Genomic DNA, 57,671 nt, shown 5'->3' with positions numbered 1-57,671 from the left:
TCCCGTCTGGTGTACGTGGCGGACGGCGGCGGGGCGACCCGCCGCCGGATGAGCGGGGCCGCCCTGATGGAGCAGTTCACCGACGCGGACGGCGCGGCCGCCGCGCTCGACGCCTTCGTACGGGCCCGGCTCGTCACCATGGACAGCGACACGGTCGAGATCACCCATGAGGCCCTGCTGCACGCCTGGCCACGGCTGCGGGACTGGATCCACGCCGACCGCGCCGGGCTGCTCCTCCACCAGCAACTCGCGCACGCCGCCGCCGAATGGGAGCGCGAAGGCCGTGACCCGTCCGCGCTGTACCGCGGCACCCGGCTGAGCACCGTGCGCTCCTGGGCCGACGAACTGGACGGCCGGCGCCGGCTCGGCCCCGGCGAGGAGGCGTTCCTCCGGGCGAGCCTGGCCGAGCAGGAGGGGCATGAGAGGCAGGCCAGACGCCAGGTCCGGCTCCGGCAGTCGATGCTCGCCACGCTCGTCGTCCTGCTGGGACTCGCCCTGACCGCCGGAGGCCTCGCCTACCAGCAGCGTGAGAGCGCCCTCGACCAGGAACGCGTCGCGCGTTCCCAGGCACTCGCCGTGCGGTCCGCGTCGCTCGCCGGAGGCCGGCCGGAGGCGTCGATGCTGCTGGCCGGGGAGGCCTACCGGGCCCACACCACCGCCGAGGCGCGCGGCGCGCTGCTGAGCACCCAGTCCCAGCCCTTCTCGGGCCGGTTGGGCGGTCACCGGGGGCCGGTCAACGCGGTGGTCTTCGCACCGGACGACCGGTCCCTGGCGACGGCCAGTTCCGACGGGACGGTGACCCTGCGACAGGTGTCGGACCGCCGCACGACCGCCACGTTCGCCGTGTCCGGGCCCGTCCGCTCGATCGCCTTCAGCCCCGACGGCCGTACCCTCGCGGCGACGTCGGCGCGCGGGCCCGTGAGCCTCTGGGACATCGCCGGGCGCCGCAGGAAGGCCGTGCTCGCCGACAGCACGAAGGGCGCCCGGGCACTGTCCTTCGACCCCCGCGGGCACCGGCTCGCCGTCGCGACCGCGCGGGGGCCGATCCAGCTGTGGGACACCGCGCGCACCCCCCGCCTCACCGCCTCCCTCCGCGGGCACGAGGGAGCGGTCAACGCCCTCGCCCACGCCCGCGACGGCCGGACCCTGGTCTCCGCCGGAGCCGATCGGCTCGTGCGGCTGTGGGACACCGACCGGGCCCGGCCCCTCGCCGTGCTCAAGGGGCACGCCGACGAAGTGCTGGGCGTGGCGTTCTCCCCGGACGGCCGGGAGGTGGCCTCCGGAGGCGTCGACCGGACCGTACGGCTGTGGGACGTGCGCGGCGGCCGGCTCGACGCGACGCTGTCCGGGAACAACGACGACATCAACGCCGTCGCGTACACGCACGACGGCGCCACGGTCGTCGGCGCGGTCGGCGACGGGACGACCAGGCTGTGGGACGCCCGCGGCGGCCGGCAGACCGCCGTGCTCGCCGGCCACACCGACTACGTGATGGGGGCGGCCGTGACCTCCGACGGCACCCTGCTCGCCACGGCCGGTTTCGACCGGTCCGTGGTCCTGTGGAACCTCGACGGCCCGGTGCTGACGGCCCGTCCGTTCACACAGGTCTGGCAGGCCCGGTACAGCCCCGACGGGCGGCTGCTGGCCACCGCCGACGCCGACCGCACGGTACGCCTGTGGGAGGTGGGCCGGCGCCGGCTCCTGGCGACGCTCCGGGGACACACCGAGGCCGTCCTCTCGGTGTCCTTCGCGCCCGACGGGCGGACCCTGGCGTCGGCGGGCTCCGACGGCACGATCCGGCTGTGGGACGCGGCCGCACGGGAACCGCTGGCGACCCTGACCGGCCACACCGGGCAGGTCTTCTCCCTCGCCTTCGCCCCCGACGGCCGGAGTCTCGCCTCGGCCGGCGCCGACCGTACGGTGCGCCTGTGGGACGTGACGGAGCGCGCGCCGCTGGCGACGCTGACCGGCCACCGGGACTTCGTCAACGGCGTCGCCTTCGGCCCCGACGGCCGGGTCCTGGCCAGCGCCGCCGACGACCTGACCGTACGGCTCTGGGACGTCTCCTCGCACCGCCCGCTCGGCACGCTGGAGGGCCACACCGGCGCGGTGCGCAGCGTGACCTTCACCCCTGACGGGCGGTCGCTGGCCAGCAGCGGCAACGACGGCACCGTACGGCTGTGGAACGTCCGCGAACGCCGCTCGGAGGCCGTCCTGACCGGCCACATCGGCTCCACCCGGGGCATCGCTTTCGCACCCGACGGCCGCACGCTCGCCAGCAGCGGCAACGACCGTACGGTGCGCCTGTGGGACGTCCCCGGACGGCGCCCGTGGGCGACGCTGACGGGCCACACCGACGCGGTGTGGAGCGTGACCTTCGCCCCCGACGGGGGCACGGTGGCCAGCGCCGGCACGGACGGCACCGTACGGCTGTGGGACCTCGATCCCGGAGCCCGGCTGGCGCGGATCTGCCGGCTGGGCGCGAGCATCGACGCGGACGCGCGCGCGAAGCTCCTGCCCGATGTCCGCCTCACCGACGACAAGGCGGCCTGCGCCGGGCGGGGGTGACGGCGACTCACCTGCTCGAAGGGGGTTTCCCGGGTGTTTCCCGTTGCCCGTCGAAGGGAGGCGACACCCGGTTCCTCGACAAGCGCGAGGCACGGCCAGCAAGCTCCTGAGCGACCACTTCTCTCGACGACCACGGGAAACGGGGGTCCTGGCATGCTCCGCCGGACCGGTCTCATCCGCACACTGATCGCATTACTCGCCTTCCTCCTCTGGGCGCCGGTGACCGCCGCCGCCGCGCACACCCAGGCACCCGCGCAGCGCACGGCCGCCGACGAGTGCGGCGCCCTCGCCCCCGGAGCCTCCGCGGCGGCCGAACGCGCGATCGCCGCCGCCTGCGCCGAGGTCGCGGCCGGCACCTGGTACACGTGGGGCGGCGGGCACGGCGACCGGCCGGGCCCCACGTACGGCCAGGTCGACCCGACCGACCCGGACAGCGAACACGACCCCGAACGGCTCGGCTTCGACTGCTCGGGCCTGGTCCGCCACGCGTACGCCGAGGCGGCGGGCTCCGACATCCTCGACGGCGTCGCCAGCCAGCAGTACTACACGCACCGCGCCGCCGCCCGCTTCACCGCAGCCCAGGGCCTGGCCCCGCTGCTCCCGGGCGACCTGCTCGCCTGGGGCACCTCGCGGGACCTGCACCACATCGCCATCTACCTGGGCGCGGGCAGGATGGTCGAGGCCAAGGAGTCCGGCACCAGGCTCATGGTCAGCGACGTCCGCCCGGGCGGCGACTACTTCGGCGCCGTCCGCGTCGGCACCGGGCCGGTCACCGGTCACATCCACCAGACGTGGGGCACCGGCGTGTGGACCAAGGCGGAGCCCTCCCTCGGCGCCGCCCGCGTCTACGCCTTCCCCTACTCCACCACCATCCGCGTCCAGTGCCAGAAGCACGCCGAAGAGGTCACCTCCGACGGCTACACCAACGACGTGTGGTCGTACCTGCCGGACTACAGGGCGTGGATGACCAACATCTACATCAGGGGGGCGGCCTGGCTCGACGGGGTGCCCGAGTGCGGGACGACGGTGCCGGCGACGTCGTGACGGGCCGGCGCCCGGGGCCGTTCCGAAGCGGACGGTGCCCGGGGCGCGGACGACACGAGTACGACCGCCGCCTCGCGGGAGGCGGCGGTCTTCTCGTCCCGGGCCTCAGCGGAGCAGGAACGGGCTCGCGGTCCCGCTCCACGACACCGCGAGCGCCTCCCTCGCCCTCGTGCACGCCACGAACAGCAGGCACCGCTCCCGCAGCAGATCCGACTCGTGCTGCAGGGCGTCCACGGAGGCCGGCGTCACCTCCCGGCCGAACGGCAGCGCACCGGCGGTCACGCCGAGCACCGCGACGCACCGGAACTCCAGCCCCTTCATGGCGTGCATGGTGGCGAGCCGCACCCCGTCCACATCGGCGCCCGGGCTGTCCCTGACCCGGACCACCGGCACCCCGGCCGCGACGAGCTTGTCGTACGCCTTGTCGAGCAGGACGTTGAACCGGGCGCACACGCCGATCTCCGCGGGCCGGATGCCCTGCGCGACCCACTCCTTGACACGCGCGACGAGTGCCGTGACCTCCTCCTGCTCCGACCCGTGCCCCGCCGTGTGCGGTCTGCGTCCGTGCAGCAGCGAGCGGTAGCCGGCCAGCGTGTCGTGGCCGTCGCCGCCCAGGTCCTCCACCGTCACCGGGCTCAGCAGGCCGGTGGACCAGGTCAGGATCTCCTCCGTGCTGCGGTAGTTGAGCCGCAGCCGGTGGGTGCGCCCGGTCACCGCGATGCCCAGGGAACCGAGGGAGACCTTCGAGTCGTAGATGCGCTGGTGCGGATCGCCCGTGAGGAACAGGTCGTCGCTGCCGGGAGCCACCGCGCCCCGCAGCACCCGCCACTGAGCGGGATGCAGATCCTGCGCCTCGTCCACCACCACATGGTCGTGCGTGGGCGACGACGCCGCCAGCAACTCGGCCGCCCGCGCGCACACCTTCAGATACGTCGTCCCCTTCCGCTCACGCAGCATCGTCTCGAACAGCTCCACCGCGGGCCACAGTTGCTCCCGCCTGCTCGGGGACAGCGCGCTGCCCCGACCGCGCCGCGAAGCCGCGAGGTAGTCGTCCACCGTGCGCAGATCCTGCGCGAGGACGACGTGCCGGTACTCCTGGGCGAGGAACTGCTCGGTCCACGGCAGCCCGAGCTTCCTGACCACCCGCTGCCACACCTGCCGCTCCTCGCGGTCGCCGACGGGCGCGGGGGCCCTGCCGTCGAGACGGGCCACGACGCCGTGCGCGTAGGCGTTGACCGTGGTCACGTCCACCCGCCCCAGCAGCCCCTCGTCGCCGTCCAGGAGCAGCGACAGATTCTCGCGCAGCGCCGCCGCCAGGGCGTTGGTGTACGTCGTGAGCAGGACCCGGGTGTCCGTGGAGCGGCCGAGCAGATGCTTGACGCGGTGCAGGGCGGCGACCGTCTTCCCGGTCCCGGGGCCTCCGGTGACCTGCACCGGGCCGCCGTAGGACACCCGGTAGGCGACCCGCCGTTGCGAAGGGTGCAGGAAGACCCGCCAGGCCGCGAAGGGCTTCTCCAGGATGTCGGCCAGTTCCTCCGGGCCGGTGATCAGCGTGATCCGGCTGGCGGTGTTGGCGATCGCGGCCGCGAGGCTCTCGTCCGGATCGGGACCGGCGGCCACCGGCCGGCGTACGGCGACGACGTCCCGGTAGACCTCCTCGGGACCGAACCCCTCCGCGAGGTACTGCAGCACCTCGAACTGGTCCTCCGGCAGCAGGGTGCCGAACGCCTCCAGCTGGGGCTTGTCGATGACGGTCCGCACCGCGCGGAGCACCTGGTCGTCGAGGCCCAGCTCACGCAGCACGGTGTCCGAGTACCGCGCGAACAGCAACGAGGGCGCGGCGGCGGCGGCCTTCTCCAGCTGCGGCGTCAGCTGCTCGATGGCCACCACGTTGCGGACCTCGAGCGCCCGCGTCGCCGAGTTCGTGGTGTAGAGCCGTTTGGCGGCCCAGGTGTAGGCGTCGTCGTGCGGTACGACGTTGACGAGCAGGAACACGTCGCTGCCGTCGTCGGGAGCGAGTACGACACCGCGCCAGAAGCCGTTGATCCGGATGGTCCGCATCCGCGGATCACGGGCCTTCTCGACGGACTCCAGGTGCAGCCCCTTGTCCGCCTGCAGTTCGGGAACGGTGAGCTGCTGGAACTTCTGCATCGCCTTGCGCACACCGGCCCGCACGGGTTTCTCCAGGAGGTCGTAGCTCTCCCAGAAACTGTTGGCGAACGCCAGCTGCGGCACGACGTGCTCTCCCCACCCCGGACGGTCACTGCGGGCTGATCATACGCGCGGCGTGTCCACCAGCCGGGCGGCCACCTCCGCGACGTCCGTGAGCAGCCCCACCGGGTCCTGGTCGAGGTCCAGGGCGTGCTGGTGGAGGACGGTGCCCGCGTGCCGCACCCGGTGGGCGGCATGGCCGGCGTCGCCCTTCGCGTACACCAGGTGCCCCTCGCCCAGCCCGAGGGCGGTGCAGTAGGCGAGCATCTGGTACAGGTCGGCGTCCGGGTAGCCGCCCGGTCTCTCCACCTTGTACTTGGCGTCGGCCACCGCACACGGCGCGCGGCCGGACCCGTAGAGGACGAGGTCCGGCCTCATCCGGACCGTCCGCGCCTCGTCCAGGTGGAGCGGGTCCTGGAACCGCGCGACGTACCCGGAACCGCGCAGCGCCTCCCGCAGGGCGACGGTCACGAAGTCCTCGAAGAGCTTGTTCATGTCGAACAGGAACCCCTCGACGCGCAGCCCGCCGGGCCCGTGCTCCGGGGAGGCGTCCTCCAGCACGGCCCGCGCCAGGCGCAGGGCGTGGTGGTACCGGGCGTTGAGCCGGCTCGGCCGCCACTCGGGCAGGGGCCGGCCGCGCACGGGCACCGTGACGTCCGCCAGCCGCGCCCGCTGGTGCAGCAGCCTCCGGCGAACCTCGCGCGGCACGCCGGGCAGCCGCAGCAGCCGCTCGACGGCCGCCCGCAGGATCCGGTTCTCCGCGATGTCCGTCGTGAAGTCGTCGTGCACCACCTCCACCGGCAGCGTCGCCCCGAACCGGCGCCGTATCTGCTCGGCCTCCCGGATCCGCCCCCGCACGACCGGCGAGGTCTCCTCCGTCACCCGGTAGCCCTGCAACAGCCCCTGCCGCAGGGCCCGGTCCACCTGCCGCTCCACGGCGTGGGCGAGCGCCGGCAGCACCTCCCGGTGCTCGGCCACGTCGACCTCACCGCCCCGCCAGGCGCCGGCGGGATCGAGGCTGTAGCCGAGCAGGAAGAAGAGACGGACGATCGGTACCTTGGGGGTGATACGGACCGTGAGCGGGTCGCCGTGCCCCGGCACGGCGACCGTGACGGCCCCGACCTTGCTGCCGGCCCGTAGCGACCAGCGTCCGGGGGAGTACGGGTCCGGCGCGGCGTCCACGATCCGCAGGGCCGCGAGCGCCCGCCCCATCTCGTCGGGCAGTGGGACGCTCACCGCCGGCGCGTGCTCGACGAGCTCGACGACTCGCGTCACCCCAGCGACTCCCGCAGAGCCGCCGGCCCGTACCGCTTCTCGACGTCCACGCCCTCGCCGTAGTGGTGCTCCTCCAGCAGCGGCAGGATCTTCGTCCGCCAGGTCCGCTCCAGACCGCCCTCCCGGTACACGCCCTTCTTCATCAGGTACGAGGGCCCGATGCGGAAGTCGGGGTCGTCGATCCGCGCGTTGAGGGCGTCGAGCAGGTCCGCGGGCTCGGTGTCCCTGCCCTCCCGCTCCAGCCACCGGCGCAGCAGGCCGCTCGTCGGCTCGGTCCGCGGGGACAGCTCGACGAACGCGAAGCGCCGGCGCATCGCCGCGTCGACGAGGGCGATGGACCGGTCGGCGGTGTTCATCGTCCCGATCACGAACAGGTTCGGCGGCAGCGCGAAGTCGTCACCGGAGTACGTCAGCCGCACCGACCTGTTGCGGTACTCCAGCAGGAAGTACAGCTCGCCGAAGACCTTCGCGAGGTTGGCCCGGTTGATCTCGTCGACGATCAGGAAGTGCGGGATGTGCCGGTTGCCCTCGCGGGACGCCAGATCGGCGAGCTCGCGCAGCGGCCCGGCGGTGAGCCGGAACGCCACCTCGCGGGTCTCCGGGTCCTCCTGCGGCCGGAACCCCTCGAAGAAGTCCTCGTAGGAGTAGGAGGGGTGGAACTGCACGAGCTTGACCTGCTCCGGGCCGCCGCCCAGGAACTCGGCGAGCTTGAGGGCGAGGTAGGTCTTGCCGGTGCCGGGCGGACCGTAGAACACGAGCTGCCGCTCGTCCCAGAGCAGGTCGCGCACTTCTTCCAGCCACGCCGCGTCGTGCACGAGCAGGTCGGCGGCCAGCTCCTTTGTCGGCCGGGGCAGTTCCAGCTCGCGACGGGCCGTGAGGGCGGGGATCTCCACACTGGGGTCGCGGTCGGTGGCCTCGGCCTCGTCGATCAGGTCCTGGTCGCTCAGACCGAGGCCGTCGATGAGGTCCTTGGCCACGGTGAGGTCGACCACGTCGTGCTGGGCGGAGAGACGCTGCTGCAGCTCCTCCGGCAACTCGTCATAGGGATGCCCCTGGTCCGCCCAGTCCACGGGGCGGCGCAGGTTGGACCGGCCGTCCTCGGAGTCGACCTGCTCGGCGGGGCCCGAGACCTCACCGACGTACAGCCGCCCGCCGGAGATCGTGCACATCGTGTCGCCGGGCCGCATCCGGGAGAGGAACGCGTGCGTGTCCTCGACGAGCTGCATCTTCTGGTTGTACGTGGCGGTGGAGGCGTAGTCCTCGTCGACGGCCGTGCGCAGCCGGTCCTTGCTGACGCCCTGCTCGACGCCCTTGCGCAGGTGGCGGGCCGAGAGGGAGACCAGTCCTTCGGACCGCCACAGCCGCTGCACGAGGTCGAGACCGGAGACGTTCGACCCCCGCACCAGCCAGGCCCGGTTGCGCCCCCACCAGACCTGGTCGAGGTAGTCGGCGAGCGGATGTCCGTCGGCCGACTTCCACTCCGCCCACCCGTTGGCGCTGCGCCCGACCAGGATCTCGGCGGCGGCCGACGGCGAGTTGCACTCGACGTCCCGCGTCGTCTCCAGCCAGCCGGGCCAGTCGGCGGACTCGACCAGTACGCCCTCGTCGATCAGGCGTCGCCGCAACCGGTACGACGACGGCATGCGGTGCGGGAACGAGGGCACGACCTCCGCACGGCCGGGTGACCCGGCCAGGACGACGAACTTCTGACTGCCGTTGGTGCCCTTGTCCGCGAGCAGCCGCCCCCGGGCCTCGGGCCCGTCACCGGGCAGTCGCAGCCGGAACTCCGGATACCGCGTCGCGCCGGCGGGGACCTCGTACTCCTCGCTCACACCTGCTCCTCGTCCGTAGGACCCTGGACCGTCTCCAAGACCCTATGCGCCGGTCGGACCGCCCTGCCCTCGCGTCCGCGAAAGGCGGGCCGTCGGTCATGTGTCCGTGCGTCGGCCTGAGCCGGGTTCGGCTTCCACGACATCCGTGGAAGCGGCGGTAACCACCGGTTCGTGGCTTCGGACGCCATACTGTGTGGTCGGAAAACCGAGTCCACGGGGGGCGGACAGGCCGGTCACAGGCCCATGACGACCACACGGTCCCCGCACAGCTTGCGCAGGTCGTCCTCGTCGGAGGTGAACACGGTGACCGGCCCCGGCTGTCGCAGGGCGACGGCGGCCAGGGCCGCGTCGGTGGCGCACTTGTGGCCGTGGAGGCCGGCTTCCTTGAGCAGCTCGACGGCGTCCTTGGCGATGTCCTCGGTCACCGGCTCGACGTGGATCCGGGAGAGGACCCAGTGCCAGGCCGGGAGATAGGTCCGTACGTCGTACGCCTCGATCAACGTCATCGAAGTGGTCATGACGCGGATGCCGAGCCGGTGGGCGTCCTTGATCCGGACACCCGTCCGACGCTCGCCCCGCACCCAGCGGGACAGACCTTCGCAGTCCAGAAGGTATACCGGGTTCCCCGTCACGCTGCCACCCCCGGCTGTCCCTCCGACGCGGCCTCGACCGGCTCACCGGCGGCCACCCGCTGCGCGCGGGCCAGCTCGGCATGCCTGCGCTCGATCTCCCGGCGCTCCGTCTCCGCCTCCGCCAGCTCGGCCTCGGTGGCCTCGCCGTACTCCTCTTCCCACCAGGCGACCGCTTCACCGAGCCGGTCCTGCTCCCGCCGACGCTCTATGGCCTGCGTGACATAGCGGCTGAACCCTCCGGGGCCCACCTCCGCCCGGATGGCCTCGGCGAGCTCCTCGGGAAGCGTGACGGTGTACTTCTTGGTTGCCATACCATCGACCATACCGTTCTCATCGCTGAGGGGAGACCCGAGCGACGGCGGCCTCGCCCCATCGAGCGTGTCGGCGGACATGGCGGTGTTCAGCACGCGCACTCGGCCCAGACGGTCTTGCCGCCCGGTGGATACGGCTCCGTGCCCCAGCGGTCGGCCAGGGCGGTGACGATGAGCAGGCCCCGGCCCGACTCGGCGTCCAATGGCGTGACGAAGTCCGTGACGGGGGAGGGGAACCGGTCCCCGCGGGCGTCGGTGACCGCGATGCGCAGGGCGCCGGCGGCGGGGGTGTGGGTGAGGGTCAGACGGAAGTCGCGGCCCTGGACGTGGCCGTGCAGCGCCGCGTTGGCGGCCAGCTCCGCGACGATCCGCTCCGCGCGGTCGGTGACGCCGGGTGATACCTGCCAGGTCCGCAGCTGCTCGTAGGCGAGCAGACGGGCGAGGCGGGCACCGCGCCGGGTGGACGAGAACTGCTGCGTGAACGTCCGCGCGGCGGCGGGGAGCTGTGGGGTGGTTGTGCTCATGGGGCCACCGTGGCGGGCGCGCGGGGGCGTGTTCCAGAGGAGAGCCCCGTACGTCGAGTCACCGTACGGACACATGCTGTGCGGGGTGCGAGTGTCGGGCACCCGTTCTGATGCCTGTCAGCTCGGGAAGTCCGGGGCCCCCTGGCCAGGTCCGGCGGTGCGCCGAGGCCTCCGGCGTGGCTTCGGTTTCGTCCGGCTCCGCGCGGTGATCCGTTCCGGCAGCCCGGGATCCGACATGCACCGGATCCTGGAAGGCCGCCCGGCCACGGTGAGTGCGAACCGACAAGCTGGTCCTGGAGCGGGAGATGGCGCAACTGTCTTCGGCATGACTGATCGTCAGGCTGTTCACCGGCCTGGGCATGGATGGGGATCCGGGTGATGTCAGGGCGTGCCGGGGAGGCTAGCGAGGTGTCGCGAGTACGTCCTGGAGTACGGTCTCGAGCGTGACGCGGGCCAGTTCGTGTCTCAGGGTCTCCTCGATGCCCTCGTAGATGTTCTGCATCGCCGGCTGGATGCCGTGACCCACCACGCATCCCTGGTCCGGGGTGGTGCGGTGCATGGCGAACAGCGGGCCGGGTTCCACCGCCTCGTACACGTCGAGCAGGGTCATCGACTCCAGCTCGCGCGCCAGCGACCAGCCCGCGCCCGCGCCCCGCCGGGACTCCACGAGCCCGGCCCTGCGCAGCTCGCCGAGCAGCCGTCTGATCACCACGGGGTTGGTGTTCGCACTGGTCGCGATCTGCTCGGAGGTGGCGACCTCATGGCCCTGACGTTGGTAGAGACCGATCCAGGCCAGCGCGTGGGCGGCGATGGTCAGCCTGCTGTTGGCGCTCATGGACCCCTCCTCTCGGCCGCAACGGTTCATGTTACGACGACGCAGTCGTAACAGAAAAAGTTGCAACAAGGTGTCGTAACAACTAGCGTTACAACTGTCGGGGGAAGGGCCAATCAACGAGGAGAGAAGAATGAGCAAGCCACTCACGGGCAAGGTCGCCCTGGTCACCGGGGGATCGCGCGGACTGGGAGCCGCGACCGTACGGCTGCTGGCCGAGCAGGGCGCCGACGTCGCCTTCACCTACGTCAACTCCGAGGAGCGGGCGCAGGCCGTCGTCGACGAGGTGCACGGCAAGGGAGCCAAGGCCGTCGCCCTCCAGTCCGACCAGGCGGACACGAGCCGGGCGCCGGCACTGATCGACGACGTGGTCGCGCACTTCGGCGGCCTGGACATCCTCGTCAACAACGCGGCGATCTCCGTGGCCGGCACGGTGGACGACCCGGACGCCGACACCGCCGCACTGGACCGCATGCACGCCACCAACTACCTCGGCGTGATCGCCGTCATCCGGGCCGCCTCCCGAGTGCTGCGCACGGGCGGCCGCATCATCACGGTGAGTTCCGGACTGGGCTCCCGGGTCGGCGCCCCCGGCCTCGCCGACTACGCGGCGACCAAGTCCGGGATCGAGAGGTACACCATGGGCGTCGCACGCGACCTCGGGCCCCGGAACATCACGGCCAACGTCGTGGAGGCCGGACTGATGGAGGGCGGCATGGAACCGCCGGACCCCGAGACCCTCAAGACCCTGGTCGGCTCGCTGTCCCTGCAACGCATGGGGCACCCCGACGAGATCGCCGCGGCGATCGCCTTCCTCGCGAGCCCCGCCGCGTCGTACGTCACGGGCGCGGTGCTGGACGCCCACGGCGGCTACAACGCCTGAACCGAAACCCCTGCCACGCGCCCCGAAGGACATCGCGCCTTCGGGGCGCACGCACCGCCGACGACCCGCGCGTGCGTGGACGACTCCCCTCCCCACGCGCGCGGCAATTTTTGCCATAGCGGCAAGGCGCCTTCGTGAATCGGCACGGCGGCGCGGACGCTGGTTCCCGAGCGCCCCTGACCGCAGGGGGGTAGGTACGAGAGGGCAACCGATGACCAGCAGTGACACAGCCGCAGCCGCTGCGGGCCGGCCCGACGAGCAGGACTCCGAGTCGTCCGCCCGCTTGGCCGCCGTGCGCCAGGTCGCCAGTCGGTTCACCGGGACGTACGGCCTGACGCAGGTCGACCCCGAGTTCGGTCTGCTCTTCGCCGAGACCGTGGAGGTCTGGCACAGCTTCGACCACGAGACCGTGTCACTTCCCGGCAAGGAGTTCGCGGGTGCGATGCTGCGGATGCTCCGTGCGACCGCCGACCTCGTGAGAAACCACGCCGACCGCATCTGGTCCCTCCACGTCGACCACCACGGCTTCGCTCTGGCCGCCACCGCTTCGGGCGAACTGGAGAACGGCACCCCGGTGCGCATCTCACGTTGCCTCCAGGTGACGGTCCACGAGGGGCGCATCACTCGCATCTGCGAGTTCGGCGACCGACAGCAGCGCCTGCCGCTGGATGAAGCCCTGCGTGCCGCAGGCCGCTTCCGCAGCTGACACCCCATCACCCCGACATCGTCAGGAGTCATCATGGACGTCTTTCTCACAGGTGCCGGCGGCTATATCGGCGGAGCTGTGGCCCGTCGTCTGATCCGCGAGGGGCACACGGTGCGCGGCTTGACCCGTACGCCCGGCGTGGTCGACGCTCTCGCCGCCGCCGGCATCGAACCGGTCGTCGGGGACCTCGACGACGCGGCGCTGCTCAAGCGAGAGGCCGACCGCGCCGACGCGGTCGTCAACGCCGCTCACAGCGACCACCGCGGCGCTGTGGCCGCCTTCGTCGACGCCCTGCGGGGTTCGGGCAAGGTGTTGATCCACACCAGCGGGACCAGCGTCATCGGTGACGATGCCCAGGGCCGGTACGAATCCGAGGTGGTCTTCGACGACGCGAAGCCTTTCAGTCCGGGGGACCACGAGATCCGGCGGGCCCGGTACGCCATCGACCGCTCCGTCGTCGATGCCGGTGCGGCGGGAGTGCGTTCGGTGGTGCTGTGCAACTCACTGATCTACGGCAACGGCACGGGACCGCGCCCGCAGACCGTGCTGATCCCGCCGTTGGTCACCCAGGCCCGGGCCGGCAGGACCGTCCGCGTCGTCGGACGCGGCCTGAACCGCTGGTCGACGGTGCACCTCGATGACATGGCCGACCTGTATCACCTGGCGCTCACCGACCCCGCGGCCACGGGCTTCTACTTCGTGGAGGGCGGCGAGGACGCCTCGTTCGCCGAGATCGGTGAGGCGATCGCCCGTCGGCTGGGTCTGGGGCCGGTGGAGCCGTGGGATCTGGGTTCCGCTGCCGCCGTGTGGGGGGAGGGCTTCTCCCGGTACGCCCTCGGCGCCAACAGCCGCGTACGTGCCACCCGGGCCCACGACCTCGGCTGGCGCCCCTCGCGCCCGTCGATCACGAAGTGGATCGAGCAGGAAATGCCCTTGCCCTGAGGCGGTCGGTGCGTCGGTGGTGTGGTGGCGCGGTCAAGGGTGGGGCCGGGAGTTCGCCTCCAGGGCGAAAGATCCCTTCCGGTTGCGGACACGCGGCTCTCGCGTGAGCGTCCATGCGGGGCACATCCCCGTACGGTGCGACACCGTACGGGGATGACGGGTGGGTTGTACGAGTGTCCTCTTGGCTGCTCCCGGCGTTTTCCATCAGAGGGACCCGGTGTGCGCGAACCTGGAGGTGGGCCTCGGATGACGACCGACCATGTGGAGCCGGCGGTGCCGGGCGGGGAGTGCGAACGGGAACCGGATCCGTCGGACAGCCTGCGGACGTTCGGGGCCGTCGTGCAGGCGCTGCGGGAGCACGCGGGGCTGAGCAGGGTGCAGTTCGGGGAGCTGGTCCGGTACTCCAAGCACACGGTGGAGTCGGTGGAGTTGGGGCGGCGGATACCGGACGCGTCCTTCGTGGAGCGGGCGGAGGAGGCGCTGGGGAACACGGGGGCGCTGCGGCACTCGGCGCGGTTTCTGACGCGGGGGGATGCGGGGCTGGCGGCCTGGTTTCGGCAGTGGGCCAGGCTGGAGCGTACGGCGGTGAGTCTGTGCACGTATGAGTGTCGGCTGATTCCTGGACTGTTGCAGTCGGAGGGGTACGTACGGACTCTCTGCGAGAACGAGATTCCACCCTTGTCGGATGATGTTCTGGAGACCACCGTCCAGGTGCGCATGGAGCGTCAGCAACTGCTCCGCGAACATCCCAACACGACGTTCGACTTCGTCATCGAAGAGGCCGTTCTCATGCGCCGCTTGGGAGGGACGCAAGTCACGGCGGAGCAGCTCGATCTCATCCTTGAGCTCGGCCTTCTGCGCAACGTCACCGTTCAGGTCATGCCTGCGGACAGCGAGCAGCATGCATGCCTTTCGGGGCCTGTACGACTGCTGGAGATGCCGGACGGCCGCTGGCGGGCGTACTCCGAGGGCCAGGAGAACGGCCGCTTGATCGCTGGCCCGAAAGAGGTGAGCCGCATCCATATGCGCTATGCAAGACTGCGTTCGCAGGCACTTTCCCCGAAGGACTCCGTGGGCCTGCTGATGCGGATCGGAGGAGCGCTATGAACACGTCCGAACTCGGTTGGTTCAAGTCCAGCTACAGCAGCGCACAGGGCGACGACTGCGTGGAGGTCGCTGTCACGGAGCGGGTCGTCCACGTACGGGACTCCAAGGATGTGGCCCGACGGCCGTTTGCCGTAGAACGTGAGGGCTGGGTGCGCTTCGTGGGCTTCGCGGCGGCGCGGGACTGACGGAGGTCGGCTGTGGAGTGGGCGGTTGATGGCTCGCCCCACGATGTGGGCGGTCGACGCTCACTCAGCCTTCCTCGTCGCGTTCTTTTTCGTTCCCGCGCAGGCGGCGTGCTCGCTCGGCGATCTCGCTGGAGAGCCTGCCCTTGACCGAGCCGGCCCGGTTGAGGGTCTCGTTGCCGAGGCTTCTGGCGACATCGACGCCCTTCGCCCCTGTCTCAAGCGCCTTGTCCTTCACCTCCGCCGCCGCTTCCACCCATCGTCTCGCCTCCGACGACTGGCGACCGGACTCGATCCCGAGCCGTACGTGAAAGTCATGGACGCCGGTCACCACATGGTTGCTCGACTGGACCACAGCCGGGGACTTGGCCGGGTACAGCAACACCTTCGCGTTGGCAGTGTCGGCAGCCGAGTTCATCCGGGCCACCAGGCGTTCGGTGCTCCGTGAGATGAGATCCAGCCGGTTCTGTCGGGCAGCCCGAAGCCCGAGGCGGTGCTGGTCCAGCTGATCCGGATTCGCGTCCAGAACTCGGTCGAGTTCAAGCACGGCGATCGAGTCCTGCAGTTGGAAGCAGCGAGCCAGAACAGCGAGCCACTCCCGAACCTTGGGCTCCACTTCCTTGACCGTCGTGGCGAGATCGCCGATCTTGGGCTTTTTCTCCAGCTTCTCCGCGAGGGCGTCGAGTTGACGCAGTGCGTACGCCTGGGTTTCCGCGATCGTCGTCGGCGCGGTCTGTACCTTCGACCACGTGACCTCGGAGACTAGGCCCACCTGCTCTCGGATGGTCATGGTCTCCTCGATCACGAGGTCCATTCCGATCATGCGGGACAGCACAGCGTCCTTCTGAGCGCGGAGCACGTCGTCGACCTTCTCGTCGATCGTGGCGAGGTAGTCGGTGATCTCGTCCATGGTCTGCTGCATCGAGAGCTGCGCCATGACCCCCGCGACACCAGCCAGACGTGCAGGGCTGGTCAGGAACGAGCCGGCCCCCTTCTCGACCTGGAGCCAATTCTTGATCGAGCCGGGTTTTCCCACCATCGCATGGCTGACACCTGGCGTCTTGCTTTGCATCAGCCCGAACTTCTTGACACGCTCCGCGGACTCTTTGGTCAGCTTCACCCAGCGACCCGAGTCGGCGGCAATGTCCGAACCCGCCTGCGCGACCGCAGCCCCGGTACCGAAGACGGACTTGAGCCGTTGCACCCCGAGGTCCTTCGACGGCAATACCTCCGAGGCGAGGAACCGTTCGACATCCGTCGCATTCCCAATGACTGCGAGTCCATCACCGTCACTGATCAGCTGAATCTCGTTGCTCATCGCCTGCTCCTGAAGAGGCTTGTCGCAGTGGGGAGTAGTCGGGATGCACGCGGCGATCGCCGTGCAGGGACCGGGGTAAACCTCACTCGCTGCTTCCCCCTTGTACGCGTCCCGCCCTGCCCCTGACGGACAGGACCCCCTCACGTGTCGCTGCGCCCACCCATCGTGACAGAGGGGAAGCGGCGGCAGGCGAAACCGTACACGAAGGGCGATCAAATCGATAGGTGACAGTACGTTGACATCATCAACGTGTAGGGCCTAGCGTGGGTGGTCGAGGGAAGTTTAGAGGTGAACTAATGGTGCAGTGGTCTGCGGTCGACGCCGGATCGTCCGGTCTGCGTGCGGCGCTCGGTGAGGTGCTGGCGCGGCTGCGGCGCGCGGCCGTGGACGGTGTCGTCCCGGAGCACGTCTTCGCCGAGAGCGTGCGGGCGCTCGCCCTGGGGGACGCCGAGCGGGAACGGCTGCGTCAGGAGCTGGCCCGGCTGGGGCTGCCCGTGAGGGAATTGCAGATGCACACAGGGGGTGACCAGCGGGGCGGTGAAAAGGTTGCACGGGATCGTGCGGAAAATGTGTTCCCCCGCCTGTCGCTCGTACAGAACCTGCTGAACCGCTACGCGGACGCCGACGGGTACGTGACCCCGAGAGTCGTGGACGGAGTGATCCGGCTCGCCGGGCTCGGCGCGCACGAGGCCGCTCAGCTCCGTGCGAGGGCTCTGGTGCGGGACCCGGAGGGGGAGCCGGACGCCGGGAACGGGGAGGGGACCGACGAGCCGGACGCGTCCGACGGCGCGAAGGACGCCGAAGCCGAGGCGCCGGGTCCGGCGGAGGACGCGTCCGCGGGGGACGTGTCACGAGGGGACCTCGCGGAGTCGGTGGCCGCGGCGCACGCCGTCCTGGACACCGACCGACGGGTGCGGCGCCCCGGCAGCCGGTTGCTGAGCGCGCAGGCAGAGGTCGGCCTGGCCGTACTGCTGCGGGGCGGACCGGACCGTATCGCGCGGGAACCGGACGAGGACGAACTGAAGGCCCTCCCTCCCGAAGACCTCAGAATCCGTGCCCGGGACTGCCTCGTGGTGCACAACCAGCGGCTCGTGCACTCCCTGGCGCGGCCCTACCAGGACCAGGGGCTCGACTACGAGGACCTCCTCCAGCACGGTTTCCTCGGTCTGCTCAGGGCGGCGCGGAAGTTCGACCCGACCATGGGCAACAAGTTCTCCACCTACGCCACCTGGTGGATCCGGCAGTCCATCACCCGGGCCATCGCCGACGAGGGCGCGCTGATCCGCGTCCCGGTGCACATGCACGAACAGATGCGGAAGGTGGCCAGGGCCGAACGCGCGCTCGCGGCCGAGGGGCGGCGTGCGGGCGACGCCGATGTCGCGGTGCGGTGCGACATGACCCTGCAGAAGGTGCAGGAGATCCGGAAGCTCACCCGGCGCACCGACTCCCTGGACCGCGTCATCGGCGACGGCGCCACCCTGGCGGACTTCGTGGCGGAGACCCATGTCCTGCCGTCGGTGGAGCGGCAGGTGGTGGGAGCCCTGTTCGCGGAGGACGTCCTGGCCGTGGTGGACACGTTCACCGAACGGGAGGCGCGGATCCTCGTGCGGCGGCTCGGGCTCGACGGGGACGAACCCTCGACCCTGGACGACCTCGGACGTGAGTTCGGCGTCACCCGCGAACGCATCCGGCAGATCGAGGGCAAGGTCCGGCCCGTGCTGCGGGAGCGGGTGCGCGAGGCGGGACTGGTCGGCCTGGACGCCGCGTGCGAGAAGGCCGAGCGCGCGGCGGAACGCGCCGCCGAGGCCAAGCGGGCGGCACGGATCGCCCGCGCCACCCACGCGGCCCGCACCGCCCGGGCCCGGATCGCCCTGCGCAAGGCCAGGGCGGAGCGACTCGCCCGGGCCGCCGGGGAGTGGACGGAGGCGGCTGCGACTGCGGCTTCGGCGTCCACCCCGGTGGTGGGGGAGACGGAGCCGAACGGTGACACGCCGATCGTCGAGGCGGAGATCGCGGTGCCCGTGATCCCCCGGGAGGACGCCCGTGCAGGGGCGCTCACGGACACCGATGAGGCCGTGGACACCACGGCGCCGGACGTCGTCGCCGCCGACTGGGGGCGCGCCTGCCGGATGTCGGAGGAACCCGTCGACCACCTCTGGTGGCTCGCCGACTACGCACGTGCGGCGCTGGGGGACGACGGTCTGGCGGCGGTGCTGGGGCAGCCGGCTGCCGACGCGGTGGTGCGGGACGCCCGCAGCGGCGGATACCTCTCGCGTCCGGTGCTGACCGCGCTGGAAGTGCTGCGCCGGGTCTTCGACGCCCTGGTGGCCGCCGGGCGGCGGCCGGAGGACTTCTTCGACCGCCCCGCCGAAGCGCTCGTCGGGGCGACGCCCCGTGCCTATCTCGTACGCAGCCCTCTGGTGGACCGCGAGTCGCGGCTGGCCGTACGGGACTCCCTGCGGGAGTTCCTCGCCGTGGCGGCGAAATCGCCGGAGCCCGAGAGCGGGCAGGTGCCGGAGCCCGAGCGCGGGCAGGTGCCGGAGCCCGAGCGCGGGCAGGTGCCGGAGCCCGAGGTCACGCAGGTGTCCGGCTCCGAACCGGCATCGGTACCGGAGACGGGACGACCGGCGGAGACCGCCGGCCCGGCCGGTGCGCCGCAGACCACCGCCGACTGGGACAAGGCCCTGACGCTGACGCGGCCACCGCTGGGCGGAGGAGTGACCTGGCTCGCCGGGTACGCTCTGCTCGCCCTGGGACATCTGCAACTGTCCGTACTGCTCGGCTCCTCCGTCACGGACGCGGTGGTGCGCGCCGCGCGGCAGCGGGGGACGCTCGACCGGCCCGTGGTCGAAGCCCTGGAAGTCCTGGAGAAGGTTCTCGACTCCGTCAAGAACGCGGGACTGCGGCCCGAGCACTTCTTCGAGCGGCCCGCCGGAGCGTTGGCCGGGGCCACTCCCCGGGCGTACCTGGCCACAAGACCACTGGTGAACGCCGAGTCGCGCCTCGCCGTCGGTGCCGCCCTCGCGGAGTTCGTCGCGGCGCGCCCGCCACGGACGGTTCCCGCATCCGGGAACGGCGGCGCCGGTGCGAGTACGGTCGCGGAGCAGGCGGCCGACACGGCAAGCGGGCGCCCGGCGCCCTCTCCCGCTCCTTCCACGCCGGTCGAGCCGCAGTCGGCCGACACCGAGCCGCGGTCGTCCGGCACGGAGCCGCGGTCGTCCGGCACGGAGCCGCGGTCGGCCGGTACCGAGCCGCGGTCGTCCGGTACCGAGCCGCGGTCGGCCGGTACCGAGCCGCGGTCGGCCGGTACCGAGCCGCAGTCGTCCGGCACGGAGCCGCAGTCGTCCGGCACGGAGCCGCAGTCGTCCGGCACGGAGCCGCAGTCGTCCGGCACGGAGCCGCAGTCGTCCGGCACCGAGCCGTCGCTCGCCGAGGTCCGCGCCCGGCACGAGGCCCGGATCGCCCTGCTGACGCAGGAGAACGAGCTTCGGCTGGACCAGGAACGGCGCCGTGCCGACGAGCGTGTCGCGGCCGTACGGGCCGAGGCCGAGCGACAGCTCGACGCGTGGGAAGAGGTGCTGCTGCACCGTGCGGACCGGTCCCGGGACCGGCGTGAGAAGCAGGTGCGGCGCCAGGCCGAGGAGCACCTCGCGCGTCTGGAGGAGCAGCACCGCGAGTCCTACGAGGCAGTGCTGCGCCGGGCCGAGCGTGCGGAAGAGGCCGCCCGGGAGACGGCCGACACCGGACAGCGGGCGGACGAGCTGGAGCAGAGGCTGCGCGACTACCGCGAGGGTGCCGAGGCACGCATCGGGGACCTCGAGGCACGGCTGGGCGAGGCCCGGGCGGAGGCCGCCGAGCGTGAACGCGCCGCCGGGGCGAGGGTCGCCGAGCTGGAGACCCGCCTACGGAAGGCCGAGACGACCGCCGACGAGCGGGAGCGTGCCGCCGCGTCGGCGCGGGAGGAGTACCGCGAGGGTGCCCGACTGCGCGTCGCCGAGGTGGAGGCACGCCTGCGGGAGGCCGAAGCGGCCGTCGCCCAGCGGGACCTGTTCGTCGAGGCGGCCCGGCGGCGAGCCGAGGAGGCCGAGCAGGAGGCGGCCCGGCGCATCGCACAGAGCGAGCACGACGCCTGGCTCCGCGTCACCGACCTGCAGACGCAACTCGGCGAGACGCAGAGGCAACTCAGCGAGGTACAGGCACAACTGGCCGCGGCCCAGGAAGCGGCCGACCGCGGTCGTGGCTCCCTCCGGGACCGCTGGCGCCGCTCCTGAATCCGCCGGCCACCCACCCGCCCCCTCCCCTCTCATGAACACCAGGAATCCCATGGACCCCAGACAGGAACTCGTCTCCTACCTGCGGCGGCAACTCGTCGGCCCGGTCGACGGCGACGACGAGACGCTCGACGCACCACCCGACCGGCAGTACCTCATGGGCACCCTCTACCCGCAGGAAGCCGACCTGCAGGGGCAACTGGACCTTGCCAGGGAGGAGTTCGACGGGGCCGGCACCGAGCGGGGGGCCGAGGACACCGCGCCGGCGGGCGACCCCGTGCCGGAGTCGAACTCCTGGCTGCCGTCGTCCCTCGGATTCAGCTTCTACACCGACGCCGAGACCCTCGAGGTCGAGTGCTCCGCCGCCCGCTACCGCACTCGGTCGCGCAGCGACCAGCGCGGCCGGACGTGGCAGCGGATCGCGATACCGGCCGAGACACACCTCCTCGGCCCGGACCGGGACCAGGTCTCCGTCCTGGACGCACGAGCCGAACTGCGCCTCACGCGACGTGACTTCGGCAACGGCAAGCTCGTCACCGTCGCCCTCGTCAACGCCGCCCGGTACGACTCCGCGCTCGGCAGGAGCGCCCACTGGGACGGCATGCTGTTCCAGGTGGAGCTGCGGGCCCGGCCCGTCGACGGGCGGGTGCTCCAGTATCCGAGTGTGCGTCTGGCCAGCAGGGACCCGGAGGAACAGGAACTGCGCCTGCAGTACCGGCATGTGCGCACCCACGCCGTCGGCCACGGGTGCGCCGTCGAGGAACTGCGGGACGGCGACGACCGGACGGTGACGGGACTGCGGGCGGCCGTCATGCCCGAGGCGGAGGTCACGGGCGTACGGGCCGCCGGACTCACCGACACCCCCGTGCTCAGCCTCGCCCACCTCGCCGACCCGGCTGTCTCCGTCGACCAACTCCGTGAAGAGCTCTTCGAGTTCGCCTCCGCGTACCGGGCCTGGTACGTCGGTCAGCTCAACACCGAGGTGCCCGAGTGGGGCCGTGAGGCGGCCGAGCGCGTCCTCGGACGGATCGGCACCGCGGTCTCCCGCATCGAGTCCGGCGTCCGCACCCTCTGCGACCCCCGACGCCCCGAACTGCTGCACGCCTTCCGGGCCGCCAACCGCGCCATGGCCCTGCAGATGCGCCACTCCGCGGCCGACCTCGCCGGCACCCGACGCCCCCGCCGCGACAACGGCGTACCGCCGGACCCGCAGCCGTACGCGGACGCCACCTGGCGCCCCTTCCAGCTCGCGTTCTTCCTGCTGGCCGTCGACGGTGCCGTCGACCCCCGGCACCCGGACCGCGCCGTCACGGACCTCATCTGGTTCCCGACCGGTGGCGGCAAGACCGAGGCGTACCTGCTGCTGGCCGCGTTCGTCATGGTGCTGCGCCGGGGCGGACCCGACGGCGGAGGCACCGCCGTGCTCAGCCGGTACACGCTCAGCCTGCTGACCACACAGCAGTTCCAGCGCGCCGCGACGACCGTGTGCGCCCTGGAGTCCATGCGCCGGGCCGACCCGGCCACCTACGGCGAGGAGCCGTTCTCCATCGGGCTGTGGGTCGGTGAGACCACCACCGCGAACAGCTACGACAAGGCGCGCCGCGACTTCGAGAACGCGCGCGAGGCCGCCACCCCGGACGACGTGTTCATCCTCGACCGCTGCCCGTGGTGCGGCACGCGCGTCCTGCCCGCCCACAAGTCGCCCGACATCGGCGACTACGGGGTGCGTGCCGCCGCCGACTCCTTCGCCTTCTTCTGCCCCAGGGACGAGTGCCTCTTCCACGACGAACTGCCCGTCGCCGTCGTGGACGACCACCTGTACGACCGTCCGCCCACCTTCGTCCTCGGCACCGTCGACAAGTTCGCCCGCCTCGCCTGGGAGCCGCGTGCGGGACGGCTCTTCGGTGCCGGCACCGGCAACCGGCCGCCGTCCCTCGTCATCCAGGACGAACTGCACCTGCTCACCGGCCCGCTCGGCACCACCGTCGGCCTCTACGAGTCCGCCGTCCTCGGCCTGTGCGCCGCGCCGGACGGCACCGGGCCCAAGGTCGTGGCGTCCACCGCCACCATCCGCCGCTCCGGCGAGCAGGTCCGCGCCCTCTACGGGGGAGACGTCCAGCTCTTCCCGCCCGCCGGACTCGACGCCCGCCACTCCTACTTCGCCGAACCCGACACCTCCCGGCCGGGCCGCCGCTACGTCGGCGTCATGGCCCAGGGGCACACCGCCGGCCGTGCCTCCGTCGCCACCGCCGCCGCCCTGCTCCAGGGCGCCTGGGAACTTCCCGAGGAACACCGGGACGCCTACTGGACGCTCGTCGCCTACCACCACAGCCTGCGCGAACTGGGCCGCACGGTCACCGCCGCCGCCGACGACATCCCCGCCCAGCTCGCCGGACTCGACACCGGCAGCGGCGTACGCCCCCTGCCGGACCAGCAGGTCGAGGAACTCACCAGCAACCTGCCGCGCTCCGAGCAGCCCGTGCTCCTCGACCGGCTGGAGAAGAGCTGGGACGACGCGAGGTCGGTGTCCTTCCTGCCCTGCACCAACATGCTGTCCGTCGGCGTCGACGTGAAGCGGCTCGCACTGATGCTGATGCAGGGGCAGCCCAAGACGACCGCCGAGTACATCCAGGCCACCAGCCGTGTGGGCCGCCACGCCGTGCCCGGACTCGTGGTGACCTTCTTCAACGCCACCCGCCCCAGGGACCGTTCGCACTACGAGACCTTCGACGTGTACCACCGCGCGCTCTACCGGCACGTCGAGCCGACCAGCGTCACCCCCTGGTCCGTGCCCTCCCGCCGCCGCGCCCTGCACGCCGTGCTCGTCGTCCTCGTACGGCACCGGCTCGGACTGGCGGCCGAGAACCAGGCCGGGCGGATCCTCGACCGGACGACCGAAGTGGAAGCCCTCGTCGACGAGTTGGCCACCCGGGCCGAAACTGTCGAACCGGGGACCGGCGAGGAGGTGCGCAAGGAGCTCGCCGGGCTGCTCGCCGAGTGGGAGGACCTAGCGCGCCAGGCCCGCAAGGACGGCCGCGAGCTGTACTACCGAGGCCAGGGCAAGGGCCAGTCCAACCTCATCAAGAGCTTCGAGCAGGTCCACGGCCTGTGGGAGACACCCAACTCGATGCGCAACGTCGACCGGGAATGCCAGGTGACAGTGAAGGGAGCCGACCTGTGAGCCGCACACTCCGGGTACGTCAGTCGCAGACCGTGGTGCCCTTCGGGGTAGGGGCCGTCTTCGACATCCAGGGCGAGTCGTTCGTCGCCACCGGCATCGGCGACTGGCCGTCCCGCGGCAGGCAGCCCATCGGCTCGCCCCGGCTCGCGGACCGCCTCGGCGTCTCCGGCTTCTACGCCGCGCCCGCCGCCGCGGGCGACCGCTTCGACGTCGCCGACGCGCCCGGAGCGCCGTACATCCGCTTCCCCTCCTGGCTGTTCTGCGGTGCCTGCCGGCGGATGAAGCGGTGGCGGATCGCCGACGAGAAGCGCGGCCAGGCACCGCGCTGCCCCTCCTGCTCTCCCGCGCGGACGCTGGCACCGATGCGGTTCGCGCAGATCTGCCAGGCCGGTCACCTCGGCGACGTCGACTGGTGGTTCTGGGCGCACTCGCGGCGCGACGGGGGCGAACGCCGTCAGTGCGGGGAACGCGAGAAGCTGCGCTTCCTCGTCTCCGAACGGGCCTCCGGCCTCGAAGCGCTCTCCGTCGCCTGCACCGCCAAGGGCTGCGGAGCCGTCCGGGACCTGCTCGACATCCTCGGCACCCACGGTATGCGCTGCTCGGGACGGAACCCCTGGCAGCGTGCCGGCGAAGCCGTCGAGTGCCCGCGCCCGGTGCAGATCGTGCAGCGGACCGCCGGCAACCTCTACTACCCGATCGTGCACTCCGCGCTCGACATCCCCGAGACCGACGTCCCCGCGCACGCCGACGACGCGTTCGCGGACCAGGTCCGCGAACACCACCTCTGGGTGTCGCTGTGCCGCGACCCCGCCTCGCCCCGTGCCGCCCTGTTCCGGCAGATGATCCAGGAGGACACGGGGGCCGACGACGGTCTGTTGGACGCACTCCTGGCCGAGGAGACGGGCGGTACGAGCCCTGCCGTCACGGCTGCCGCACCCGACGGCCCCGCACGGCCCGACCTGAGCCGGGAGGAATGGGCCGCGTTCACGGCACCCGCCCCGCCCGCCACCCGTGACTTCGCCCTGCGCGGGACCACGCTCGGCCTGGTCGGCGAGACCGACGAACCCTGGGCCGGCCTCGCGAGCCGCTTCGGCCGCGTCGTCCTCGCCGACCGGCTCCGCGAGGTCCGCGCCCTGTCCGGCTTCACCCGGGTCTCCCCGGACGCCGCCGTCGTCCCCGCCGACACCTCGCGCCGGCTGAAGTGGCTGCCCGCCGTCGAGGTCTTCGGCGAGGGCGTCTTCCTCACCCTCGACCACGGCGCGCTGAAGGACTGGGAGGAGGACCCGGACGTACGCGGACGCGTCAAGGGCATGCGGGCCGACCTCGACCGCTCCTTCCAGAAGGACCGTCTGCGGAACGTGACCGGTCCCGAACTCTCCCCGCGCTTCGTCCTGTTGCACACCCTGGCCCACCTCCTCATCCGCCAGCTGTCCTTCGAGTCCGGCTACACGACGGCGAGCCTGCGCGAACGGATCTACGCCCGCCCCGAACAGGACCAGTACGGCATCCTCGTCTACACCGCCGCCGGGGACGCCGAAGGCACCCTCGGCGGACTGGTCCGCCAGGGCGAACCGCCGCGGCTGGCCGAAACACTGCTGCGGATGACCGAGTCCGCCGCCTGGTGCTCCGCCGACCCGCTGTGCGCCGAACACTCCGGGCAGGGCTTCGGCAACCTCAACCGGGCCGCCTGCCACGCCTGCGCCCTCCTCCCGGAGACCAGCTGTGAGGCCGGCAACAGCCTCCTGGACCGGGCCCTCGTCGTCGGCGGCGAACGGGTTCCCGGCTACCTGCAGTCGATCGTCACCGCCGCCCGCGCCGCCGCGGCGGGCGCCCTGGAGCAGCAGTGACCCTCACCTACCTCGACCTCGACCCCGACCAGCGGTCCGGCCTCGACGGACTCCCCTTCGACGGCAACCACCTGGTCGGCGGACCGCCGGGCAGCGGCAAGAGCGTGCTGGCCGCGCAGCGCGCCGCCATGCTCGCCCTCACCGGCACCCCGGTGGTCCTGCTGACCTACTCCAACCTGCTGCGCCAGTCGCTCGCCGGCACGGTGCACGCACTGGGCCCCGCGGACCGCTCGGTGCGCGTCATGACCGCACACCGCTGGCTCGCCGACTGGTACGGCGCCACACCGCCCGGCGGCGGCGACGGCTGGTACGACTGGGACGCCCTCCACAACCGTGCCGCCGACACCGCACCGGCCGTCGGGCCCACCCTGGTCATCGACGAAGGGCAGGACCTGCCCCCGGAGTTCTACCTGCTCTGCCGCATGCTGGGGGCCCGTACGACCGTCTTCGCGGACCAGTGCCAACGGCTCACCGACACCAACTCCACCCTCGACGAGATCGCCCGCAACCTCGGCCGGTGCACCCGCCACGAACTCGCCGGCAATCACCGCAACACCGAGCAGATCGCGTCCTTCGCGGCCCACTTCCACACCGGTGCCGGCACGCCGGTCCTGCCCGGCCGCCAGGGACCGGTGCCACGCCTGCACCGCTTCCACGAGCGGGGCGTAGCGGACCTGCTCGTCCTGCTCGCCGAGACCCAGCCCAAGAAGAGCATCGGAGTGATCGCCGCCACCAAGCACACCCAGTTCTCCCTGCTCGGCAGCGTCCAGAACCGCGCGCCACGCCTGAAGCCCCAGCTGTACACGTCCGAGTCCAAGGGCGGTCAGTACCGCAACCTCGACCTGGGCCGGCCCGGCATCGTGATCGTGCACCGCCGCAGCGCCAAGGGGCTCGGCTTCGACACGGTCGTCATCCCCGACACACACGCGGACGCGGGTACGGACCCCACCTCCGCCGCCCTGCGCATGTCGTACTACGTGATGGCCACCCGCGCACGGCAGGAACTCCACCTCGGCTACGAGGGGGAGTCCGAGCCACCTCTCCTGGCCCAGGTGAATCGCGGGGAACTGCAACGAGGGTAGAACGGTCCGTGAGAGCGTGCAGGATTTGCCGAGCGTGCTTGTTCCTGCGGCCCGTGCCCCGCGTCGCCAATGCGCGCAGGCCGCGTTCGGTGCCCCGGCAGCCGCCGTCCGCGGTGAGGGGTACCGCACCGGGACTCGTAGCCTTCTGACCATGGCCGACATCCACGAACTCCAGCTCACGCTCGACCTGCCGGGCTCGCTCCCGCCGCGGGACCTCGCCCTGCTCCGCTGGCACCTGGGGGAGGAGGGCGGCCGGCAGGACGACGGGTACGAGTACCCCCTCTGGGAGGACCGGGGGCCGGCGCTGCGGATCGGGGGCGTACTGGTCGGGGAACTGTGCTCCGACGGGCCGCAGTGGGCGCTGACCGTGCGGCAGGAGGCGCATCCCGACGAGTTCGACGACCTGCGCAGGATGGTGCTGTGGCTCGGCGCGCGCACGACGACCGTGGGTACCGTCGGGTACCTCCGTTTTTACGAGTCCCATGTCCCCGACGTGCTGGTCGCGGAGGCGGGGGCGGTCCGCAGCGCGGTCCTGCGGGTGGAGAAGGTCCTCGAGTCGGCGACCGAGGTGATCCCCGACCCCTACGCGTGAACCGAGGCCGCCACCCGCCGCCCGCGCCGGCCTACTCCGGGGGCGTGGGGGTCTCGGGGGTGCGGTACATCGCCTGGACGTCCAGTTCCAGTTGTACGGTCGGGCCGACGACCGCGATGCCGCGGGCCAGCATCGAGCGCCAGTTGAGGGTGAAGTCCTCGCGGTGCAGCTCCGCCTTCGCCAGGGCCGCGCAGCGCAGCTCCTGTTCGTAACCGCCGTTCACCGTGCCGAGGTACGTCGTGTCCAGTCCCACGGAGCGGCTGGTGCCGTGCATGGTGAGCGTGCCGTTCAGCGTCCACCTGGAGCCGCCCCGGTAGACGAACCGGGTGCTGGTGAAGTCGATGTACGGGTAGCGCTCGACGTCGAGGAAGTCGGCGGAACGCAGGTGGTTGTCACGGGTCCTGTTGCCCGTGGTGATGCTGGCGGCGTCGATGCGCATCGAGACCTGGGAGTCGCCCATGTCCGGGGTGATGCGGATGCCGCCGGTGAAGCGGGTGAAGCGTCCGTGGACGTGGGCCATGCCCACGTGCTTGGCGATGAAGCGGATCGCGGTGTGCGGCGGGTCGAACAGCCAGGTGCCGGGCGGCGGCAGTTCCAGTTGGCGTGCGGGCAGCAGCGCGACGCGCGCCGGGGGGAGGGCGGCACCGGTGGCTATGTCGACGTTGTCGCGGACCGGGGTGAGGCCCTCCGCCGCGACCATCACGCTGTAGGAGCCGGGCGGGAGCGCCGCCATGAACAGACCGTACGGATCGGTGGTGCCGCGGGCGGCGACCCGGTGGCTGTCCAGGGCGGTCACCGTGACCTCGGCGCCGCCCAGGGGCTGTCCCGTGGGGTCGACGACCTCGCAGCCGTACGCGCCGGCGCCGGCCGGCAGGGGTAGCGAGAGGTCCGGTGCGGCGCCGGGGGCGCTGCGGGAACGCCGACGCCGGAGCAGTCCGAGGGCCATGCGGTTCACCTTTCTTCCTGCGTGTCACCACCGCGAGACCCGCACCGATGGACGTGTTCGCGGTCGCCGAGAATCACCGGGGAGGGATTGCAGGCGCGATGAAGTCAAGTATTAAACGATCATAGGGCAGGTGGAGCGGAGCGGTTCGTCGCCGGGGTCGGTGCCCGGCACGGCTTGTCCGTGTGCCGGATTGGCGTGAACCGCCGCCATCCCGGTCATTCGACGGGCCGTACCGCTCCCGTCGGCTGTGGTTCTTTGCTCCGGTGCTGTGGCGAACGTCATCCGAAGCCGCAGAAGATTCACACGTGGCTCGCGGTCCCGTCACACGGCCCACGCATCGCGCGGGCCGCGCCGCCGCGTCGGCCGGCTCCGTCCGTCCGCGCGGAAGGAGAAAGCCCGTACGCCGCGTGGGCGTACGGGCGACGGCGACGGCGGTGTGGTCGGCGCCCGGCGACGCTCACGGGCGGACGGACGCACCGCCCTCCGGCACCGGCCGGTCGAGGTCCGGGTCGCCGAACTCCGCGCGCAGGGCCTTGAAGGCGGTGACCTTCTCCTCGCCGAAGCGGCGGACGTGGGCGGCGTACGCGTCGGGGGAGAGGAACGCCGACGGCCGGGACTTGCTGTGGAACTTGTCCGCGTACATCACCAGCCGCTCCTCAGGCGTCACCGCGAGGTAGTCGGCGGGAGGGATCGGGAGGCCCTGGCGCAGGACGTCGTCCTTCGTGACCCCCACCCCGGTGTGGTGGGAGCAGAACCGGCACAGGAGTTCGGGGAAGCCCTCCCCGGCGAGGAGTTCGTGGCCGAGCAGGCCGTGCCGGACGTAGTTCTTGTGGTCCAGGAGGCCGTCGTCGCCGTAGAGGCGGTAGACGCCGATGTCGTGGAGGAGGCAGCCGGCGCGGACCAGTTCGGCGTCGACGTCGAGGCGCGAGGCCGAGATGAGCTGCTCGGCGATGTTCCAGACGATCTCGCAGTGCGTGTGGACGAGTTCGAACGCCTCGGCGGTGGGCGCGTGCTCCTGGTGCAGCGCGCGGATCTCTTCGGGTCCCGGAATCCTCACACGGGGAGCGTAACAACCGGTGCTCCGCTCACTCGATCGAGCATTCCCGCACAGTGAGCGGCTCGGTGCTGCCGGCCGGTCTGCTGCACAGGACCTCCGCCTTCGAGACGCCCCCGGCGGTTCTGCGGACCCGGTTGAGGACGATGCTGTGGCCGTGGCGTTCCTCGTACAGGGGCGCGTCGGTGAAGTCGATCGTCCCGGTGGCCATGCCGTCGAGCTTGACGTTCCTGAGGTTGACCCAGGTCGCCGAGCGGCTCTGGCGTACGTCCCCGAGGCTGGCCGCCCAGTACAGGGCGCGGGTGGCGTCGTGGGAGAGGGCCGTCTGCCCGCTCGCGAAGTCGGCGGCGTCGTACGTGGCCTTTCCGTCCTTCAGCCAGGGGAGGTAGTTGGCGGCGTCCTCGTAGAAGGCGGTCCCGGACGAGGCCTCCTTCAGCTCGGCCAGGGCCGCGTGGTACAGCGTGATCCGCGGGGCCACGCCGTCGCGGCCGCCCGTGCCGGAGAACCTGGCCTTGCTCAGGTCGTCACCCGTGAGGATCGAGATCTGCCGGTTCGCGCAGCCCGGTTCGGTGGTCAGCTGCGTCATCAGCGGTCCGATGTCCTCGACCCGTCCGGCGAAGTAGATCACCGAGGGGACGTCCTCGCCCCGGCAGATGCTCTCCGCGTGCAGCCGCAGCTCCGGCTTGCCGTTCGCCACCCGGTAGCGCTGCGCGGGCAGCAGACGGAAGCCCTCCCGCTCCAGCATCTCCCCTCCGTACAGGGCCTGTTCACTGGTGTAACGGTCCTGCGACTCCTTGGTGTCGCGGGCCAGCACCAGGGCGTGCGGGGCCCTGTCCCCGGCACGCAGCTGCCGGGCTATGAGACCGAGTGCCTCGGCCTGGTGCTCGTCGGGGGCCGCGAGACTGAACCAGTTGGAGAACTCCTTCGGCAGGTAGGTCGCCGAGTTGGTGCCGGAGACGACGGGCAGCCCCACCGCGTGCAGCCGGCGTGTGACGTCGGGGCTGCTCTGCAGGTCGCGGCCGAAGCCGACCACGCCGACGACGGTCGGGTCGCGGTCGGCGTACTCGGCGATCGCGTCGGCCGTGACACGCTGGTGGCCCATGTCCGAGCCGCCGTTGGCGAGCAGCACCCGCAGCTTCACCGTGTAGTTCTCGTTGACCACGCGCTGGGCGAGGTACACGCCGGTCAGCTCCTCGGCGCCCTTGACCAGGGACGGGTCCACCGAGGAGGAGCTCAGCGGTCCCGCGTACACCACGGTGACGTAGGCGTCGGGGTGGTCGCGCAGGACTTCGGTGTTCTCGGCGCGCACCAGTCCCTCCAGCTCCTTCAGCCGCTTCCCCTCCCCGGCTGTTCCACCGCTCAGGTGCGCGCCGAACCGGACGTCCCCGGTGGCTATCCCGACGCACTCCGTGCCGCCGCCGGGCGCGGGACGCCGCTCGGTGTCGCGGTCGGCGGTCAGCAGGCCCGCCGAGCAGTACGTCCGGTGCAGTTCGCGGGCGTGGACGACGCCCGCGGTGACGACCAGGGCGAGGACGAGGAGCAGGCTGTGCGCCGACCACACCAGGCGGGCCAGGGACGGCCGGTGACCGGCCCTGACGCACCGCCAGTCCGTCTGCCGCAGCTGCACCAGCTCGCCGGGGGGCAGCGGGATCCTCAGTACCCAGGGCAGGGCGTTCGTCCTGCTCGGTGACTGATCGGCCCGGAGGTTTCCGGCCCATTCGTCGTACCAGTGCCGCAATCGTTGGGGCAGACGCGAGGGCGGGGACGGGGGCTGCTGCGGCCGGTTGACCGGAGGGGTCGCGTCCGCGCCCCGGTCGAGCAGGGGCGCGTCGCCCGCCGCCACGCCCGCCACGATCAGCAGCGGGTCGAGCTCGCTGCGCCGGCTGCGGACGTCGCTGACCGCCCTGATCAGCTCTATGCCGCCGTTCTCCCGGCCCACCCGGCGCAGGAACAGCACCGGCGGGCGCGTCCGTTTGAATCCCCGCAGGTCCCAGCTGCCGCGCCGGTGGTTGTCCCGCAGGTCCTCGAAGAGTGCCAGTACGTACAGCTGGAGGGGGAACGGGCCGCCTTCGCGCATGGCCTCGGCCACGTCGTGGGCACGGGCCGCGATGGCCCGCCAGGAGCGGACGGGCCGCAGCAGCCGCACGCTGGTCGACTGGCGGCGGGCGGCGGACTGGAGGAACGTCGTGGTCAGGAACCACCGGCTCTCCCTGCGCAACCACAGGAAGAGGGGAGCACGCCCGGGAACGTGGTTGAGGCCGGCCAGGAGGATCATCAGCCCGATGCCCGCCAGGACGGCGATGTACCACTCGGGGCGGGTGAGCAGCGCGGTGAAGGCGCCCAGGACGCCCATGGGGAGGAACTGCTGCACGTCGTTGAGCAGCACCTGCCGGTTCCGGCGCGAGGGTCTGCGGGGGCGCCAGCGCTGCTTGGCCAGGATGCGCAGCAGATGTGTCTGGGCCCGTTCCCGCTGGACGTTCCCGTCCGGAGTGCCGCCGGGGGCGGTCGGCCAGTGCTCGCGCATCTCCGGGTCGTCGGTGGCCTCCTGGAGGGCGCGCACCAGGTTGAGGCGGGGGAAGGAGTAGGGGCGGTAGGCGGCGGACCGGTCGCCCCACTTCCTGGAGTCGCCGAGGTCGACCAGGAGCCGCGCGGCCCGGGCGGTGGGATCGAGGTCCCCCGGCTGCGGCTCGGTCGGGGCGACGGCCAGGCGCGTACCGTGACGCTGCTGCCCCTCGCTCAGCTCGTCGACGAGTTCGGTCACCCGGTCGTCGTCGGCGGGGTCCTCGGCGTGCAGCACGATCACCGGCATCGGGGGATCGCTGGTCCGGAAGTCCTGGATCAGGGACTCCAGCTGTCGCTGGACGTCGATCCCCGCCTCGGTCGACATGCCCGGGTGACCGCCCGGGCAGTCCTGTGGGAAATTCTGGTCACGGCCGTGCACGGACACCCCCCGTGGTCATAAGACACATGTGTCGCAAGCGCCTTGTGAGGATAACGCCCACCCCTGACAACCGCGCCCGGCGCAACGGCGGTCCGTCGGGGCGGTGATGCCGTGGCCGGTGGTGTCGCCTTCGGCGGGCAGCGTCACACGATCGGGTGGTGCTGTGCGATGCGGGCACGTGCGGGGCGGGCGGTCCGTTCGATCCGGTGACGGGAACATCTCCCGTCCTCACACGACACGGACGACCGGAGCACATCATGAGCCCGCACCTCCACCGCAACCCCGACGACACGACGACCGGGCGGAACGAGGCCACCGGCTTCACCGTGACACACGCCGAAGAGGAGGAGGTGAAGCGGCAGTTGTACGAGGACGCGGGGTGGGCGTACACACCGCCACCGCCTCCGGTGCCGCCCGGGTTCCACCGGTTCGCCCTGGTGCACGAGGAGTTCGACGACACGGGGTTCGCGGACGAGCGGTACGCGGGGCTGCGGGAGCGTCCGCCGCAGGGGTGCGTGCCGGCCGACCGGGGCTGTTTCGCCCTGGAGTGCGAGCGACCGGGGAAGACGCTCCTGGACGCGGTCGCCGGGACCGTCGCGGAGGTCCGCCGTGAGCACGGGCTGGTGATGAACAGCCTGGGTGTCGAGAAGCCCCAGGAATGGTTCGACGCCGACCACAAGAACGGATACGCGGCGGAGATCGTGGCGCACCTGGTGCTGACGGCGACCGACCGGGCCCGCCGGCTCGGGTACGGGCGCAAGGACCTGGTCCGGCTGCTCGGGGCGGCCGGTCTCGAGTAGGCGAGGCGGGGGAGACGCCGGGTCGATCGGCCGGCCGGGCGGGCGGCGGGCATGTTTGGAAATGAATGTCATGTATGTAGGGTCTGGGTGTGCCGACGGGTTCTCACCCCCTTGATCACCCCGAAAGCCTTCTTGCATATGCTTTGCAAGTGCGTGACTACAGCATCAGGGCCGCGGGCCCGGCAGACCTCGACCGTGCGCGAGCCGTGATGCTCGACACCGTGTACCGAGACTTCGGCACCGGGTACGTGCCGCGGTGGCACGGAGACATCATCGACCCGGGTGCCGCCTATCTCACCCCGCCCCGGCACACCCTGCTCGTCGCGCTCGACCCGGACGGCGGCGAGGTCGTCGCCACCGGGGCCCTCGACTCCCGGGGACCCGCCCATCCGCCGAACCCGCGCGAGCTCGCCGAGCGCTACCCCTCCGGTGAGACCGCGCAGCTGCGGCGGGTGTATGTGCGGCCGGACCACCGCAGGCGTGGACTGGCGCGGCGGATGGTCGGTGAACTGCTCGACTTCGCGGCCGCCGACGGCGGCTACCGGTCCGTGTACCTGCACACGGACCCGTCCGTTCCGGGGGCGGAGCCCTTCTGGCGGTCGCTGGGCAAGGTCGTGCACGACGAACGTGAGGACGCGGACGGCGGCAACGGCGTCGTCCACTTCGAGATACCGATGGGACGGTGACCTGTGCGCCTGCTTCGTTCGCGGCTTCTCGCCGCCCTGGCCCTCACCCCACTGCTGGCCGGCTGCTTCGCCTCCGGAGGAGATGAATCCGGGGGCGGCGGCGACGGCAGGAGCGGCTCCCGGCTGCGGGTCGCGCTCGCCTTCCCGCCCGCCGAGCGGTTCTCGCCGTACGGCGCCGACGCCACGCTCCTGAGCCGGCTCGGCGTCTCCGAGGGCCTGACCGCCATGGACGCCAACGGCGCCGCCGCGCCCGCGCTCGCCGAGTCCTGGCGGCAGAAGGACGCGAAGACCTGGGTGTTCACACTGCGCGAGGCCCGCTTCCAGGACGGCACGGACGTCACCGCGTCCGCCGTCGTCGACGCGCTCACGCACGCCGTCGAGGCCGAGCCCGAACCCGCCGCCCTCTCCGGCGTCGGCCTGACCGCCGAGGCCGACGGCAGCCGCGAGGTCACCGTCCGCACCGCCGAGCCCGATCCCGTTCTCCCGCTGCGACTGTCCAGCCCGAACCTCGCCGTGTTCTCCGGCAAGGCGTACGACGCGAAGGGCCGCGTCGACCCCGTGGGCACCGCCACCGGGCCCTTCGAACTCACCGAGGCCGACGGGGCCTCGTCCGCCGCTCTCGACCGCTTCGACGACTACTGGGGCGGCCGCGCCCAGGCCTCCGGCGTCGACGCCCGCTTCATCGCCGACGGCACCGCGCGCGCCAACGCCCTGCGCACCGGTGAGGTCGACATAGCCGAGGCGGTACCCGTCGCGCAGGCGGCCACCCTCGACCGGGAGACCCGGCGCGACACCGCCACCACCCGCACCACGAGCCTGCTGCTCAACTCCGCCTCCGGGCCCCTCGAGGACCCGAAGCTGCGCGCCGCCGCACGCGCGGTCGTCGACACCTCCGCGCTCGCCGAGGGGGTGTACGAGGGGTACGCCGACCCGGGCGCCGGTGTCTACGGGCCCGCCGTGACCTGGGCCGAGGGCAAGCGGGTCGAGCCCGTCGGACGGGCGGAGACCGGCAGCGCGAAGGGGACCACGATCACCCTCGCGACGTACGACAACCGGCCCGAACTCCCCGAAGTCGCGCAGGTGGTGAAGCAGCAGCTGGAGAAGGCCGGCTTCACGGTGAAGCTCGGGATACGGGAGTACTCGCGGCTCGAGGGCGACGCGCTGGACGGGAAGTTCGACGCGTTCGTGCTCGCCCGCAACACCCTCCTCGACACCGGCGACCCGGTCGCCGTCCTCGCCAGTGACTACACCTGCGACGGCGGCTACAACATCGCCCAGCTGTGCGACAAGGACGTCGACCGGGCCGTCACCGAGGCGGAGCGGACAGCCGACCCCGGCAAGCGGCAGGACGCTGCCATGGCCGCCGAGGCGGCCGTCCTCGGCAGTGACGCCGTGGTACCGCTGGTGCACCAGCGGGTCATCACCGGTGTAGGCGACTCCGTACGGGGCGTGCTGCTCGACCCCTACGAGCGCACCCTCGTCGGTACGGGAACGCGGCGCTGACCCGTGCGACAACCCCTGGCCGCACTCCTGTGGCGCGCTGTCCTCGCGGCCGCCCTCGTGTGCGGCATCGGCCTGCTGCCCTGGTTCTCGCACACCGACCCGGCCCTGACCGTCCTCAAGGCACGGTCGGCCGAGCGTGATCCCACCCCCGAGGTGCTGGCGGACATCCGTGCCCAGCTGGGGCTGGAATCGGGCCCGTTCTCCCTGCTCGGACAGTGGCTGGGCGGGCTGTGGCGCGGGGACGCCGGACGGTCGTGGATCTCCGGCGGAGAGGTCCTGCCCGATGTGCTCCAGGCACTGGGCGCCTCCCTGCTGCTGATGTCGGTGTCCCTCCTGGTCGCCGCCGTCACCGCGGTGCTCGTCTGCGCCCGCACCCTCCGCCTCGGATCCCGGCGGCTGCTCGACGGCCGGCGGGCCGGGGGCGGCGGGTCGGCGGTGCTCGCCGCGCTGCCCGAGTTCCTGGTCGCCTCCGTGCTCGCCACCGTCGTCGGAGTGCACCTCGGCTGGCTGCCCGCCCTCGGCTGGTACGGGCCGCAGTGGACCGTGCTGCCCGCGCTCGCCCTCGGCCTGCCCGCCGGGGCCGTGCTGGGGCGGCTGCTCGACGATCTGCTGCCCGGCGCCTTCGCCGAGCCCTGGGCACTGGCCACCGCCGCCCAGGGACTGCCCGCCCGGCGCGTCGCCCGCCGGGCGGTACGCCGCTGTGTGCCCGCGCTGCTGCCCAACCTCGGCCTGTTCGTCGTCGGGCTGACCGGCGGGGCCGTCGCCGTGGAGCAGGTCTTCGACATCCCCGGACTCGGCCGCACCACCCTCCAGGCCGCTCTCGCCCAGGACCTGCCCGTGCTCCAGGCGGGCACCCTCGCCCTGGTCCTGCTCGCGGCCGTGGCCACCGGGGCGTGCGGGATCGCGGCCCGGCTGCTCGTCGGTCCGGCACTGCGGGACGGCGCCCTGACGACGCTGCACCGGCCGGTCCCCTCCATCCGCCGCGTCCAGCCCTTTGCCTACGGCGCCCTCCTGGCCGCCGTCGTCGTGCTCGGGCTGCCCCGCGACCCGCTCGCGCTGGACACCGGGGAGCGGCTCCAGGCCCCGTCCCTCGCCCATCCGTTCGGTACGGACGCCCTCGGCCGGGACCTGCTCGCCCGGGTCGGGCACGGTGCCCTCGACACCCTGCTGCTCGCCCTCGGGATCAGCGCCGTGGCCCTGTGCGCCGGGGTGGCACTCGGGCTGCTGCCCCGGCTGTCCGGGCCGCTCACCGACACGGTGAACGCCGTACCGCCGGTGCTCGGCGCGCTGCTCGTCACCGCCGCCGTCGGGGGCGGGGCCGCCACACTGGCGATCGCCGTGACCGCCGTCGCCTGGACCCCGCTCGCCGCGCACACCTCGGCGCTGCTGATCCAGGAGCGCGCCACCGAACACTTCGCGGCCGCCCGGCAGTTCGGGGCGGGCCCCTGGTACCTGCTGCGCCGTGAACTGCTGCCCGCGGTACTGCCGCCCGTCACCCGCCATGCGCTGGTACGGCTGCCCGGAATCGCCCTCGCTCTCGCCTCCCTCGGCTTCCTCGGCCTCGGCGCACAGCCGCCGTCGCCGGAATGGGGGCTGCTCCTCGCCGAGAACCAGCCCTACGCCGAACGCGCGCCCTGGGCCGTGCTCGCCCCGGCCGCCGCCCTCGCCCTGCTCGGGGCGTTCGCGGTGACCGCGGCCGGTGGAGTGCGGTGGCCGGGGCGGTGGCGCGGGCGGAACGGGGACCACCCGTCCGGGAAGGCGTCGGCGGGCCCGTCACCGGTCACCCAGGAACTGATGGAGGCGCGATGACCGTTCTGCCCACTCGTCCGCGCGAGGCGGCGGGCCGGACCCGGATCTCCCCGCTGCTGCGGCTGCTGATCGTCACCCAACTCGCCTTCAACCTCGGGTTCTACGCCGTACTGCCCTTCCTGGCCGCCCATCTGGGACAGGCCATGGGAATGGCGGGCTGGCTGGTCGGACTGGTGCTGGGACTGCGGACGTTCAGCCAGCAGGGACTGTTCGTGGTCGGTGGGGCGCTGGCCGACCGGTACGGCATCCGGCCGGTGGTGCTCGCGGGGTGTGCCCTGCGGATCGCCGGTTTCGTGTGGCTGGGGTACGCCGAGCGGACCTGGGCTGTGATCTGCGCGGTGGTGCTGATCGGGTTCGCCGCCGCCCTGTTCTCCCCGGCCGTCGAGTCGGAGGTGGCCCGGCAGGCGGTCGTACGGGAGGAGGCGGGCGGGGGATCCCGTACCCGTGTGCTGGCGCTGTTCACCGTGGCGGGGCAGGCCGGTGCGTTCGTCGGGCCGTTGCTGGGCGCGCTGCTGCTGGCGGTGGACTTCCGTACCGCGTGCCTGGCGGGCGCCGGGGTCTTCGTGCTGGTGCTCACCGGTCACGCCCGGCTGCTGCCGCAACGCGTACCCGGGCGGAACCGCACACCGGCCAAGGGCGGACTGCGGCTGGTACTGCGCAACCGGCCCTTCCTCGGCCTGTGCTGCGCCTTCGGCGCCTACCTGCTCGCCTACAACCAGCTGTATCTCGCCCTCCCGGCGGAAGTGGAGCGCGTCACCGGCTCCCAGACGGCGCTGGCCTGGCTGTTCGCCCTGTCCTCGCTGCTGGTGGTGACCACGCAGCTGCCGGTCACCCGCTGGGTGGGGGAGCGGCTGGCGATGCGCCGGTCGATGGCGGCCGGCCTGCTGCTCGTCGCGACCGGTTTCGCCGCGGTGGCGGCGGCACGTCCCGCCGGATGGTCGGGGACCGCCGGACTGGCGCCCGCGGCCGGGTTCGTCGTCCTGCTCACCCTCGGCCAGATGCTCGTCGTGCCGGTGGCCCGAGCCTGGGTGCCCGACCTCGCCGAGGAGGGCCGGCTCGGCCTCTACACCGGGGCGCTGTCCTCGGTCTCCGGCCTGATCGTCCTGCTCGGCAGCTCGGCGACCGGCATGCTGTTGGACGCGGGGCTGCCGCCGGCGGTGCCGTGGCTGGCACTGGCCGGTGCGACGGGGGCGGCGGTGCTGCTGCTGCCTCGAAGGGCGTGACGGGAGCGGCGCACCAGCCCGTCCGCTCCCGGCCCGGGTACATCACGGCCGGGTGGTGCGCGGTCCCCGTCCGCCCGGCCTGCCTTCCACACCGGCCGCCCGGGGGAGACCGACGGTTGCTCCGCACCGTGTGACGGTCGGGTCCAGTCCGTTCGGTGCGCTTTCCCTCGTGTTTCCGAGGGCGGCCGGCGGAATGCCGCGAGCCGGGGGACGGCGGTGCCGTGCCCGTGCCGGCCGGCCACCCGCTCACCCCACCGGCGACGGTGCGCCGCGCCCCCGGCCGGCCGTCAGCCCGCGACCAGTTCCCGTCGCACCTCGGGCCCGACGGGAGCCGTCTCCACCCGGGAGGCCCGCCACAGCCACAGCACGTCCCGGCCGAACGACCACACCAGCAGCCCCAGCGCCAGCACCACCACACCGACGTTGACCACGTGCGGCAGCAGAGCCGCCCCGGCCAGCAGCAACAGCACGCCCTGGAGCGCGGCCACCGTCTTGCGGGCCGTGCTCGGCGGGAGCGGGGCGGTCAGCCAGGGCCGGACACGCGCGGCGGCCACGAAGACGTACCGCATACCACCGATGAGGAGCACCCAAGGACCCATCGCCATCGACACGTACACACTCAGCACCAGGATCAGGAACGCGTCCACCTCCATGTCGAAACGGGCGCCCAGCGGAGTCGACGTACCGGTCCTGCGGGCCACCTTGCCGTCCACGCCGTCCAGGATCAGGGCCACGGCGGTCAGGCCGACGAAGAGCGAGACGGGCGGTGAGTCCTGGAACGAGTCGGCGACCAGCGCGGTGACCCCGCCGACGAGGGTGGCACGGCCGAGCGTGACCCGGTTGGCCGCGCCGAAGGAGCGCAGCCGGGACCGGTGCAGGGCCCGGGAGAGCACCGCCCAGGTGGCGATCGCGAACGCGAGGCCGGTCAGCCAGCCCGCGGGGCCCATGCCGATCGCCGTACCGATCAGGGCCAGCAACAGGATCTGTACGCCCGCCCCCACGGCGGTCTCCTGCTGTACGAGCCTCGCGTCGTAACTGTTGTTCAGGGCCACCGAACATCCTCCGGCCGTGTGACAGAGTCGATCAACGCCGCTACCTTGTGCGCGGCCTGTGCACCACTCGGTACGCGCGCGGCTTCCCGATCGTTCAGGAGGAACCCGATGAACCGCACCGCACGTGCGTTCTGGCTCGACTCGCCCGGCCGAGGGGCGATCCGTGAGGTCGCCCTGCCCGCCCCCGGAGCGGACGAGGTGCTGGTGCGCTCGCTGTACTCCGGGGTGAGCCGGGGCACGGAGACGCTCGTCTTCCGCGGTGGGGTGCCGGAAAGCCAGCACGCCGCCATGCGGGCGCCCTTCCAGGAGGGGGACTTCCCGGGCCCCGTGAAGTACGGCTACCTCAACGTGGGGGTGGTGGAGGAGGGACCGGAGACGCTCGTCGGACGCACCGTGTTCTGCCTGTATCCGCACCAGACGCGGTACGTCGTCCCGGCGGGCGCCGTCACGCCCGTGCCCGACGGTGTGCCCGCAGGACGGGCCGTGCTCGCCGGCACGGTGGAGACCGCCGTCAACGCGTTGTGGGACGCGGCACCGCTGGTCGGCGACCGGATCGCCGTCGTCGGCGGCGGGATGGTCGGCTGCTCGGTGGCCGCACTGCTGGCGCGGTTCCCCGGCGTACGGGTGCAGCTCGTCGACGCCGACCCGGCGCGCGCCAGGATCGCGGCGGCGCTCGGCGCCGGGTTCGCACTGCCCGGGGACGCGCGCGGCGAGTGCGACCTGGTCGTGCACGCCAGCGCCACCGAGCAGGGACTCGGCCGGGCACTCGAACTGCTCCGCCCCGAGGGCACCGTCGTCGAACTGAGCTGGTACGGCGACCGGAAGGTGAGCCTCCCACTGGGCGAGGCCTTCCACTCCCGGCGACTGGTCATCCGCAGCAGCCAGGTCGGAACCGTCTCCCCGGCCCGCGCGAACCGGACCTACGCCGACCGGCTCGCCCTCGCCCTCGACCTGCTCGCCGACCCCGCCCTCGACGCCCTCGTCACCGGCGAGTCCGCCTTCGGGGAACTGCCCGACGTCATGCCCCGCCTCACCTCCGGGGAGATACCGGCCCTGTGCCACCGCGTGCGCTACGACACCCCGTAGCGGGGCCGGCGCGCCTGACCTGAGAAAAGACGTGGCGGACGCTGAACAGGGGAAGACAGTCAGCCGTACTACACGGCATCCCCGTCGGAGATCGGCCGGGGAGCAGACGCGCCGCACCTGGAGGGTCGTCCGTTGTTCAGCATCACCGTCCGCGATCACATCATGATCGCCCACAGCTTCCGCGGCGAGGTCTTCGGACCGGCCCAGCGCCTGCACGGAGCCACGTTCCTCGTGGACGCCACGTTCCGGCGCGAACAGCTGGACGAGGACAACATCGTCGTCGACATCGGCCTGGCCACACAGGAACTCGGGGCCGTCGTCGGCGAGCTGAACTACCGCAATCTCGACAACGAACCCGACTTCGCGGGGGTCAACACCTCCACGGAGTACCTGGCCAAGGTCATCGCCGACCGGCTCGCCGAACGCATCCACAAGGGTGCGCTGGGCGAGGGCGCCAAGGGCATCGCGGGCATCGCCGTCACCCTGCACGAGTCGCACATCGCCTGGGCGGGTTACGAGCGTGCCCTGTGACCGACACGACCGTCGAGGTGACCGACACGACCGTCGGCCGGGCCCAGGCCGCCCGCCTGGACTACGTTCCCCGGCAGGCGACCTCTCCGAGGAACGGCGGGATCATCCCCATGTCGCTGCGCTCCGTGCACTTCGTGATGCCGGGCGGTGTCGACGACCCGGCCGCGCCGAGCGGCGGCAACGCCTACGACCGGCGCGTGTGCCTGGACCTGCCCGGGTTCGGCTGGCAGGTGCACCGGCACGCCGTGGCCGGTGACTGGCCCCGGCCGGACGCCGCCGCCCGCGCGGAACTCACCCGCACCCTGCGCGAACTGCCGGACGGCGCCGTCGTCCTGCTCGACGGGCTGGTCGCCTGCGGAGTGCCCGAGATCGTCGTCCCTCAGGCGGAGGAGGGCCGGCTGCGCATGGCCGTCCTCGTGCATCTGCCGCTCGGCGACGAGACCGGGCTCGACGCGGCCGTCGCCGCCGAACTGGACGCCCGCGAGCGCGCGGTCCTGCGGGCGGTGCCCGCGGTGATCGCCACCAGCGACTGGGCCGTACGCCGTCTCGTCTCCCACCACGGCCTGGCCCCCGACCTCGTCCACGTCGCCGCCCCCGGCGCCGACATCGCGCCCCTCGCCCCCGGCACCGACGGTGTCTCCCGGCTGTTGTGCGTGGCCGCCGTGACCCCGCGCAAGGGACAGCACCGGCTCGTGGAGGCACTGGCGGCGGTGGCCGACCTGCCGTGGAGCTGCGCGCTCGTCGGCGGCCTCGGACACGATCCCGAGTACGTCGCCCACCTGCGCGGGCTCATCCGCGAGCACGGCCTGCAGGACCGGCTGGAGCTGACCGGTCCGCAGGCCGGGGCCGCACTCGACGCCAGTTACGCCACCGCCGACCTCATGGTGCTCACCTCGTACGCGGAGACGTACGGCATGGCGGTCACCGAGGCACTGGCGCGCGGCATCCCGGTGCTGGCGACCGACGTCGGCGGGCTGCCCGAGGCGGTCGGCCGCGCACCCGACGGGGGAGTGCCCGGCATCCTCGTCCCGCCGGAGAACCCCGCCGCCATCGCGGCCGAACTGCGCGGCTGGTTCGGCGAGGCGGACGTGAGGCGCCGGCTCAAGGCCGCCGCCCGCGGCCGGCGGGCCGCACTCGGCGGCTGGGCGAGCACCGCACAGAGCCTGGCGGCGGTACTGCGCCGGCTTCCCACCGAACCCCGGAGGGCCGCATGACCGAATCGGCGACCACCACCCAGCACGGCGGGACGATCCCGGTTCCGCCCGGCACCCGGGAGGTCATCCCCGGTGCCGGCCCCGCGCCCCGCCCCGGGGAGCGGGCCACCCTGCGGCTGCGGGACACCGGCGACGACGAACCGGCCCGCTACGCGCCCGAGTGGCTCCAACTGCGGGAACCCGCCGACGCCGCCGCCCGGTCGTACGATCTGCTGGATCCGCTGCGCATCCGGCTCGCCGATCCGCCGGGCCGGGAGGACGGTCTCGTCATCCACGACATCGGCTGCGGCACCGGCTCGATGGGCCGCTGGCTCGCCCCCCACCTCGACGGCGCCCAGCACTGGGTCCTGCACGACCGGGACCCCTACCTGCTGCACTTCGCCGCCGTCGCCTCCCCGCGCTCCGCCGCCGACGGCAGCCATGTCACCGTCGAGACCCGGCGCGGTGACGTCGCCCGGCTCACCTCGGACGCGCTGGCCGGCGCCTCCCTGGTGACGGCGTCCGCGCTGCTCGACGTCCTCACCCGCGAGGAGGTCGGCGCCCTCGCCGCCGCCTGCGCCGGAGCCGGCTGTCCGGCCCTGCTGACGTTGTCGGTGGCCGGACGGGTGGAACTGACCGAGCCGCATCCGCTGGACCGGGAGATCACGGAGGCGTTCAACGCCCATCAGCGGCGGGGCGGGCTGCTCGGGCCGGACGCGGTCACGGTGGCCGCCGAGGCGTTCGCCGAGCACGGTGCGACGGTACGGATCAACCCGAGCCCCTGGCGGCTCGGCCCCGGGGAGGCCGCGTTGACCGAGCAGTGGCTGCGGGGGTGGGTCGGTGCGGCGGTGGAGGAGCGGCCGGAACTGGCGTCGCGCGCCGACGGTTATCTGGCCGAGCGGCTGGCGGCCTGCGCGGCGGGGGAGTTGAGGGTCGTCGTCCATCACAGTGATCTGCTCGCTCTGTGCCGGCCGGTGGGCGGGGCCGCATGAGTGCGCGGTCCCGCGGTGTTCCGGCCCGGCTCGGCACCCCTGTCGTGCGCACCCGTCTCGGCACGCTCGGCGGTGTCGTGATCCTCGCGGTTCTGCTGTGGCGCGTCGACACCGGTGTCCTCGTGGACGGGCTGCGCCGTATCGACGGGCCGACACTGCTCGCGGGGCTCGGGATCGGGCTGGTGACCACCGTGTTCAGCGCGTGGCGCTGGGCGCTGGTCGCCCGGGGGATCGGGATCCGGCTGCCGCTGGGGGCGGCCGTCGCCGATTACTACCGTGCCCTGTTCCTCAACGCGGCCTTGCCCGGGGGTGTGTGGGGTGACGTCCACCGGGCCGTGCGGCACGGGCGGAGCGCCGGGGACCTGGGGCGGGGGGTGCGGGCGGTGGTGCTGGAGCGGACCGCCGGGCAGCTCGCGCTGTTCGCCGTGGGGGCGGTGGTGCTGGTGACCATGCCGTCACCGGTGCTCGACGAAGTGCGGCAGGCCGCGCCGGTGGTGGGACTCGGTGTGCTGGGGGCCTGTGCGGTGGTGCTGGCGGTGCGGATGAATCGGGCGCCGGGGCGGGTGATTGGCCGTGGGGTGTTCGCCGAGGCGCGTGAGGGGTTGTTGTCGCGGCGTAATGCGCCTGGTGTGCTTGTCTCCTCTGTCGTCGTACTGACCGGGTACGTCACCATGTTCGTTCTTGCGGCTCGTGTGGCCGGGGCGAGCGCGTCGGTGGTTCAGTTGTTGCCGCTTGCCGTGCTGGCGTTGCTGGCGATGGGGCTGCCGCTGAACGTGGGCGGGTGGGGGCCCCGGGAGGGGGTCACCGCTTGGGCGTTCGGGGCGGCGGGGCTCGGGGCGGGGCGGGGGTTGACCGTCGCGGTCGTCTACGGGGTGCTCAGTCTTGTGGCCAGCCTGCCGGGTGTGGTGGTGCTGGTCGGTCGGTGGTACGCGGGGGTGCGGAGCGGTGGGCGTGGTGTTTTCGCCCCCGCCGCCCCTTCCCTTCCCGTTCCCGGGGGCGTTGCCCCCGGACCCCCTGTCGGCCTTCGGCCTCGTCCTCAAACGCCGGACGGGCTGGATGTGCCGGGCGGGCTGGATGGGCCGGGCGGGCTGGAAAGGGCGCCGTCCGTCGACGTCAGCAACGAGAAGCACGTCGCGAACGAATCCGCCAGACTTGCCAGGATTTCCTTGCCCTTTTCCGCCGAGCCCAGAGAAGGACGGCCGATGACGCCCGAATCGGTGTAGGCGGACATGCCCGTGGTGAGGAGGTGGCGGCGGTCGTCCGCTGTGTGGTCGGAGGTCTCATAACCGGGGCGGAGCGATTCGGGATGTGTGTGGAGAAGAATGGAGGTCTCGATTTCGCCCGCGTGCATGTCGGTGAGGAGGGATGTGGCGACGCCGGCTCGTACACGTGCCGTCTCCCAGTCCTCCGGGGCCGGGAACAGCGCCATTCGCTCGCCGCGGGCGGAGGATTCCTGGACGACGTTGCCCAGTACGTAGTTTCCGCCGTGTCCGTTGACCAGCACCAGGGTGTCCACGCCCGACCTGCGGAGCGAGTCGGCGATGTCCCGTATCACCGCGTGGAGCGTGACGGAGGAGAGGGAGACGGTCCCCGGCCAGGCCGCGTGCTCGTGGGAGCAGGAGATCGTCACCGGAGGGAGGAGGTGCACCGGAAAGGCGTCGGTGATCTCCCGCGCGATCGCGCAGGCGACCAGCGTGTCGGTCGCCAACGGCAGGAACGGACCGTGCTGCTCGAAACTCCCGACCGGAAGTACCGCGATCTGCCGTGAGACGCCGGCTCCCCGCGTCCGTACATCCTCAGTAGTATCCGCCGGCAACAGACCGTGCACCGGGCCGTATGCCGCCGACCGCTTTTGTGAACCACCCATATCCTCACGGCCTTTCGTCTCTGCTTAGGAACTCGGGAATCATGACAGAAAAAGTAGGCGTACTCGGCAAGAAGCCCCAGCGGCGGACCGGCGTGGAACGCGTCGTGAACGCGCCGCTGCCCACCGTGTACGGCAAGTTCCAGGCGGTCGGTTACCTGGACCACGACCGCGGTGACGAGCAGGTCGCCCTGGTGCACGGCGACATCGGCACGGACGAAGTCCTCGTCCGGCTGCACTCGGAGTGCCTGACCGGGGACGCCTTCGGCTCCCAGCACTGCGAGTGCGGCGACCAGCTGGCGTCGGCGCTGCGCGCGGTCGTCGCCGAAGGGGCGGGCGTGGTCGTCTACTTGAGGGGACACGAGGGCCGCGGCATCGGGCTCCTCGGCAAGCTGCGGGCGATGGCCCTGCAGGCGGAGGGACTGGACACCGTCGAGGCGAACCTGGCGCTCGGGTTCCCCGTGGACGCCCGCGACTACGGTGTCGCCGCCGGGATCCTCCAGGACCTGGGCGTGCGCTCGGTGCGGCTGATGTCCAACAACCCGCGCAAGCGCGAGGCGCTGGTCCGGCACGGCGTCCAGGTCGCCGAGCAGGTGCCGCTGTTGATACCGCCGTGCGAGAACAACATCACCTATCTGCGCACCAAGCGGGAGCGGCTCGACCACCACCTGCCCCATCTGGACGCCGTTGCGCACCTGTCCTGACCCGGCCCCACGGTCAGTGCGTCACCGCCTCGTGCACCAGCCGTCTGAGGTCCCGGAAGACGGTGTGGGAGGACCTGGGCCGCACCTGCGTGTAGAACTGCACGGTCAGGTCGCGGCCCGGATCGACCCAGAACGTGGTCGTGGCCACGCCGCTCCAGCCGTAGCTGCCGGGAGCGGACGGGGCCTGCGTGCGGGACGGGTCGATGACGACGGAGACGCCGAGGCCGAAGCCGACGCCCGCGTTGCCGGGGACGTCGTGTGCGGGGCGGCTGCCGAAGGCGCGCAGGTCGGCGCCGCCGGGGAGGTGGTTGCGGGTCATCAGGTCCACGGTCGCCGGGGAGAGCAGGCGCGTACCGTCGAGTTCGCCGCGCCGGCGCAGCAGTTCCATGAAACGGTGGAAGTCGTGGGCGGAGGCCACCATGCCGCCGCTGCCGGACAGGAACCGGGGCCGGCCCCGCAGCGGCAGTCCGGGGACGGGCTCGATGCCGCCGTCGTCGGACTCCCCGTACATCTCCGCGAGCCGCCCCGCCTGCTCGTCGGTGACCTCGAATCCGGCGTCCGTCATACCGAGCGGCCGGAAGATCCGCTCGGCGAGGAACACGTCGAGCGGCCGGCCCGACACCACCTCGACGATCCGCCCCAGCACGTTCGAGGCGACCGAGTAGTTCCACTGCGTACCCGGATCGAACTGCAGCGGCAGACGCGCGTACACCTCGGTCGTCCCCGCGAGATCCGCGCCCGGCGCCACCGACGACTCCAGTCCGGCCGCGCGGTACAGCGCGTCGACGGGGTGGGAGTGGTAGAAGGCGAACGTCAGACCGGCGGTGTGCGTCATCAGATGCCGTACGAGGAGAGGGCCGGCGGGAGGGCGGGTCCGCACCCCGTCACCCGATCCGCTCTCGTACACGCGCGGCTCCGCGAACGCCGGAAGACGGCGGCCGACCGGGTCGTCCAGCGACAGGCGGCCCTCCTCCACCAGCATCAGCGCGGCGACGGCCGTCACCGGCTTGGTCATGGAGTAGATCCGCCACAGCGTGTCGCTCTCCACCGGCAGGCCCGCCGCGACGTCCCGCGCCCCGTACGCCGTGAGGTGCGCGACGCGCCCGCCCCGGGCGACGGACACCAGGAACCCGGGCAGCCTCCCCTCGTCGACCAGACGGGCGAAATGCCGGTCCAGGCGCTCCAGCGCCCCCGCGTCCAGCCCGGCCTCGGCGGGATCGGCCTCCTGCCGCAGCACTGTCATCGCTCTCCTCGCTCCCCTCGGAGGAACACCGGCCCGGTGCGGGCCGTTGAACGAGTCATGACCCAGGACGCCGAACAGAACGCACTGCTCGCCCTGCTCTCCGAGCGGCACGGGGGAGTGCTCGTCACCCTGAAACGGGACGGACGGCCCCAGCTGTCGAACGTCATGCACGCTTACTACCCCGACGAGCGGGTCATCCGCGTCTCGCTCACCGACGACCGGGCCAAGACCCGCAACCTGCGGCGCGACCCCCGCGCCTCCTACCACGTCACCAGCGACGACCGGTGGGCCTACACGGTCGCCGAGGGCACCGCCGACCTGTCACCCGTCGCCGGGAACCTGTACGACGGGACGGTGGAGGAACTGATCCGGCTGTACCGCGACATCAACGGCGAGCACGCCGACTGGGACGACTACCGCGCCGCGATGGTCCGCGACCGGCGCCTGGTGCTGCGACTGCGCGTGGAACGGGCGTACGGCATCCCGCGCCGCGCCGGGGCGTGACCGAGGAACACCCCGGCGCGTACCGCGCGTGCCTCAGGCGCCGACGTACGCCGCGAGGTGCTCGCCCGTGAGGCCGGCGCGGGCGGCGACCAGGTCGGCGGGGGTGCCCTCGAAGACGATCCGGCCGCCGTCGTGACCGGCCCCGGGGCCGAGGTCGACGATCCAGTCGGCGTGCGCCATGACCGCCTGGTGGTGCTCGATGACGATGACCGACTTCCCGGAGTCCACGAGCCGGTCGAGCAGGCCGAGCAGCTGCTCCACGTCGGCGAGGTGCAGACCGGTGGTCGGCTCGTCGAGGACGTACACACCGCCCTTGTCGGCCATGTGGACGGCCAGCTTCAGCCGCTGCCGCTCGCCGCCGGACAGCGTGGTGAGCGGCTGGCCGAGGGTGAGGTAGCCGAGGCCGACGTCCGCCATCCGCTCGACGATCCGGTGCGCGGCCGGAATCCGTGACGCGCCCTCGCGGAAGAACTCCTCGGCCTCGGTCACCGACATCGCGAGCACCTCGCTGATGTCCCGGCCGCCGAAGCGGTACTCCAGCACCGACGCGTCGAACCGCTTGCCCCCGCAGTCCTCGCAGGCCGTGGCGACACTCTGCATGATCGCCAGATCGGTGTAGATGACGCCGGCGCCGTTGCAGGTGGGGCAGGCGCCCTCGGAGTTGGCGCTGAACAGCGCCGGCTTGACGCCGTTGGCCTTGGCGAACGCCTTGCGGATCGGGTCGAGCAGCCCCGTGTACGTCGCCGGGTTGCTGCGGCGCGAGCCGCGGATCGGGGTCTGGTCCACCGAGACCACGCCCTCGGGGGCCGGTACGGAGCCGTGGAGGAGGGAGCTCTTGCCGGAGCCGGCGACACCGGTGACGACGCAGAGCACGCCGAGCGGTATGTCGACGTCGACGTCCTGGAGGTTGTTGGCGTTCGCGCCGCGGATCTCCAGCGCGCCGGTGGCCTCGCGGACCGTCTCCTTCAGCCTGGCCCGGTCGTCGAGGTGGCGGCCGGTGACGGTGTCGCTCGCGCGCAGGGCGTCGACGGTGCCCTCGAAGCAGACGGTGCCGCCCGCCGTGCCGGCGCCGGGGCCGAGGTCCACGACGTGGTCGGCGATGGCGATCGTCTCCGGCTTGTGCTCCACCACCAGGACCGTGTTGCCCTTGTCCCGCAGCCGCAGCAGCAGGTTGTTCATCCGCTGGATGTCGTGCGGGTGCAGGCCGATGGACGGCTCGTCGAAGACGTACGTCACGTCGGTGAGCGAGGAGCCGAGGTGGCGGATCATCTTGGTGCGCTGCGCCTCACCGCCGGAGAGCGTGCCCGAGGCCCGGTCGAGGGAGAGGTAGCCGAGGCCGATCTCCACGAACGAGTCGAGGGTGTGCTGGAGCTTGGTGAGCAGCGGCGTCACCGACGGTTCCGTCAGCCCGCGGACCCATTCGGCCAGGTCGCGGATCTCCATGGCGCAGGCGTCGGCGATGTTGACCTCGCCGATCCTCGAGGAGCGGGCCAGTTCGCTGAGCCGGGTGCCGTCGCAGTCGGGGCACTCGGCGAAGGTGACCGCCCGGTCCACGAAGGCCCGGATGTGCGGCTGCATCGACTCGCGGTCCTTGGACAGGAACGACTTCTGGAGCTTCGGGATCAGCCCCTCGTAGGTGAGGTTGACCCCGTTGATCTTCACCTTGGTCGGCTCGCGGTGGAGGAAGTCGTGCCGCTCCTTCTTGGTGTACTCGCGGATCGGCTTGTCCTTGTCGAAGAAGCCCGACTCGGTGATGACCCGCACGACCCAGCCGTCCCCGGTGTAGGTGGGGATGGTGAAGGGGTCCTCGGAGAGCGACTTGGAGTCGTCGAACAGTTGTGTGAGGTCGATGTCGGAGACCGTGCCCCGGCCCTCGCAGTGGGTGCACATGCCGCCGGTACGGCTGAAGCTGACCTTCTCGGTCCTGGTCTTCTCGGAACCGCGGTCGACGGTGAAGCCACCGGTCGCCGAGACCGAGGCGACGTTGAAGGAGTACGCGGCGGGCGGGCCGATGTGCGGCGTGCCGAGCCGGCTGAAGAGGATGCGCAGCATCGCGTTGGCGTCGGTGGCGGTGCCGACGGTGGAGCGGGGATCGGAGCCCATCCGCTGCTGGTCGACGGTGATGGCGGTGGTCAGGCCGTCGAGTACGTCGACCTCGGGGCGGGCCAGGTTCGGCATGAAGCCCTGGAGGAAGGCGCTGTACGTCTCGTTGATCAGCCGCTGCGACTCGGCGGCGATGGTGTCGAACACCAGGGAGCTCTTGCCCGAGCCGGAGACACCGGTGAACACCGTCAGCCGGCGCTTGGGTATCTCGATGCTGACGTCCTTGAGGTTGTTCTCACGCGCCCCGTGCACGCGGATCAGATCGTGGCTGTCGGCGGCGTGCGGCTCGGCCGGCTGCTGCTCTGTCCTCGTGGTCATGCTCATCGTTCCCCTCCGTCGGGCGGGGACCGCGTGCGCGGCCCCCGCCGGCGTCCCCATCGCGGCAAGGCTAGGCTAGGTGGCCCGTGTCCACCTGCGCTTCTTGTTTCCTGACCGGTCGGGAACGTCTTCGACGTGGGTCAGGCCGTCACCTTCTCCGGCCGCTCCGCGCTCTGCTCGACGGCACGTTCGCCGAGCTGCCCGGTGGGGACGCGATGGGTCTCGCGGGCCGTGATCGCCGCGATGACCGGGGGCACGCACAGAGCGGCCGTGAAGAGGGCCACCGCCATCCAGCCGTCGCCGTCCGGACCCGCGATCCGCGCGGCGAACGTGACCGCGAACCCGGCCACCGCGAAGCCGATCTGCGTGCCGATCGCCACGCCCGACAGCCGGACCCTGGTCGGGAACATCTCGCCGTAGAAGGACGGCCACACACCGTTCGCGGCGCTGTAGACCACGCCGAACGCGATGATCCCGAGGAGCAGGGTGAGCGCGTAGTCGCCCGTGGAGATCGCCCACAGGTAGAGGAACATCGTCACCGCGCTGCCGACGGCCCCGATCAGATAGACGGGACGGCGGCCCACGCGGTCGGAGAGCGCGGCCCACAGCGGGATCGCGGCCAGCGCGACGACATTGGCCAGCGCGCCCACCCACAGCATCGACGAGCGGGACATGCCGACCGTGTCACTGGTGGCGTACGCCAGCGCCCACACCGTGAAGATGGTGCTGACCGAGGCGATCAGCGCGCCCGCGACCACCCGCAGGACGTCCGCCCAGTGCTCGCGCAGCAGCACCACCAGCGGCAGCTTCACCACCCCCTCGCCGGCGGTCTGCTGCTCGAACGCCGGTGTCTCGTCCAGCCTGCGGCGGATGACCCACCCGACGACGGCGACCGCGACGCTCAGCCAGAACGGCACCCGCCAGCCCCAGGACAGCAGCTGCTCCTCGGGCAGCGCGGCGATCGGGATGAAGACCAGGGTGGCCAGCAGCTGGCCGCCCTGGGTGCCGCTGAGGGTGAAGCTGGTGAAGAAGCCCCGCCGGTCCGGCGGCGCGTGTTCCAGGGTCATCGAGTTGGCGCTGGCCTGTTCGCCGGCCGCCGAGATGCCCTGCAGCACCCGGCACAGCACCAGCAGGACCGGGGCGAGGGTGCCGACCTGGGCGCGGGTGGGCAGACAGCCGATGAGGAAGGTCGACAGGCCCATCAGCATCAGCGTGAAGACCATGATCTTCTTGCGGCCGAGGCGGTCCCCGATGTGCCCGAGGAAGAGCGCGCCGATCGGCCGGGCCGCGTACGCGACACCGAACGTGGCCAGCGACAGCAGGGTCGCGGTGGCCGGGTCGGAGTCGTCGAAGAAGACCTCCGGGAAGATCAGCGCGGCCGCGCTGCCGTAGATGAAGAAGTCGTAGTACTCCAGGGCGCTGCCGATCCAGGCGGCGGCGGCCGCCTTCTTCGGCTGCCCGGGCGGGGAGGCGTCGCGGGGTGGTGCGGGGACGGTCACGGCGTGCTCCTTCGGGGGGACTCCACGACGGTACGCGGAGGACGAGCGGAGGGGAGTTGCCGATGTGCTAATTAACCCACTGGGTAGTTAGTAGCGGCTGGGTAGGGATGCTGCGCCCGGCCGCCCGCACTGTCAAGGGGTCGCGTCGTACGGAGTTCGGTCAGGTCCGGGGCGGGGCTCAGTCCGCCGTGCGTTCCGCCGTCAGATAGGCGATCACCATGTCGCCCAGCATCGCCCGGTAGTGCTCGCGCCGGTCCGGGTCCACCAGGTCGCGGCCGAACAGCGCGCCGAAGGTGTGCCGGTTGGACACCCGGAAGAAGCAGAAGGAACTGATCATCGCGTGCAGGTCCACGGCGTCGACGTCGGCCGTGAACAGTCCCGACTCCCGCCCGGCCGCCAGGATCCGGCGGATCACGTCCAGCGCGGGCGAGCCCATCCGTCCCAGTTCCTCGGAGGCCGCGATGTGCTCCGCGTCGTGGATGTTCTCGATGCTCACCAGGCGGATGAAGTCCGGGTGCCGCTCGTGGTGGTCGAAGGTCAGCTCCGCCAGCCGCCGGATGGCCGCCACCGGGTCCAGGTGGTCCACGTCCAGCTGCTGCTCGGCCTCGCGGATCACGCCGTACGCCCGCTCCAGCACGGCCGTGAACAGCTGTTCCTTGCCGCCGAAGTAGTAGTAGATCATCCGCTTGGTGGTGCGGGTGCGGGCGGCGATCTCGTCGACGCGGGCCCCGTCGTAGCCGGCCCGGGCGAACTCCCGCGTCGCCACGTCGAGGATCTCGGCCCTGGTGCGGGCGGCGTCACGGATGCGCTCGCCGGGCCGTGCCGGTTCTTCGACGCTGGTCATCGGGTTCCTTCGGGCCGAGGGTGCAGTGCCGGTGATTCTAGAAGCAGCGCCCCGCCCGGCCCGACGGGTCTTCCCGCGGGCCCGTGACGGCTGATATAGCTAACGTACTGGTTCGTACATTAGTGAGCCGCCTCTGGAGGTCCCGGTGCTCAAGGACTCTTATCTCGTCGGGCTGATCGGTTCCGGCATCGGCCCCTCGCTCAGCCCCGCGCTGCACGAGCGGGAGGCCGACCGGCAGGGCCTGCGCTACCTGTACCGGCTCCTCGACCTCGACACGACCGGTGTCCCGCCCGAGGCGGTGGGCGAACTGCTGCGCGCCGCCCGGCTGCTCGGTTTCGACGGGCTCAACATCACCCACCCGTGCAAGCGGCTCGTCGTCGAGCACCTGGACGCCCTCGACCCGCGGGCCGAGGCGCTCGGCGCGGTCAACACCGTCGTGTTCGAGGGCGGACGCGCCGTCGGCCACAACACGGACGTCACCGGCTTCGCCGCCGCCTTCGCCCGCGGTCTGCCCGACGTCCCGCTGGAACGGGTCGTGCAGCTCGGCGCGGGCGGCGCCGGCGCGGCCGTCGCGCACGCCGCGCTCACCCTCGGCGCCGAACGGGTCACCGTCGTGGACGCGCTGCCCGGGCGGGCGGCCGAGCTGGCCGCCGCGCTGAACCGGAGCTTCGGGCCGGGCCGCGCCGCCGCCGCGCCCCCGGACCGGCTGCCTGAGCTGCTCGGCGCCGCCGACGGCCGCGGCGGCCTGGTGCACGCCACCCCCACCGGCATGGCCGCCCACCCCGGCCTGCCCCTGCCGGCCGGACTGCTGCACCCCGGACTGTGGGTCGCCGAGGTCGTCTACCGCCCGCTGGAGACCGAGCTGCTGCGCACCGCCCGCGCGGCCGGCTGCGCCACCCTCGACGGCGGCGGCATGGCCGCCTTCCAGGCCGCCGACGCGTTCCGCCTGTTCACCGGCCGGGAACCCGACAGCGCGCGGATGCTCGCGGACCTCACCGAGCTGACCGACGGCGCCGTCGGGGCGTCGAAGTAGACCGAGAAGCCCCACAGAAGCAAGAGGTACCGACGTGCGTACGTCCATCGCCACCGTCTCCCTCAGCGGCTCCCTCACCGAGAAGCTCACGGCCGCCGCCCGGGCCGGCTTCGACGGCGTGGAGATCTTCGAGAACGACCTGCTCACCGCGGTGCTCACCCCCGAGGAGATCCGCGCCCGCTGCGCCGACCTCGGCCTGGGCATCGACCTCTACCAGCCGCTGCGGGACATCGAGGCCGTGCCCGCGGAGCTCTTCGCCCGCAATCTGCGCCGCGCCCGGCACAAGTTCGAACTGATGCGCAGGCTGGGCGCCGACACCGTCCTCGTCTGCTCCAGCGTCGACCCGTCCGCCGTCGACGACGACGCCCTAGCCGCACGTCAGCTGAGCGAACTGGCCGACCTCGCCGATGACTTCGGCATCCGGGTGGCGTACGAGGCGCTGGCCTGGGGGCGGCACGTCAGTACGTACGACCATGCCTGGCGCATCGTCGAGGCGGCAGGGCATCCCGCGCTCGGGACCTGTCTGGACAGCTTCCACATCCTCTCGCGCGGCAGTGACCCCGAGGGCATCGAGGACATCCCCGGCGAGAAGATCTTCTTCCTCCAGCTCGCCGACGCCCCGCTGCCCGCGATGGACGTGCTGCAGTGGAGCCGCCATCACCGCTGCTTCCCCGGCCAGGGCGGCTTCGACGTCGCCGGGCTGGTCCGTCACGTGCTGCGCACCGGCTACGCCGGGCCGCTCTCCCTGGAGGTCTTCAACGACGTCGTCCGGCAGGCCGAGGCCGGACCGACCGCCGTGGACGCCCGCCGCTCCCTGCTGACGCTCCAGGAGGAGGTGGGCGCGGCCGAACCCCCGGCCCCCGTCGTCCCCACCGGGTTCGCCTTCGCCGAACTCGTCACGCCCGACGCGGACCCCCTCGCGGGGCTGCTCGACGCGCTGGGCTTCGCCCGCACCGCCCGGCACCGCAGCAAGCCCGTCGACCTGTGGCAGCAGGGCGAGGCCCGGATCCTCGTCAACACCGGGGCGGCCGTACGCCGTGACGGCACCCGGCTCGCGGCCGTCGGCCTCGAGTCACCCGACGCCGCCGGTGCCGCCCGCCGCGCGGAGGCCCTGCTGGCGCCCGTACTGCCGCGCCGCCGCGCCCCCGAGGACGCCCCGCTCGACGCGGTGGCCGCGCCCGACGGCACGGAACTGTTCTTCTGCGGCACCCGGCCGCCCTCCGGCGGCGGCTGGCGGTCCGACTTCGCGGACGTGGAGCACGCCCCCGCCGCCACGGCCGTACGGCACATCGACCATCTCGCCCTCACCCAGCCCTGGCACCACTTCGACGAGGCGGCCCTCTTCCACCGCAGCGTGCTCGGGCTGCGCGCCGACGAGAGCGTGGACCTCGCCGACCCCTACGGCCTGCAGCGCAGCCGCGCGGTCGGCAACGCCGACGGCAGTGTCCGCATCGCCCTCGGTGTCGGTGCCGCTCCCACGGACGACACCGCGCACGCCCAGCACATCGCGCTCGCCACCGACGACGTGGTCGCCGCGGCCCGCCGTTTCCGCGACGCGGGCGGCCGGCTGCTGCCGATTCCGGCGAACTACTACGACGACCTCGCCGCCCGGCACGAGTTCGCCGACGGCGAGCTGGAGACCTACCGCGACCTGGGCATCCTCTACGACGCCGACGAGCACGGCACCCTGCGCCACTGTTACACCCTCACCGTCGGACGCGTCTTCTTCGAACTCGTCCAGCGCGACGGCGCCCACCGCGGCTACGGCGCCCGCAACGCCCCGGTCCGCCTGGCCGCCCAGCACGCGGCACGGACACGCACGGGCGGCTGAGCGCCCGGGCCCTCGCCGGGCCGTGGACGATCGCGGCAGAGGCGGGCCGCGGCGCCGAGGGCCGCCGGCCGGCCTCCTCCCGAGGCGCACTGGCGCGCAGGAGCGACGGGCCGTCACCCGCCGGCGGCCGGATCGGGCCGCCCCGGCCACCGGCCTCGTGCCGCCAGGTCGTACGGGGGCCGTCGGGCGCACCGCCGCCCGCGACGCGGGCACGGCCGCACCGCCGCCCGCGTCGCGGGCACGGCCGCACCGCCGCCCGCGTCGCGGGCACGGCCGCACCGCCGCCCGCGTCGCGGGCACGGCCGCACCCGCCGACGGCCCGGTGGCCGGGGCCGGCCCCCGCACGTCACGGCCGGGTGTTCCACTCCGCGATCACCGGGCTGCCGTGCTCCAGCGACAGACGGCTCAGGGTGCCCGTCTCCAGGCGGAACAGGCGGCCGGCGGACGGTGGCAGGCCCAGGCGGCGGGCCGTCAGGACGCGGAGCAGGTGGCCGTGCGCCACCAGCATCACGTCCCCCTCCTCCAGCGCCCCGGCCACCCGGGACAGCACCCGGTCCGCGCGCCCGCCGACCTGCTCCGGGGACTCGCCGGGGAACTCCCGGCCGGGCGGCACCCCGTCGGTCCACAGGTCCCAGCCGGGCCGGGTGCGGCGGATGTCCGCGGTGGTGATCCCCTCGTAGCCGCCGTAGTCCCACTCCCGCAGGTCCGGCTCCTCCACCGCCCCGGTCAGGCCCGCCAGTTCGGCGGTGTGCCGGGCGCGGACCAGCGGACTGGTGAGGACCAGCCCGAAGGTCCGCCCCGCCGGCAGCGGCGCGAGGGACCTGGCCTGGGCCTCACCGGCCGAGGTCAGCGGGAGATCGGTCCGGCCGGTGTGCCGGCCCGCCCTGCTCCACTCCGTCTCGCCGTGCCGCGCCAGCAGCAGGTCCCCCACGGTCGTTACGCCTTCTCCGCCGACTCGACGGTGTGGCCGCCGAACTGCTTGCGCAGCGCCGCGATCATCTTCATCTGCGGCGAGTCCTCCTGACGCGAGGTGAACCGCGAGAACAGCGACGCGGTGATCGCGGGCAGCGGCACGGCGTTGTCGATGGCCGCCTCCACGGTCCAGCGGCCCTCGCCCGAGTCCTCGGCGTATCCGCGCAGCCGCTCCAGGTGCTGGTCCTCGTCGAGGGCGTCGACCGCGAGGTCGAGCAGCCAGGAGCGGATGACGGTGCCCTCCTGCCAGGAGCGGAACACCTCCCGGACGTTGTCCACCGAGTCGACCTTCTCCAGGAGTTCCCAGCCCTCGGCGTAGGCCTGCATCATGGCGTACTCGATGCCGTTGTGGACCATCTTCGCGAAGTGCCCGGCGCCCACCCTGCCCGCGTGGACATAGCCGTACGGTCCCTCCGGCTTGAGCGCGTCGAAGATCGGCTTCAGCTGCTCCACCTGCTCCTCGTCGCCGCCGACCATCAGGGCGTAACCGTTCTGCAGGCCCCACACCCCGCCCGAGACACCCGCGTCGACGAAGCCGATGCCCCGGGCGCCCAGCTCCTTGGCGTGCTTCTCGTCGTCCGTCCAGCGGGAGTTGCCGCCGTCGACGACCGTGTCGCCGGGCTTGAGCAGGCTCCCGAGCTGGTCGACGACGTGCTGGGTGGCGGCGCCGGCCGGCACCATCACCCACACCGCGCGCGGCCTCTCGAGCCGGTCGACGAGGTCGGACAGGTGGTCGACGTCGGAGAGTTCGGGGTTGGTGTCGTACCCGACGACGGTGTGGCCGGCGCTGCGGAGGCGCTCGCGCATGTTGCCGCCCATCTTGCCGAGCCCAACAAGACCGATCTGCATGTCAGCTCACTTCCTGCGTTCGCGGTAGGCGGCCACCAGCGCGGCCGTGGACGGATCGAGGCCGGGGACGTCGGCGCCCTCGGTGAGGGCGGGCTCGACGCGCTTGGCGAGGACCTTGCCGAGTTCGACGCCCCACTGGTCGAAGGAGTCGATGTCCCAGACGGCGCCCTGGACGAACACCTTGTGCTCGTACAGCGCGATGAGCTGGCCGAGCACCGAGGGGGTCAGTTCGGTGGCCAGGATCGTGGTGGTGGGGTGGTTGCCCCGGAAGGTGCGGTGCGGCACCTGTTCCTCGGGCACGCCCTCCGCCCGTACCTCCTCGGCGGTCTTGCCGAACGCGAGGGCCTGGCCCTGCGCGAACAGGTTGGCCATCAACAGGTCGTGCTGCGCCTTGAGTTCGTCGCCCAGCTCGGCGACCGGGCGGGTGAAGCCGATCAGGTCGGCCGGGATGAGCTTCGTCCCCTGGTGGATCAACTGGTAGTAGGCGTGCTGCCCGTTGGTGCCGGGCGTGCCCCACACCACCGGCCCCGTCTGCCAGGCGACGGGACGGCCCCGGCGGTCCACCGACTTGCCGTTGGACTCCATGTCGAGCTGCTGGAGGTAGGCGGTGAACTTCGACAGGTAGTGCGAGTACGGCAGCACGGCGTGCGACTGGGCGTCGAGGAAGTTGTTGTACCAGACGCCCAACAGGCCCATCAGCAGCGGGGCGTTGGCCTCGGCGGGGGCGTTGACGAAGTGCTCGTCGACGATC

At 72.3% G+C, this 57,671-nt stretch carries 45 protein-coding genes and 1 pseudogene (2 of these 46 cut by a window edge); 26 read left to right on the top strand and 20 right to left on the bottom strand.

From position 1 onward, the window contains the following. Together ACIA6T_RS18970 and ACIA6T_RS18965 are read left to right on the top strand one after the other, a co-directional pair. On the top strand, window positions 1-2,568 hold the 3' portion of the coding sequence (locus ACIA6T_RS18970; RefSeq protein WP_399447620.1) for a helix-turn-helix domain-containing protein. Its footprint begins 1,356 nt before the window's first position; only the last 2,568 of its 3,924 coding nucleotides appear in the window; the start codon falls outside the window, past its left edge; the stop codon is at window positions 2,566-2,568. A gap of 153 nt (window positions 2,569-2,721) precedes the next feature. Then, a complete protein-coding gene (locus ACIA6T_RS18965; protein ID WP_399447619.1) occupies window positions 2,722-3,612 on the top strand; it encodes a C40 family peptidase in 891 nt (296 codons plus the stop codon). A 105-nt stretch (window positions 3,613-3,717) separates the two neighbouring features. Here the strand turns inward: ACIA6T_RS18965 and ACIA6T_RS18960 are convergent, their stop codons facing one another. From ACIA6T_RS18960 to ACIA6T_RS18930, 7 genes are all read right to left on the bottom strand, one after another. Beyond that, window positions 3,718-5,847 carry a UvrD-helicase domain-containing protein gene (locus ACIA6T_RS18960; RefSeq protein WP_399447618.1) on the bottom strand — a complete coding sequence of 710 codons (2,130 nt, stop codon included), beginning with the start codon at window positions 5,845-5,847 and terminating at the stop codon, window positions 3,718-3,720. A 39-nt stretch (window positions 5,848-5,886) separates the two neighbouring features. Next, window positions 5,887-7,098 (bottom strand): McrC family protein, encoded by a 1,212-nt coding sequence (locus tag ACIA6T_RS18955; protein WP_399447617.1) that lies wholly within the window; start codon window positions 7,096-7,098, stop codon window positions 5,887-5,889. Further along, the gene (locus ACIA6T_RS18950) at window positions 7,095-8,930 is read right to left on the bottom strand and encodes a DUF4357 domain-containing protein (protein ID WP_399447616.1); all 1,836 of its coding nucleotides are present in this window, start codon (window positions 8,928-8,930) and stop codon (window positions 7,095-7,097) included. The genes ACIA6T_RS18955 and ACIA6T_RS18950 overlap by 4 nt, the downstream gene beginning before the upstream one ends. A gap of 233 nt (window positions 8,931-9,163) precedes the next feature. Further along, window positions 9,164-9,562, bottom strand: a complete 399-nt coding sequence (locus ACIA6T_RS18945) for a hypothetical protein (RefSeq protein ID WP_399447615.1) — start codon at window positions 9,560-9,562, stop codon at window positions 9,164-9,166. Then, window positions 9,559-9,873 carry a hypothetical protein gene (locus ACIA6T_RS18940; RefSeq protein WP_359561550.1) on the bottom strand — a complete coding sequence of 105 codons (315 nt, stop codon included), beginning with the start codon at window positions 9,871-9,873 and terminating at the stop codon, window positions 9,559-9,561. Before ACIA6T_RS18940 ends, ACIA6T_RS18945 begins: the two co-directional genes overlap by 4 nt. A gap of 89 nt (window positions 9,874-9,962) precedes the next feature. After that, entirely contained in the window at window positions 9,963-10,397 is a 435-nt protein-coding gene (locus tag ACIA6T_RS18935; RefSeq protein ID WP_399447614.1) for an ATP-binding protein, read from the bottom strand. Window positions 10,398-10,797: 400 nt separating this feature from the next. Continuing rightward, a complete protein-coding gene (locus tag ACIA6T_RS18930; protein WP_399447613.1) occupies window positions 10,798-11,232 on the bottom strand; it encodes an Rrf2 family transcriptional regulator in 435 nt (144 codons plus the stop codon). 130 nt (window positions 11,233-11,362) lie between these two features. Between ACIA6T_RS18930 and ACIA6T_RS18925 the strand changes: the two genes are divergently transcribed. The 5 genes from ACIA6T_RS18925 (at window position 11,363) to ACIA6T_RS18905 (ending at window position 15,052) form a co-directional block, all read left to right on the top strand. After that, window positions 11,363-12,112 (top strand): SDR family NAD(P)-dependent oxidoreductase, encoded by a 750-nt coding sequence (locus tag ACIA6T_RS18925; RefSeq protein ID WP_399447612.1) that lies wholly within the window; start codon window positions 11,363-11,365, stop codon window positions 12,110-12,112. 211 nt (window positions 12,113-12,323) lie between these two features. Further along, on the top strand, window positions 12,324-12,818 hold the full coding sequence (locus ACIA6T_RS18920) for a hypothetical protein (protein ID WP_399447611.1): 495 nt from the start codon (window positions 12,324-12,326) through the stop codon (window positions 12,816-12,818). A 33-nt stretch (window positions 12,819-12,851) separates the two neighbouring features. After that, entirely contained in the window at window positions 12,852-13,760 is a 909-nt protein-coding gene (locus ACIA6T_RS18915) for an NAD-dependent epimerase/dehydratase family protein (RefSeq protein ID WP_399447610.1), read from the top strand. Window positions 13,761-14,006: 246 nt separating this feature from the next. Further along, a complete protein-coding gene (locus ACIA6T_RS18910) occupies window positions 14,007-14,867 on the top strand; it encodes a helix-turn-helix domain-containing protein (protein ID WP_399447609.1) in 861 nt (286 codons plus the stop codon). Next, window positions 14,864-15,052, top strand: a complete 189-nt coding sequence (locus ACIA6T_RS18905; protein ID WP_399447608.1) for a DUF397 domain-containing protein — start codon at window positions 14,864-14,866, stop codon at window positions 15,050-15,052. The genes ACIA6T_RS18910 and ACIA6T_RS18905 overlap by 4 nt, the downstream gene beginning before the upstream one ends. Window positions 15,053-15,116: 64 nt before the next feature. On the opposite strand, the gene ACIA6T_RS18900 is transcribed toward ACIA6T_RS18905, so the two are convergent. Then, entirely contained in the window at window positions 15,117-16,367 is a 1,251-nt protein-coding gene (locus ACIA6T_RS18900) for a hypothetical protein (RefSeq protein WP_399447607.1), read from the bottom strand. A 296-nt stretch (window positions 16,368-16,663) separates the two neighbouring features. On the opposite strand from ACIA6T_RS18900, the gene ACIA6T_RS18895 reads away from it, so the two are divergent. The 5 genes from ACIA6T_RS18895 (at window position 16,664) to ACIA6T_RS18875 (ending at window position 27,340) form a co-directional block, all read left to right on the top strand. Continuing rightward, window positions 16,664-20,638, top strand: a complete 3,975-nt coding sequence (locus tag ACIA6T_RS18895) for a sigma-70 family RNA polymerase sigma factor (RefSeq protein WP_399447606.1) — start codon at window positions 16,664-16,666, stop codon at window positions 20,636-20,638. 52 nt (window positions 20,639-20,690) lie between these two features. Next, entirely contained in the window at window positions 20,691-23,819 is a 3,129-nt protein-coding gene (locus tag ACIA6T_RS18890; protein ID WP_399447605.1) for a helicase-related protein, read from the top strand. Continuing rightward, on the top strand, window positions 23,816-25,666 hold the full coding sequence (gene drmB, locus ACIA6T_RS18885; protein ID WP_399447604.1) for a DrmB family protein: 1,851 nt from the start codon (window positions 23,816-23,818) through the stop codon (window positions 25,664-25,666). The genes ACIA6T_RS18890 and drmB overlap by 4 nt, the downstream gene beginning before the upstream one ends. After that, a complete protein-coding gene (locus ACIA6T_RS18880) occupies window positions 25,663-26,748 on the top strand; it encodes a DNA helicase (RefSeq protein ID WP_399447603.1) in 1,086 nt (361 codons plus the stop codon). Before drmB ends, ACIA6T_RS18880 begins: the two co-directional genes overlap by 4 nt. A gap of 151 nt (window positions 26,749-26,899) precedes the next feature. Then, window positions 26,900-27,340 carry a hypothetical protein gene (locus tag ACIA6T_RS18875; protein WP_399447602.1) on the top strand — a complete coding sequence of 147 codons (441 nt, stop codon included), beginning with the start codon at window positions 26,900-26,902 and terminating at the stop codon, window positions 27,338-27,340. A 31-nt stretch (window positions 27,341-27,371) separates the two neighbouring features. Here the strand turns inward: ACIA6T_RS18875 and ACIA6T_RS18870 are convergent, their stop codons facing one another. The 3 genes from ACIA6T_RS18870 to ACIA6T_RS18860 form a co-directional block, all read right to left on the bottom strand. Then, entirely contained in the window at window positions 27,372-28,286 is a 915-nt protein-coding gene (locus tag ACIA6T_RS18870; RefSeq protein ID WP_399447601.1) for a YceI family protein, read from the bottom strand. Between the two features lie 457 nt (window positions 28,287-28,743). Continuing rightward, window positions 28,744-29,343 (bottom strand): HD domain-containing protein, encoded by a 600-nt coding sequence (locus tag ACIA6T_RS18865; protein WP_399447600.1) that lies wholly within the window; start codon window positions 29,341-29,343, stop codon window positions 28,744-28,746. Window positions 29,344-29,371: 28 nt separating this feature from the next. Continuing rightward, window positions 29,372-32,227: an ABC transporter substrate-binding protein gene (locus ACIA6T_RS18860; protein ID WP_399447599.1), complete on the bottom strand. Its 2,856-nt coding sequence runs from the start codon at window positions 32,225-32,227 to the stop codon at window positions 29,372-29,374. 311 nt (window positions 32,228-32,538) lie between these two features. On the opposite strand from ACIA6T_RS18860, the gene ACIA6T_RS18855 reads away from it, so the two are divergent. The 5 genes from ACIA6T_RS18855 to ACIA6T_RS18835 all read left to right on the top strand — a co-directional run bounded on the left by ACIA6T_RS18855 (window position 32,539) and on the right by ACIA6T_RS18835 (window position 38,302). Further along, entirely contained in the window at window positions 32,539-33,081 is a 543-nt protein-coding gene (locus tag ACIA6T_RS18855) for a hypothetical protein (protein WP_399447598.1), read from the top strand. A gap of 149 nt (window positions 33,082-33,230) precedes the next feature. After that, window positions 33,231-33,767 (top strand): GNAT family N-acetyltransferase, encoded by a 537-nt coding sequence (locus ACIA6T_RS18850; RefSeq protein WP_399447597.1) that lies wholly within the window; start codon window positions 33,231-33,233, stop codon window positions 33,765-33,767. A gap of 9 nt (window positions 33,768-33,776) precedes the next feature. Continuing rightward, a complete protein-coding gene (locus ACIA6T_RS18845; protein ID WP_399447711.1) occupies window positions 33,777-35,270 on the top strand; it encodes an ABC transporter substrate-binding protein in 1,494 nt (497 codons plus the stop codon). A gap of 3 nt (window positions 35,271-35,273) precedes the next feature. Further along, on the top strand, window positions 35,274-37,079 hold the full coding sequence (locus ACIA6T_RS18840) for an ABC transporter permease subunit (RefSeq protein ID WP_399447595.1): 1,806 nt from the start codon (window positions 35,274-35,276) through the stop codon (window positions 37,077-37,079). Continuing rightward, the gene (locus tag ACIA6T_RS18835) at window positions 37,076-38,302 is read left to right on the top strand and encodes an MDR family MFS transporter (protein WP_399447594.1); all 1,227 of its coding nucleotides are present in this window, start codon (window positions 37,076-37,078) and stop codon (window positions 38,300-38,302) included. Before ACIA6T_RS18840 ends, ACIA6T_RS18835 begins: the two co-directional genes overlap by 4 nt. A gap of 287 nt (window positions 38,303-38,589) precedes the next feature. Here ACIA6T_RS18835 and ACIA6T_RS18830 read toward each other — a convergent pair whose 3' ends face one another. Further along, complete coding sequence (locus tag ACIA6T_RS18830) at window positions 38,590-39,354, bottom strand: CDP-alcohol phosphatidyltransferase family protein (RefSeq protein ID WP_399447593.1); 765 nt, start codon at window positions 39,352-39,354, stop codon at window positions 38,590-38,592. Between the two features lie 108 nt (window positions 39,355-39,462). On the opposite strand from ACIA6T_RS18830, the gene ACIA6T_RS18825 reads away from it, so the two are divergent. The 5 genes and pseudogenes from ACIA6T_RS18825 to ACIA6T_RS18805 form a co-directional block, all read left to right on the top strand. Then, window positions 39,463-40,440, top strand: a complete 978-nt coding sequence (locus ACIA6T_RS18825; RefSeq protein ID WP_399447592.1) for a zinc-binding alcohol dehydrogenase — start codon at window positions 39,463-39,465, stop codon at window positions 40,438-40,440. A gap of 132 nt (window positions 40,441-40,572) precedes the next feature. Continuing rightward, window positions 40,573-40,971, top strand: a complete 399-nt coding sequence (locus tag ACIA6T_RS18820; RefSeq protein ID WP_399447591.1) for a 6-pyruvoyl trahydropterin synthase family protein — start codon at window positions 40,573-40,575, stop codon at window positions 40,969-40,971. Window positions 40,972-40,988: 17 nt separating this feature from the next. Continuing rightward, on the top strand, window positions 40,989-42,185 hold the full coding sequence (locus tag ACIA6T_RS18815; RefSeq protein WP_399447710.1) for a glycosyltransferase family 4 protein: 1,197 nt from the start codon (window positions 40,989-40,991) through the stop codon (window positions 42,183-42,185). Then, window positions 42,182-43,156, top strand: coding sequence for a class I SAM-dependent methyltransferase (locus tag ACIA6T_RS18810; protein ID WP_399447590.1), 975 nt, complete (start codon window positions 42,182-42,184; stop codon window positions 43,154-43,156). Before ACIA6T_RS18815 ends, ACIA6T_RS18810 begins: the two co-directional genes overlap by 4 nt. After that, window positions 43,153-43,998: pseudogene (locus ACIA6T_RS18805) on the top strand (lysylphosphatidylglycerol synthase transmembrane domain-containing protein); the annotation flags it as partial. The gene ACIA6T_RS18810 and the pseudogene ACIA6T_RS18805, both read left to right, overlap by 4 nt. Before the next feature lie 194 nt (window positions 43,999-44,192). On the opposite strand, the gene ACIA6T_RS18800 reads toward ACIA6T_RS18805, so the two are convergent. After that, a complete protein-coding gene (locus ACIA6T_RS18800; protein ID WP_399447589.1) occupies window positions 44,193-45,023 on the bottom strand; it encodes a creatininase family protein in 831 nt (276 codons plus the stop codon). A gap of 41 nt (window positions 45,024-45,064) precedes the next feature. Here ACIA6T_RS18800 and ribA point away from each other — a divergent pair, with 41 nt between their 5' ends. Beyond that, complete coding sequence (gene ribA / locus ACIA6T_RS18795; protein WP_399447588.1) at window positions 45,065-45,724, top strand: GTP cyclohydrolase II; 660 nt, start codon at window positions 45,065-45,067, stop codon at window positions 45,722-45,724. A gap of 13 nt (window positions 45,725-45,737) precedes the next feature. On the opposite strand, the gene ACIA6T_RS18790 is transcribed toward ribA, so the two are convergent. Then, window positions 45,738-46,967, bottom strand: a complete 1,230-nt coding sequence (locus ACIA6T_RS18790) for a serine hydrolase domain-containing protein (protein ID WP_399447587.1) — start codon at window positions 46,965-46,967, stop codon at window positions 45,738-45,740. Between the two features lie 57 nt (window positions 46,968-47,024). On the opposite strand from ACIA6T_RS18790, the gene ACIA6T_RS18785 reads away from it, so the two are divergent. Next, the gene (locus ACIA6T_RS18785; protein WP_399447586.1) at window positions 47,025-47,471 is read left to right on the top strand and encodes a PPOX class F420-dependent oxidoreductase; all 447 of its coding nucleotides are present in this window, start codon (window positions 47,025-47,027) and stop codon (window positions 47,469-47,471) included. 33 nt (window positions 47,472-47,504) lie between these two features. On the opposite strand, the gene ACIA6T_RS18780 is transcribed toward ACIA6T_RS18785, so the two are convergent. The 3 genes from ACIA6T_RS18780 to ACIA6T_RS18770 all read right to left on the bottom strand — a co-directional run bounded on the left by ACIA6T_RS18780 (window position 47,505) and on the right by ACIA6T_RS18770 (window position 52,235). Beyond that, window positions 47,505-49,898 carry an ATP-binding cassette domain-containing protein gene (locus tag ACIA6T_RS18780; protein ID WP_399447585.1) on the bottom strand — a complete coding sequence of 798 codons (2,394 nt, stop codon included), beginning with the start codon at window positions 49,896-49,898 and terminating at the stop codon, window positions 47,505-47,507. A gap of 134 nt (window positions 49,899-50,032) precedes the next feature. After that, entirely contained in the window at window positions 50,033-51,391 is a 1,359-nt protein-coding gene (locus ACIA6T_RS18775) for an MFS transporter (RefSeq protein ID WP_399447584.1), read from the bottom strand. 178 nt (window positions 51,392-51,569) lie between these two features. After that, on the bottom strand, window positions 51,570-52,235 hold the full coding sequence (locus ACIA6T_RS18770; protein ID WP_399447583.1) for a TetR/AcrR family transcriptional regulator: 666 nt from the start codon (window positions 52,233-52,235) through the stop codon (window positions 51,570-51,572). Window positions 52,236-52,380: 145 nt separating this feature from the next. Between ACIA6T_RS18770 and ACIA6T_RS18765 the strand changes: the two genes are divergently transcribed. Beyond that, complete coding sequence (locus ACIA6T_RS18765; RefSeq protein ID WP_399447582.1) at window positions 52,381-53,268, top strand: shikimate dehydrogenase; 888 nt, start codon at window positions 52,381-52,383, stop codon at window positions 53,266-53,268. Between the two features lie 34 nt (window positions 53,269-53,302). After that, window positions 53,303-55,099 (top strand): bifunctional sugar phosphate isomerase/epimerase/4-hydroxyphenylpyruvate dioxygenase family protein, encoded by a 1,797-nt coding sequence (locus ACIA6T_RS18760; RefSeq protein WP_399447581.1) that lies wholly within the window; start codon window positions 53,303-53,305, stop codon window positions 55,097-55,099. A gap of 346 nt (window positions 55,100-55,445) precedes the next feature. Here the strand turns inward: ACIA6T_RS18760 and ACIA6T_RS18755 are convergent, their stop codons facing one another. The 3 genes in view from ACIA6T_RS18755 to pgi are tightly spaced (at most 6 nt apart) and all read right to left on the bottom strand, a layout consistent with a single transcriptional unit that may run on beyond the window. Beyond that, window positions 55,446-56,030 (bottom strand): histidine phosphatase family protein, encoded by a 585-nt coding sequence (locus ACIA6T_RS18755; RefSeq protein WP_399447580.1) that lies wholly within the window; start codon window positions 56,028-56,030, stop codon window positions 55,446-55,448. 5 nt (window positions 56,031-56,035) lie between these two features. Continuing rightward, window positions 56,036-56,920, bottom strand: a complete 885-nt coding sequence (gene gnd / locus ACIA6T_RS18750) for a phosphogluconate dehydrogenase (NAD(+)-dependent, decarboxylating) (RefSeq protein WP_399447579.1) — start codon at window positions 56,918-56,920, stop codon at window positions 56,036-56,038. A 6-nt stretch (window positions 56,921-56,926) separates the two neighbouring features. Further along, a protein-coding gene (gene pgi, locus ACIA6T_RS18745; protein WP_399447578.1) for a glucose-6-phosphate isomerase crosses the window boundary here: on the bottom strand, window positions 56,927-57,671 show its end. Its footprint extends 902 nt past the window's final position; 745 of the gene's 1,647 nt are visible here — the last part of the coding sequence; the start codon falls outside the window, past its right edge; it ends in the stop codon at window positions 56,927-56,929.

The organism is Streptomyces sp. NPDC051740, assembly GCF_044453165.1.
GTDB classification, from domain to species: domain Bacteria; phylum Actinomycetota; class Actinomycetes; order Streptomycetales; family Streptomycetaceae; genus Streptomyces; species Streptomyces atrovirens.
This window is presented reverse-complemented; position numbering and strand designations above follow the sequence as displayed.

Bases quoted from the DNA above. Each gene is read 5' to 3' on its own strand.
- ACIA6T_RS18965 (WP_399447619.1), top strand. From the start codon at position 2,722: ATGCTCCGCCGGACCGGTCTCATCCGCACACTGATCGCATTACTCGCC.
- ACIA6T_RS18940 (WP_359561550.1), bottom strand. From the start codon at position 9,873: ATGGCAACCAAGAAGTACACCGTCACGCTTCCCGAGGAGCTCGCCGAG.
- ACIA6T_RS18935 (WP_399447614.1), bottom strand. From the start codon at position 10,397: ATGAGCACAACCACCCCACAGCTCCCCGCCGCCGCGCGGACGTTCACG.
- ACIA6T_RS18930 (WP_399447613.1), bottom strand. From the start codon at position 11,232: ATGAGCGCCAACAGCAGGCTGACCATCGCCGCCCACGCGCTGGCCTGG.
- ACIA6T_RS18925 (WP_399447612.1), top strand. From the start codon at position 11,363: ATGAGCAAGCCACTCACGGGCAAGGTCGCCCTGGTCACCGGGGGATCG.
- ACIA6T_RS18920 (WP_399447611.1), top strand. From the start codon at position 12,324: ATGACCAGCAGTGACACAGCCGCAGCCGCTGCGGGCCGGCCCGACGAG.
- ACIA6T_RS18915 (WP_399447610.1), top strand. From the start codon at position 12,852: ATGGACGTCTTTCTCACAGGTGCCGGCGGCTATATCGGCGGAGCTGTG.
- ACIA6T_RS18910 (WP_399447609.1), top strand. From the start codon at position 14,007: ATGACGACCGACCATGTGGAGCCGGCGGTGCCGGGCGGGGAGTGCGAA.
- ACIA6T_RS18905 (WP_399447608.1), top strand. From the start codon at position 14,864: ATGAACACGTCCGAACTCGGTTGGTTCAAGTCCAGCTACAGCAGCGCA.
- ACIA6T_RS18900 (WP_399447607.1), bottom strand. From the start codon at position 16,367: ATGAGCAACGAGATTCAGCTGATCAGTGACGGTGATGGACTCGCAGTC.
- ACIA6T_RS18895 (WP_399447606.1), top strand. From the start codon at position 16,664: ATGGTGCAGTGGTCTGCGGTCGACGCCGGATCGTCCGGTCTGCGTGCG.
- ACIA6T_RS18890 (WP_399447605.1), top strand. From the start codon at position 20,691: ATGGACCCCAGACAGGAACTCGTCTCCTACCTGCGGCGGCAACTCGTC.
- ACIA6T_RS18875 (WP_399447602.1), top strand. From the start codon at position 26,900: ATGGCCGACATCCACGAACTCCAGCTCACGCTCGACCTGCCGGGCTCG.
- ACIA6T_RS18870 (WP_399447601.1), bottom strand. From the start codon at position 28,286: ATGGCCCTCGGACTGCTCCGGCGTCGGCGTTCCCGCAGCGCCCCCGGC.
- ACIA6T_RS18860 (WP_399447599.1), bottom strand. From the start codon at position 32,227: ATGTCGACCGAGGCGGGGATCGACGTCCAGCGACAGCTGGAGTCCCTG.
- ACIA6T_RS18855 (WP_399447598.1), top strand. From the start codon at position 32,539: ATGAGCCCGCACCTCCACCGCAACCCCGACGACACGACGACCGGGCGG.
- ACIA6T_RS18835 (WP_399447594.1), top strand. From the start codon at position 37,076: ATGACCGTTCTGCCCACTCGTCCGCGCGAGGCGGCGGGCCGGACCCGG.
- ACIA6T_RS18825 (WP_399447592.1), top strand. From the start codon at position 39,463: ATGAACCGCACCGCACGTGCGTTCTGGCTCGACTCGCCCGGCCGAGGG.
- ACIA6T_RS18810 (WP_399447590.1), top strand. From the start codon at position 42,182: ATGACCGAATCGGCGACCACCACCCAGCACGGCGGGACGATCCCGGTT.
- ACIA6T_RS18800 (WP_399447589.1), bottom strand. From the start codon at position 45,023: ATGGGTGGTTCACAAAAGCGGTCGGCGGCATACGGCCCGGTGCACGGT.
- ribA (WP_399447588.1), top strand. From the start codon at position 45,065: ATGACAGAAAAAGTAGGCGTACTCGGCAAGAAGCCCCAGCGGCGGACC.
- ACIA6T_RS18790 (WP_399447587.1), bottom strand. From the start codon at position 46,967: ATGACAGTGCTGCGGCAGGAGGCCGATCCCGCCGAGGCCGGGCTGGAC.
- ACIA6T_RS18785 (WP_399447586.1), top strand. From the start codon at position 47,025: ATGACCCAGGACGCCGAACAGAACGCACTGCTCGCCCTGCTCTCCGAG.
- ACIA6T_RS18780 (WP_399447585.1), bottom strand. From the start codon at position 49,898: ATGAGCATGACCACGAGGACAGAGCAGCAGCCGGCCGAGCCGCACGCC.
- ACIA6T_RS18770 (WP_399447583.1), bottom strand. From the start codon at position 52,235: ATGACCAGCGTCGAAGAACCGGCACGGCCCGGCGAGCGCATCCGTGAC.
- gnd (WP_399447579.1), bottom strand. From the start codon at position 56,920: ATGCAGATCGGTCTTGTTGGGCTCGGCAAGATGGGCGGCAACATGCGC.